Source organism: Nocardia sp. NPDC004573 (assembly GCF_053602135.1).
In genome coordinates this window covers 1-56994 of record NZ_JBSGDA010000036.1, presented here as the reverse complement: position 1 = coordinate 56994, position 56994 = coordinate 1, and the positions used below count along the sequence as shown (strand labels likewise).

The window sequence follows — 56994 nt, the reverse complement described above, 5'->3', positions numbered from 1 at the left end:
CAAAGCCACACACTTCCTCGCGTTCCTCACCCTCGCCGCGGCGCTGACCTGCTTCAAGAAGCTGACGAAACGCACCACATGAGACGTGGTCTAAGTGCACGTCTCCTCAGACGGATTGCCGCCGGACCGAAAGACCGCGGACATCACTGTCCGGCGGCACCATCGGGGGCCCATTCACGCTCGACAACTGCGGAGTCAAGGTCACCTTCGACAAAGCACCCACCAGGGCAGTCTCGTTGTATCAGGCTTCGACCGAGATTTTGCTGTCGCTTGGTCTGGCCGATCGCATGGTCGGCACCTCGACCTGGTTCGACCCGGTCCTGCCCGCCTTGGCGGGCGACAACGCGAAAATTCCCCGGCTCGCGGACAACGACCCGTCACTGGAGACCGTGCTCGCCACCGAACCCGACATCGTGACATCAGCGAGCGCCCACACCTTCACCCCCGCGGTCGTCGCGGAGCGATCTCGCCTCGCCCAGCTCGGCATTTCCACCTATCAGTCACCGTCGGTGTGTACCGGGGCGAAAGTCGCGATTGGCGGCAGCCACGACCACCCCCGCCCGACCTGCGCCGACCGTGGCGTTCTGGTTCTCCGGTATCGAAGCGCCCTATATGGCCGGATGTTGTTCGGCCTCCGGAATGTACGCACGGGAGGTCGGTGGCCGGAATGTGTTCGCCGACCAGCGCGAGGACTGGCCCGAGATCAACTGGGAGGCAGTCGTCGCCGCCGACCCCGATGTCCTGGTGCTCGCCGATCTGCGCCGCCAGCGCGTCGATGGTGATGCGCTCACCACGAAGATCGCATTTCTCGAGTCGAATCCGGCGACCAGCCGGATGCGAGCGGTCCAGGGCAAGCGTTATGTCGTGATGACCGGTTCCGAACTCGACCCGGGGATCCGCGAGATCGAAGCTATCGAAAAGCTGTCCACCGGTCTCAGCTCAGCGCGCTGATACGGTCCGGCCGCGGCCGCGGCCGTTGCGGACCGGTCGCGCGGGTATCATCAGCGCAGCGTTCGTCGAGGGAACACCGGTGTGAATCCGGGGCTGACGCGCAACGGTAACGGCCCGAAGGGGGCCGAAGCCCGATCACTCGACGATCGTCGCACCACTTTCGAGGCTCCGCGGTCGAGCCCTGACGAAGGAGTTCACGCGCGATGCGCCAGGCATTACGGCACCTGTGTGTCTTATCGATTCTCGCCTCGACACTCGCCATCACCGGGTGCACAACCCACGACTCCCGCACCAGTAACGTGGATGATTCGCGCGAGGGCTTTCCACTCACGGTGCAGAACTGCGGTCGCTCGGTCACCATCGACTCGCCACCGCGGCGGGCGGTCGCGCTGAACCAGGGATCGACCGAAATCCTGCTGTCGCTCGGTCTGGCCGACCGCCTCGTCGGCACCGCGACCTGGACCGACCCCGTGCGCGCCGATTTGGCCGACGCGAACGCGAAGGTGCCCCGGCTCGCCGACAACAAGCCCTCCCTCGAGGTGGTGCTCGGCACCGAACCCGATTTCGTCTCCGCGTCCTTCGGCGGCACACTCGGTCCCGGTGGCGTCGCCGATCGTGACCGCTTCCAGCAGCTCGGCGTCCCCACCTATCTGTCCCCGACCGACTGCGACGGCAAGTCCGCGGCGAGCATGAACTCCGACGGAGCGCGCACTGAACCGCTGCACATCGATTCCGTCTACACCGAGATCCGGCAACTGGCGGCGATCTTCGATGTGAAGGATCGGGGTGAGACTCTGATCGCCTCGCTGCAGCGACGACTCGACACAGCCACGGCCACCGCCGGACCGCACCCCGCAACAACGCTGGCGTTCTGGTTCTCCGACCTGCGGACACCGTATATGGCGGGTTGCTGCGGCTCCTCCGGCATCATCACAGGCGCGGTCGGCGCGAAGAACATCTTCGCCGACACTACCGACGAGTGGCCGCAGGTCAGCTGGGAAACCGTCGCAGACCGCGATCCGTCGGTACTGGTGCTGGCCGATCTGAGCAGGCGCACCATCGACGGAGACGCACTCGACAGCAAAATCGCGTTCTTGCAGTCGAATCCGGTGACCTCGCGTATGACCGCGGTGCGGGAGAAGCGGTTCGTCGTGGTCAACGGCGCCGACCTGAACCCATCGCTGCGCACCGTGGACGGCGTGGAGAAACTCGCCGCGGCGTTGGCACAGTGGGGACCGGTCCGCTGACCGGGCTCGCCGCCCAGCGTGGTAACGCCGTCACTGCGGTCGGGTCGACCGTGGGCTGCGTGGTGCTGGTGGTATCGATCGCGATCGCGTTGACCATCGGTCCGGCCGACCTTTCGGTAGGTGAGGTCTATGCGGTGGTGGGCGAGCATCTCGGGTTCGGCCGGGCCGGGGTGAGCCGGATCAAGGACGGCATCGTGTGGGAGTTGCGGCTGCCCAGAACCCTGCTCGCCGCGGTGTGTGGTGCCGGGCTGGCGCTGTGCGGGACGATTCTGCAGTCGGTCCTGCGTAACCCGCTCGCCGACCCGTTCGTTCTCGGCATCTCCTCCGGCGCTTCCACCGGCGCGGTGCTGGTCGCGGTGCTGGGGATCGGGGCGGGCTCGATTTCGCTGGCCGCCGGGGCGTTCGGCGGCGCGGTGGCCGCGTTCGCGCTGGTACTGATCTTGGCAGCGGCGGCAGGCGGTGGCACCGCGCGGATCGTGCTCGCCGGCGTCGCCGGAACCCAATTGTTCTCTGCCCTAACTTCGTTGATCGTCGTCTCGAGCGCCGACGCCGAACAAACCCGCGGCGTGCTGTTCTGGCTACTCGGTTCGCTGGCGGGCGCGGACTGGTCCGACGTGGCCGTGTGCGCGGCCGTGACCGGCATCGGTCTCGTGATCTGCATCCGCCGGGCGGCCGCCCTGGACGCGTTCACCTTCGGCGCCGCGTCCGCCGCGTCGCTCGGCATCCCGGTGCGGGCAACCAGGGCGCTGCTGCTCGGGGTGACCGCGCTGACGACCGCGGCACTGGTCAGTGCGGCGGGTGCGATCGGATTCGTCGGTCTCGTGCTGCCCCACGCGGCCCGCTTCCTGGTTGGACCACGCCACAGCAGACTGCTGCCCACCGCGGTCGTCGCAGGCGCTGTGTTCACCGTCTGGGTCGACGTCGCGGCACGAACGATATTCGCGCCGATCGAGATCCCCGTCGGCGTCGCGACCGCGCTGATCGGCGTGCCCGCGTTCATCCTGCTGTTGCTGCGGAATCGAGCGATGCCATGACCCTGCGTGCCGAGGAGCTGCGCTGGACCCGCGCAGGTCATCTGATCCTCGACGGCATCACCGTCGAGCCGGTCCCGGGTGAGACCATCGGTCTGCTCGGCCCCAACGGTTCGGGCAAATCGTCGCTGTTGCGGCTGCTCAGCGGTATCGGCCGCCCCGAAAGCGGCCGAGTCCTGCTCGACGACACCGATATCGCGACACTGCGCCGGAACCGGATCGCCCGCCGCGTCGCGGTCGTCGACCAGCACGCCGACACCGAAGTCGACATCACCGTCGCCGACGTCGTGTCCCTCGGCCGTATCCCGCATCGCGGCGTCTTCGGCGGCGACGCGGCCGCGGACGCCGAAGCGGTGCGACATGCCCTGTCCCACACCGGCATGACCGACAAGGCGGGCGATCGCTGGCACACGCTGTCCGGTGGCGAGCGCCAACGCACCCAGATCGCACGGGCACTGGCGCAGCGACCGCGCGAGTTGCTGTTGGACGAGCCGACCAACCACCTCGACATCCGTCATCAACTCGACATACTCGCCCTGGTGGCGGCCCTCCCGGTCACCAGCTACATCGCGTTGCACGACCTCAACCTCGCCGCGATGTTCTGTGACCGGCTGCTGATCCTCGCAGAGGGCCGCATCGTCGCGATGGGCCGACCGACCGAGGTGATCACCGCCGAGCTGGTCGAACAGGTGTATCGGGTGCGGACACAGGTCACCACCGATCCCGAGCACGGCTACCCTGTCGTGTCGTTTCGACCCAGCCTGCCCGACAAACCGAGCAGGACGGACTTCACGTTCGATGCACCGTGACCCGCGCAGCGCTCACCCCGAGCCGGCCGCACTCTGAGCCAGCGGCTTCCCGCGGGACGGTAATCGCGGCCCTCGGGGAACTCGAGTGTCGGAGTGGACGACAATCTGCACGTGGAGTGCGAAGTTTGCCGGACAGCACTGTCGGCCCGGATCGACGGTGAGCGCGAAGCCGTCCCCTCGGCGCGGGTGGACGAGCACCTGGAGCAGTGCCGAGAGTGCTGTTCCTGGTATGTCGCGGCCGTGGAGGTTTCGAAGCTCCTGCGCGGCAGCAGATCGCACGCACCCGACCTCACCGACGCGATCTTCGCCGCAGCCGAACTGCAACGACCGCGGCGATCGGTCTCCTCGACCTTGCGGGCAATCGTCCCGAACTCCCGCGCCGAGTTGACGCGACTGATGCTCGGCGCGCTCGGCGTCGTGCAGATCGGACTCGCGCTGGCTCAAACCGCAGGCCTCGACTTCGGGATGAGTCACCACGGTGCCGAGTCGACTCGCCACCTGCTGAACGAGAGCACCGCGTGGAACCTGGCCATCGGGGTGGGACTGCTCTGCTGCGCGATACGTCCGTCGACTACCGCGGGCGTGCTGCCCGTGCTCGCGTCAGTCGTCACCGTACTGAGCGCCTTCGTTGTCGCCGACCTCCACTCCGGCGTGGTGCCACTTTCCCGTGTCGCATCGCACGGCGTATTGGTCGTTGCGCTCGCGTTGGTCACCATCATCCAGCGAAGCCGGCCACCCCAGGTTTCTCCCCCGGTCGGCGACCGCGCACCCACCGAATTCGTCCTGCCCGCAGGCGCCCGATTGGGCAGACGCGTAGATCATCTCCGCTCGACCCATGATCCCGCCGCATAGTGAGAGGGACTCGCATGACCATCGGGCTCGATTCGACAATCGTGACGCCCAACCGGATCTCGCTGACGGTCACTGGAATGAGCTGCGCCGCGTGCGCGAGCCGGGTAGAGCGCAGGCTGAACAAAGTCGACGGCGTCACCGCATCGGTGAACTATGCGACCGGAGTCGCCACCATTGATGCCGTCGAAGATGTCACCGCCGAAGACCTTTGCGCAGAAGTCGACGCCGCTGGATACGGCGCGTCACCCATCACCGACCACGCCGAGGCGATCAGCGCCGCCCTCGAGGACACTGAGGTCAAGGACCTTCTGCGGCGCCTGGTGGTCGCACTGATGGCATTCTTCCCACTGGCCGACCTGTCGGTGATGTTCGCGACTGTGCCGTCCACCAGGATTCCCGGATGGGAGTTCATCCTCACCGCGCTGGCGCTGCCCGTCGTGCTGTGGTCCGCCGCACCGTTCCACCGCCGCGCGTTCGCGGGCGCGAAAGTGCGTGCCGCGAGCATGGATACTCTGGTTTCGGTCGGCATACTCACCGCCACCCTGTGGTCGCTGGACACGATGTATCTGCACCCATCCCGGACCGGAACCGCGCCGGGAGGAGTGTGGGCCGCGATCTGGGCCAGCGATGCCATCTACCTCGAAGTCGCGGCGGGCGTCACCGCGTTCGTACTCGCGGGGCGATACTTCGAGGCGAAGGCGAAGCGCTCGTCGGGGAACGCATTGCGGGCGCTGGCCGCACTCGGCGCCCGCGAGGTCACCGTGCTCACCCGCGACGACCGCGAAATACGTATTCCGATAAACGAACTCGTCGAGGGGCAGCGATTCGTGGTTCGCCCGGGCGAGACGATCGCCACTGACGGACTCGTGGTATCGGGCGAATCCAGCATCGATGCCTCAGCCATGACCGGGGAATCCCTTCCGGTCGACATCACGCCGGGAATGGCGGTGATCGGCGGCACCACCGCCCTCACCGGGCGGCTGATCGTCGAGGCCGCCGCGGTAGGTGCCGACACCAAACTCTCGGGCATGATCCGGCTCGTAGAGCAGGCCCAGACCGGCAAGGCACGCATGCAGCGCGTGGCCGACCATGTGTCATCGGTCTTCGTGCCATGCGTATTCCTGCTCGCAGGTGCGACCTTCGGCGTGTGGTGGATGATGACCGGAAGCGCAGGCGAGCGTGCGGCCGCGGCAGCGCTGGCCGTGTTGGTGGTCGCCTGTCCGTGCGCGCTGGGCCTGGCGATCCCCACCGCTCTGCTGGTGGCATCCGGCCGTGGCGCGCAGCTGGGCATCTTCATCAAGGGTCATCACGCGCTGGAAGCGACTCGCGACATCGATACCGTGGTGCTCGATAAGACCGGCACCCTCACCCACGGGGTGATGAGCGTCGTCGGTGTAACCGTCGAGGGCACACGCACCGACGCCGAGGTGCTGCGTTTGGCCGGGGCCGTGGAGTCGGCCTCCGAGCATGCGGTCGCGGCCGCGATCGCCCGGCATGCACGACAAATGCACGACACCCTGCCTACGGTCGAATCGTTCGAGGCACTACCGGGACTGGGTGCACGCGGCACCGTCGACGGTGCGCAAGTGCATGTAGGAAGGCTCCGCCTCTTCCATCGACAGCGCATCGACGTGCCCCAGGCGTTGCTGCGGGAACTCCGCCGTCAGGAACGAGTCGGCCGCACTGTCGTGCTGGTCGGGGTGGACGGGGTCGCCGTCGCGCTCGTCGCGGTGGCCGACACCGTGAAAGACAGCGCGGCACCTGCTGTAGCCCGACTGCATCGACTCGGTCTGCGCGTGTTCATGTTCACCGGCGACAACGCGTATGTCGCGCAGTCCGTCGCTGACGAGATCGGCATCGACGAGGTGGTGGCCGAGTTACTGCCAGAAGGCAAGGTCGAGCTGATCGCGCAGATGCAGGAGCGTGGACATCGCGTCGCCATGATCGGCGACGGCATCAATGACGGCGCGGCGCTGGCCACCGCGGACCTCGGCATGGCGATCGGCGCGGGCACCGATGTCGCGATCGCCGCCGCCGATGTCATCCTGGTGCGCGAAGACCTCGCCGCGGCCACCGACGCGATCGAGCTGGCACGCGCGACCTTGCGCACCATCAAAGGAAATCTGATGTGGGCCTTCGGCTACAACATCGTCGCCATCCCGGTGGCCGCGCTGGGTTTGCTGAACCCCCTGATCGCGAGCGCGGCGATGGCTTTTTCGTCGTTCTTCGTCGTCTCCAACAGCCTCCGCCTGCGCCGAGCACGTCTGGGCGGTTGATCGGTTACCGGGCATTGGGTCGAACACCTCGGGCAAGATCAACGACGGCTGCGGGCCAGCTGCTCCAGCATCGCGTTGTAAGCGACGAGGTCGGAATCGCCGTACTCGTCGTCCTTGCGGTCGGTGCGCACCGCGGTGCGCCGATCCTGGGCCGCCCACTGCGTCAGCAACGCGCCCACCACCAGCAGAATCGGGACCTCACCGGAAACCCAGGCGATGCCACCCCCGACATGCTGATCCGCCGACAGATCGATCGCCCACGGCAACTGGAGATTGCCGTAGAAACGCTGGCCCACCACGGAATTCATCGACATGATCGCGATGCCGAAGAACGCGTGGAACGGCATCACCGCGAACAGCATCCCCAGCCGTCCTAGATGAGGCAGCCTGCGCGGACCCGGGTCGATGCCGATGATGCCCCAGTAGAACAGGTAGCCGACGACCAGAAAGTGGACGTTCATCAGGACGTGGCCCCAATGGTAGCGGATCAGGTTCTCGAACAGCGTCGTGAAATACAGCCCGTATAACGAGACCACGAACAGCGCGATCGCCGTGCCGGGATAAGCCAGGACAGCGGTCGGCTTGGCATGCAACAGTGCCAGCACCCACTCGCGCGGCCCGTGCACCGCGGTCCGTGCCGCCGACGGCAGGGCCCGCAGCAACAGCGTCACCGGCGCGCCGAGCACAAGGAGCACCGGTACGAACATGTTCAAAGCCATATGCGTGATCATGTGCATGCTGAACATCGCGAGACCGTAGGTACCGATGCCCGAGGACGTGGCGATCAGTAGCGCTACACAACCGCCCATCCATGACAGAGTGCGCCATCGCGACCAGCGGTCCCCACGACGATGCAGACGCCACACGCCGAGGACATACGCCACAACCGCGACCAACGCCGCCGTCCCGAGCACGACATCGAAACGCCACGACGCCAGCAGCCGCCACAAGGTGGGCCGATCCGTCAGTTCGAAACCGAGGAACACCTCCTGCGCGGTGAACGACCGGTCGGCGAACGCGGGCGCCGGTTGCACCGCCATCGCCACCAACACACTCAGCACCACTGCGGAAAGCGCTGCACTCCAAGCGAAAACGAATACATTCCGGTCATCGGGCACCCGAGTGCGGTAGGAGCGCCACAGCGGCCACCCCGCCGCGACGAGCACCACCGCCGCGAACAGTGCCAACCTGCCGTATCCGGTCGTGAGCACACACGACCACGGCAACAAGACGCGCACGAGCACCAGCCCGCTGACCGCCGCGGCCACCGTGCACAGTTTCCCGATGATCCCGGCGCGCCGAACTGCGACCGCCGTGTCCGAACCACCGCGCCGCAGCTGCTCCGCGACGCACCAGAACAACCCCGGCCCCACCGACACCGCGACCTGGAAGAGGATCATCGCGCCCGTGCCGTAATCGTGGTTCGGCCCTTCACCCGCGTTGCCGACCACCGCGGGCGGCAGCACGCCCACAGCCGCCACCAACGTCAGCGAGACAACCCCGATCCAGGACAACGTCAATCGTGCACCGAGACTCACCGCAGCGGCCAGCACCGCGACGACAACCCATGCCTTGGGCTTCTCGCTCGCATCCAGCAATGCCCCGAGCGCGCCCGCGCGCACCAGACCCGACAGGCTCAACCCACCGACATCCGCTGCTGTGACCGGTACCAATACCAGCGCCGAGACGAACCAGGCCAGGCCGGCACGCTCGGCCAGCCGCAAGCCCGCATAGCCGTCGAGCAGAATCCGCCCCTGTGCGGAGATCCGCGTACAGCACACCGCATAGACCAGAGAGCCGAGCGCCACCGCGCCAGCGAGCGCGGCCACCGTCCGCAACAGCGCGTAGCCCAATCCGGACGCAAGCCCGGGGTATGCCGTGCCGGCCGCGCGGTAAGGAACCTCCCCCATCGCCAGCACGGCGCCGGTGACGAGCGTGAGCGACACCACCACCGCGACAATCCGAATGCAACGGACCTCTCCGCGATTCACGTCCACCGTTGGATCCACCCGACCTCCGACCAGAAAGTACTGCCCTCCAGAGGAAAAGCTCGCGCGTAGTGGTCGGATCGCACGGACGGGAAGTTCCCGACATCGATGAAACGGACGCCACCGCGTCGCCGACGCCTCCGATCAGTAGAGCCAGTTCTCCTTGTCCGCCCGCTGGCGGAACCGAACCCGCACGCCGCGCGACTATCTCACCTCAGGGCCGCTGACGGGCGGCGTGGCATGGCTGGGAGGACGGCAGTGCGGACACACCCCGAGGTAGGACGGGACCGGCTGACGACAGCCTCGGTGACCGGCGTACTGACAGCAGCCATGGCCTTCTCCATGCTGCAGTTGTTCGTCCTCGGCGCGCTGGGCCCGCGCCTCGTTCCGGATCTCGGGATCTCCACCACCGCATTGGGATTGACGACCACCATGGGCTTCGGGACAGCCGCGCTGCTGTCACCGCTGGCCGGTAGGGCGGTGGATCTGCTCGGTCCACGACGATGCCTGATCGCGCTGCTGCTGACCGTCGGTGTGGCCCTCAGCGTCATCGCCGCCGCACCGGCCTACGGCATCCTCCTCGCCGCGGTGGCCCTGGGCGGCGTGCCGCAGGCGCTGGCCAACCCTGCGACGAACAAAGCGATCCTGGCTGCGATCCCGCCGGCCGGTCGCGCAGGGGTGACCGGCGCCAAACAGTCCGGTGTCCAACTCGGCGCCATCGCCGCTGGATTACCGCTCACCGCGCTGGCCGCTTCGGCGGGCTGGCGTACTGCGGTGTGGACGGCGGCGGGTGTCGCGCTGCTGGTAGCGCTGTGGGTGTGGCGTACCCTGCCCGCCGACCCGCCGCGACAGCATCACGGCACGTCCAGCTCGGGCATCGGTGACAAGCCGCAACCACGTGGGAACGACGGCATCGTGTACTGGCTGGCCGTGTATTCCCTGTTTCTGGGAGCCGCCATGGCCTCGATCAACACCTACTTGGCACTGTTCGGCGAACGACGGCTCGGCCTCGGCGCCGCGGCAGCGGGGACCCTCGTGGCCGTGCTCGGCGTTGCGGGCATCGCAGGCCGCCTCGGCTGGGCACGTGTGGCAGGTAACCCGCGCGCGGCCGTCGTCCTGCCCGCCGGATTGGCGTTCGGATCCGGCATCGCGGCGCTGCTGCTGGCCACCTCCGCACTGATGACCGGGGTGGTGTGGATCGCGGTGATTGCCGTCGGCATCTTCGGCATGGCGGGCAACGCGGTGTCCATGGTGCTGGTGATCCAGCGCTCGGCCCCTGGACGAGCCGGACGCAACTCGGCATTGGTGTCGGCGGGGTTCTTCGCCGGATTCGCGGTCGGCCCACCGCTTTTCGGAACCATGGTGCCCACGATCGGATATAGCAACAGCTGGCTGATCGTCGCGACGGAATTCGCTGTCGCGGCGGCAGTCGCGGCGTGGTGGGCAGTGCGCGATCGAGCGACCCGCGTCCAGGATCAGGCATGAGGGCTATGCACGACACGCGCCGCTGTGAGTTCACGAAAATCGCGCCTCTACAGCAGTTTTCATCACGTACAGCTCAACAGCTGCATACGACGGAATGGTGCGGGGGTGCAACATGGTGACGGATTGGGCGCGCGAGGCATTCGATGCCCTCATGAACCGCGTATCGAGCACACACGCGGCTGTGGGCACACGGTTTCCGCTCTACGCCGGTATTTCCGGCGAATGGACAACCACCTCCCGTGGATCCTGGACCGGCGGCTTCTGGGCAGGCCTGCTGTGGCTGCGTGCATCAGCTAGCGGTCGGCAGGAGCATCGCAACGCCGCCGCAGAGACGACACAACGCCTGGCCGACTGGGTGGCGTCGGACACCTCCACCCGCGGGTTGATTCTCTGGTACGGAACAGCCCTGGCAGCCGGGCGCGGTGAAGACGCCCGCGCCTCAGCGCTCCGCGAGAGTGCCGCACGCCAGTGCCGTTCGGACTTCGATCACAATCTCCGTGTACTGCCATGGGGTTCAGCGTTCGGTGGCCCACGCCTCCTCGCTCGAGTGGACGGAATTCCCGGCCTGGTACCACTTCTGGCCACAGACAAAGACCCCCGCAGCCCGGATATCGCCCGCGAACATCTCTCAACACACCTGCGCCTCTGGCGCACAACACCGATCGGCACCCCGGCATGGGCCTGGTCGGATGGCACATGGCTTCCCTCGCCGCAACCGCAGCGAGGATGGAGCCGAGGCAGGGCCTGGCTCCTGCTCGCGCTGGCCGACGCATGCCGGTACCTGTCCCCGGAATTCCTCTTCGATGCCTGTGCACTCCTCGACGCCGATCAACCACTGGTACCCACCGCCGAAAACCATCCTGACGCGCCACCAGACACCTCGGCCGCCGCGATCGAGGCGGTAGCGTTGCTGAAGTTTGCTGCAGCACAGACGCTTACAGAACGGTCCGCAGCGATGCGGCTGCGAGCCGGCGAGATCACGCGACGGCTTGCCACGGACTTCATGAGCGGTCACGGCGCCCCGCAACCCGGGAGCAGGCTGGGTGGCGGATGCTACGACTTCGGCCGCGGGCTTGCCACCAACCACGAGCTGATCTGGGGCAATTTCTTCTTCGCCGCGGCTCTGGCCATGCAGGCCGGGTTGATCGCTCCTTTCGACACCTGACAGGGCCTCAGCGCAACACCGACCTGGCCACGGAGGTGATATGCAGTTCGTCCGGACCATCCAGCAAGCGCGCCATCCGCCCCATCCGCAGCAGTCCCGGCAGTGCGGTATCCGGTCCAAGCCCGGCAGCCCCGTACACCTGGATCGCGGAATCGGCCACTTGCTGCAGCGTCCGCGCCGCAGCCACCTTCGCCAAACCGGATTCCACGCGAGCGTCATGACCTGCGTCGAGGAGCGCAGCCGCCTTGTGCACCAGCGGCCGGGTGCTCCGTATCGCCAGCAGCGACTCGAATACATGCCGCTGCACCAGCTGACGCTCGGCCAGCGTTCCCGATGACTGACCGCGCGTGCGAGCTCGCTCGCACATCAGGTCATAGGCCCGCTGCGCCTGGCCGAGCCAGCGCAGGCAGCGCAACGTCCGGCCGAGCTGCAGCCGCTGCCGCGCGATCGGCAACGCACGTCCCCGCTCGCCGATGAGATGGTCTTTCGGCAGCCGCACCTCGTCCAGGGCGATCTCCCACTGCCCGCCCACACCGAGTACCGGCAACTCACGCACGAGCCGGAAACCCGGAGCGTCCGTGGGCATCAGCAGCAGCGACAACCCGTCCCGGTCCGGAGCGTGCCCGTCGGTGCGAGCCAGCACAGTGATCACATCGGCGTCCTGGGCGCCGCTGACGAACCATTTGCGACCGGACAGGACCCACGCACCGTCCGGAGCCTCCGTCGCTCGGGTGGCCGTCAACGTCGGATCGGTGCCTGGCGTGTCGGGCTCGGTCATCGCGTACGCCGCATGCAGCTCCCCGGAAACCAGTCGCTTCAGGTAGGTCTCCCGAACGCGGTCACCGGCATGACGCTGCAGCATCCACACATCCAACAGCGAGGCCGAGCCGAGCACCGCAGGCCCGTGGTCACTGGCGCCTTCGGCCTCGGCCAAGCACACGTACTCGGCGAACGAAAGCCCCTGACCACCCAGATCCCTCGGCAACGGCAACGCCCACAGCCCTTCCGCCCGCGCGGCGTCCGCCAATTGCGAACGCGCTGACGCAGCAGTTGCCCCACCTGCGTCCAGCAGGATCTCCTGTGGCATCACTCGTTCTGTCACAAAGGCTTCCACACGCTCACGCAGCGACGTGCCGTCGACCCCGGCGGCGGACATACGGGTGTCGGATGGATAGGGGTCCATGGCTTCTCCTCGTCTGCCGGGAACTCGATGTCCCCGCGCTGCGACTGCTGTTGTCCGCGGGAGTGGTCGGCGGCGATCGTCACCGAGTTCCCGCGGCGGTCATTCTGTTCGAGAAGGAGAGCCATGACACTCGGCGCAACGCGGACCTCCGACAACCAACTGACGGCGAAACCACTGCGGGGGGTGCAGGTCGAGACCGGTGGACCGCCGGGTCCGGTCTCGATCGCGGCGCAGCACCTGCGGTTGCTGGGCGCCGAACCTTCCACGGGCGACCATGAGGCGCTGACTCTCACCGATGTCGACGGCGCGAGAGTCGAAACCCGCTTGTCCTGGAGCAGGCCGGACAGCGAGGTGTGCGATGAGGCGACCCTCCAGGCCGCCGCAGGACTGATGCTGGTGCACGGACGTCGCGACGGCTCACCCCGCGGGCTGGCCGTGGACTACGTCTCGACCGCCTCCGGTGTGCTCGCTGTCCAAGGCCTGTTGGCCGCGCTCATCGGCCGCGCGAGGGGCGCCTCGGTCACCTCGGCGGAAGTCTCGCTGGACCGCGTGGCACTGCTGACCGTCTCGCAGTACCTCGCCGCAGCCTGCGCCGAGGACGACGAAGCAAGCCCACTGGCGCCCGGCGGGCCACCGTTCACCACTGCCGACGGCGTTCGATTCGAACTCGAAGCACTGGACGTCGCGGTGTGGGCCGAATTCTGGCAGGCCATGCGAGCACCGATGCAAGCAGCACGAAAAGGCTGGCGGCCCTTCCAGTTCCGCTATGCCACCGCCTGCGCTCCGATCCCCGACGAGCTGCATCACACCACGCTGGCCAGCACGTGGGCTCAGATACAGGCGGCCGCGGCCGAGTCCGGCGCCGATGTCTGCCGATTGCACACCCTCGCCGAACGCTCGGCGGAACTGCACGACGGCGGCGAATCGACGCTGCCCTGGGAACTGGCCGCCTACCCGGGGATCCCTGCGGCGATCCCGGCACACGGCCGATGTAGCGACGAACGTCCTCTTGCCGGTTTCACCGTGCTCGAGGCTGGGCGTCGGGTACAGGCCCCACTCGCCGCGCACCTGCTGGGGCTGCTCGGCGCGACCGTCGTGCGAATCGAACCTCCGGGCGGTGACCCGCTACGTGGCATGCCACCCACCTGCTCGGGCATCTCCGCACGCTGGCTGGCCCTCAACCGGGGCAAGGACTCCGTCGAAATCGACATCAAGTCTCCCTCCGACCGGCAGCGGTTGCTCGAACTGGCAGCCGACGCCGACGTTTTCCTACACAACTGGGCGCCCGGCAAAGCCGAGCAACTCGGACTCGACGCCGACAGGCTATCGGCCGCCAACCCCGGCCTGATCTACGCCTACACCAGCGGCTGGGCAGGACGGCTTTCCGGCGCCCCCATGGGCACCGACTTCATGGTGCAAGCCCGCACCGCCGTCGGAGAGGCGGCCCGCCCAGCCGACGAACCACCGACACCATCACTGATGACCCTGCTGGACGTGCTCGGCGGCATGCTGGGCACCGAAGCGATTCTGGCCGGACTGCTCACCCGCGAACGCACCAGCCGCGGCGTACGCGTGGAATCCTCACTCCTGGCCGCCGCGCAACTGCTGACCGCGCCGGCCCTGCGCCGGGCGCACGACGGTCGTCCCCTCCGTCACCCCGCCGGATTCCGTCGCCCGTTGCCGACCGCTGACGGGCTCCTCGCACCCGCTGACGAGCACGCCGTCGCGGCAGCCGACACCGCGGCGCAGGTGCGGGCGCTGTCCACCGACGACGCCTGCGCGATGCTTCGCGGCCGCGGCATCATCACGACCCCCGTGACCACCGATCTCACGACCCTGCTCACCGATTCCCGTTTCGCAGGCGCCATGACACGCGACGAACACGGCGCCGTCGCGGTGTCGTCGCCCTGGAGGTTCCGATGAGCGTCGCACTCCACGATCTGGTCCCGCGCAAGCTACGCAGAACCTGGGCGGCCGACGGCAGCTATCCGGATTTGGACCTGTACTCGCTGTTCCGGGCACGCCGCTGCCAGCATCCGCACCGAATCGCACTCGTGGACGACGAAGGCGAGGTGAGTTACGCGCAATTGGACGCTCTGGCGCGGCAGCTGGCGACCGGTCTGGCCGCCCGAGGCGTACGAGCCGGCGATGTCGTCGGCATCCAGCTGCCGAACTGCCGCGCCGCTGTGATCGCGGACCTCGCTCTGGCCGCGCTGGGCGCGGTAGCCCTGCCGTTCCCCGCAGGCCGCGGCATGCGCGAGGCCGAGTCGCTGCTGCGGAGATCGGAAGCTGTCGGCGTCCTGGCCGCCGCTCAGTTCCGTGGACACCACCACGCCGCAGATCTCTCACAGTTGCTCGGCCGATTGCCGACATTGCGTTTCGTCGTCGCCGTCGGTACCGACGGCGCGCCGGCAAGCTGTGTGCCCTTCGCTGAGCTATTCCCTGGCGACTATGAGGATTTCGTACCAGCTCGCCCCGATCCGGACGCGGCCGCTCGCATCCTCGTGTCCTCCGGGTCGGAGTCGGAACCGAAAATGGTCGCCTACTCCCACAACGCGCTGGCAGGCGGCCGCGGCAACTTCATGGCATCACTACTGACCGACGACCGCCCGCCGCGCAGCCTGTTTCTCGTACCGCTGTCCACGGCCTTCGGTAGCAACGGCACGGCTGTAACGTTGGCCCGTCACGGCGGCGCGCTGATTCTGCTGGATCACTTCTCGCCGGTGGAAGCGTTGGCCTCGATCGAACGCCATCGTCCCACGCACGTACTCGGCGTCCCCACCATGATCCGGATGATGCTCGAAAACGGCGCAGCCGAGACCGACACCTCCGCACTGACCGCACTCGTGCTCGGTGGTTCGCAACTCGACGCCACCACCGCCGGGGAGGCGCGACAAGCATTCGGCTGCACGGTGGTGAACCTCTACGGGTCGGCCGACGGCGTCAACTGTCACACGGATATCGACGAAATCGGCTCCGAGGATGGCGCTTCGGGTGTGCTGGTCGGGCGGCCCGACCCTCGGGTGGCGCAGATCCGCATCGATCTGATCGGCACCGGCCGGATCGCGGCGCCGGGTGAAACCGGAGAAATAGTCGCCCGGGGCCCGATGACGCCACTCTGCTACGTCGCGGACCCCCAGTTGGACGCGCGCTACCGCACGAGCGACGGCTGGGTACGCACCGGTGACCTCGGCGTACTGGACGCCGCCGGCCGCTTGCACGTGGTTGGGCGGCTCAAGGAGATCGTCATCCGCGGTGGCGCGAACATCAGCCCCGCCGAGGTCGAACGGATGCTGGCCACGCATCCCGATGTCCGCGATGTGGCGTGCATCGGCGTCCCCCACGACGTGCTCGGTGAGCGGCTCGCGGCCTGCGTCGTTCCACGGCCCGGCAGCGTGCTCGCCTTGGAAGGGTTGTGTGCTCATCTGGCGGCCAACGGCGTGGAGCGCGGCAAACACCCCGAATCGCTCCTACTGCTCGATGCCCTGCCGTTGACCCCGGCGGGCAAACCCGACCGCGCGGCTTTGCGAACAAGGTTCACCGCCGTCCAGCACTGAACGACTGCGGGGCAGCCATTTCCACGGCTGCCCCGCTTTATGATCCGCCTGGTCAGGACTTGGAGAGCGCCTTCTTCAACGCGGTTGCCGCACCCCGATAGACAGACAGAAGATCCTCACCCTGCTCGGGATAGTTCACGATCGATACCTGTTCGACGCCGGAGTCCGGCAGCACGGTGCCAGTGGACATATGCGTGTTGTCGAGCACGAACTGCGGCTTCTTCGCACTCAACTCCGCTAGCTGACCGGGGGTGACGGGTTCAGGACCATAGGTGCCCACGATCTGCGCACCGGCCAGGTCGGCCGCCCACGTCGAGAACACCTGGGCGATGACCGTCGGCTGCTTACCACCCGGCCATGCCGAGCGGACGTCCCCGCTGATTTTGTCGTACTCGGTGCTGAACGTCGCGGTCCATGCCTGCGCCGCCGCGGTGGTGCCGAAGCGCTGACCCAGCGCCTGCACTTGGGCTTTCACCTTGGCCGCGGAGTTGTCCAGATCGACTTCGATCAATTCGGCCTTCGATCCCGCGGCTTCCTTGATCTTCGCCGCGAACGGCTCGAACGGCGCGTAGAGCACGAAATCCGCCTCCGCCACCGCGGTCAGATCCGACGGCTTGGGATCGTAGTCCGGAGCATGGTGAACCGATGGTGGAACAATGACTTTCACGTCCTCTGCGCCCGCGGCTGCGGCGAACGCAGCCTCCCAGGTGGTGGTCGCCACGACCACCGGATGAGTGTGTCCATGGTGGTCGTGCTGCTCGCCTTCGGAGCCGGCGCAGCCGCTCAGCAGCACGGTGGCCGCGACCACACTTGTCGTCAGGCTCACACCGGCGGTCAATGGTCGAAAGCGTGCCATGAGAGTGTTCTCCGTTCAGGAATCAGATGGACCGCGAAAGCGACTGCCCCCGCGGTGAGGACCAGCACCGGCCCAGGAGGAAGGTCGAAGGCCAGTGCCAGCAGGAACCCCACGGAATTCACCGCAACGCCGATACCGACAGCCCAGACGATGATCGAAATCAGCGAGCGGCCCAACCGCCGCGCGGCCAGCGCAGGCAGCAACGTGAGCGCATCCACGAGCAGCGCACCGGTCAGCCGGATCGCTCCGGCCACCGCAACCGCGACCAGCACCAGCAGAATCAGCGTGAGCCGCCCCACCGCCACACCGGAAACCAACGCCAGTTCGCGATCATGCAACAGCAGCGCCAAATCACGTCTTCGCCACCAGAACAGCGCGGGCACCACCACCGCGAGCACCGCCAACACGACGACGTCCTGAGCCCGGACCGCGAGAATCGAACCCCACAGCAGCGAAAACGCCGCCGAGGCGTGCACTCCCGCCGCCGCGAGCGCCAGCAGCGCCGCCGCGACGGCCAGACTCATCAGCAAACCCATCGCACCGGAGAGCGTTTCCGGTGTGCGCGCCAGCGGACTGATCCCCGCCCCGGCCACGGCACACGCGAGCAGACCACACAACGCCGGATCCCATCCGATCAGCATGCCGACCGCCGCACCCAGCAGCGCGACATGCATCATCGCGAAGCGCACCGGGATGATATCCAGCCCCACGATGGCGACACCGACCACCGGAAGCCCGATCGAGCCCACCAGCAGCGCCACACCAGCACGCTGCACCGACCCCATTCCGAGCAGATCGAGCACCTGCGCGGGCCCGTTCACGCCAACTCCCGCAGCCGGCCTGCGGCCATCTCCAGCACTCGGTCGCAACGTCGCGCCATGGCGCGGTCATGGGTGACCACGACGAGGGTGACAGGCAGCTCCGTCAGTACGTCGGCGGCCTCCTCCTGGCCCGCGAAATCCAATGCTGCCGTGGGTTCGTCGGCCAGCACGACGCTCGCGCCGGCTGCCACGCACCCCGCCGCGCGGGCCAGGTGCATACGCTGTAGCTGCCCGCCCGAGAGCGTGTCGAGTGGTCGGCCGAGGAGTTCGCCCACGCCCAGCCGTGTCGCCATCGCCTGCGCACGACGGGCGTCGCCGCTACTGGCCAAGAGCTCACCGGCCAGCAGCGGGAATCGACCCGCCGCGGGCCGCTGGGGTATCCACCCGCACACCCGCCGCCGCCACGCATGGTCCGCCGATGTGCGGCCGCCTCGGCCTCCGACGGAGATCTCGCCCCGTACGGCCGTATGCAGGCCGATCACCGCACGCAGGAGCGTTGTCTTGCCGGAGCCGTTGGTTCCGGTCAATGCGACCCGTTGACCGGCCGATATGTCGAGATCGACAGCACTGACCACGTCGACACGTCCGTGTCGGCACGACACCCCTCGCAAGCGCAGGTTCAGCCCTGCCATCACCCCACCTCCTTATCGGCCGTCACGCGCACGCCGACCGGTGTGCCCGGGAGTAGTCGCACCACCACGCCCACCGGTTCCGCACCATGGTCGCCGTCGTCGGCGTACCCGTCGGTTCCTCGCACCACCGAGACAAGGGTTTCGCGGGCACGGGCCACCCGGGACCGAATCGTGCCGACGGGACAACCCACCGTCTGCGCCGCCTCGGCATAGGACATCCCCAAGACCTGGGTCAAGACGAACGCCTCGCGTCGCTCTTGCGGCAGACTGCACAGCAAGTCGTTCAACGCCACCTCCTCGGCGAAATCCGGGGTACGCCGATCGGGCCGCTGCTCGAGAATCTGTGACCATTCCGGCACCTGCGTCGTCTTCGGACGAGCGGCGACACTGCGGAACCGGTCCACCACCACGCGGCGAGCGATCGACAGCAGCCAGGTTCGTGCGGTCGAATTCCCGGCGAACCGCGGCAGACTGCCCATTGCCCGCAAGAACGTCTCCTGGGTCAGGTCGTCAGCGGATTGGACATCGGTCAGGTGCGCGACGAAACGCCACACATCGCGCTGCGTCGATTGGATGAACTGCTCCAAAGCTTTTCGGTTGCCGGCACCGGCAGACAACGCCAGCGCGGTCAGGAGTTCGTCGGACATCCGCGGCCTCCACATCGACGCATCCGGCGCACGGAGAAGCGCTCAGCGCTTCGAAGCGATCGAGAAGAGGGATCATCGCTGCGGCAGGCAGCCGACAGCAGAGAAAGAGACAACATTCGCACAATTTCTGTTCGCGACACCACCATTCGGTGGTGCGGAGAGACCGGCAGGCGGGCGCGCAGTGCGTACACCGACGTAGAGAGCCGACTGCCGCTGGACGGGAGGCCGGGCGTACTCACCGGCGTCGCGGCAGACCCTGACGGCTTGCTCACGCGCTTCGATGACACGAGCGGCTACGTTCGCCCCGGAATACCCGTAACGCCGAATCGCGCCGATCGACGGGTAGCACCGCGTCTGCCGGCAGCACAAGGCGTGGCTGCCTCCGATGACGAACTCTCAGAACCGAACCGCGCCCACGGGAGGCCCACGCCGCGCCAGTACATGACGCAGCACGCCTTCGCGCAGCGTCTCGATGCGATGGTCGACTTCCACCACGGTCCGGGGTTCGCTGTCGACCGATGGGTGCACCAGAACCAAAAGCAGAGGCGCCAGCATCCGTGTGTACAGCGCCGCCAACAGCGCGAACAAGGCGAGTTCACCGCGCCATAGCCACACCGCACACACCAGCGCGGCTGCCGCGTGCGCGGCGAACATGCCCGCATCACTGTGCGGATCAACGGTTTGGGAAGCGCCGTGCGCGGCCGCCATCGACGACATTCCGAACCACACGTGCAAGACCGCCTGCATCACCGCAAGCCCACCGCCGATGGCGAAGAAGCCACGCTGACGATCGGCCAGCGCCCACGCCACCGAACTCGTCGCGGCAAACGCCACGATCGAAGCCGACACCGGCACACCGTGCCCCGCCGAGACCCCATGCCCCAGCGCCGACAACAACACCGCGATCCCCGCGAACACGATGGAACGTGCCGCCCGCGCGTTCTGGGGCACAGGCACAGTGTTCATGACGCCGTCCATCATGACACTCACCTGCCGACACTGTCCCGCAGGGCTTCGATCACGGCTTTGCCGCAGGGTGCACAACCGCCGAACCGATCTTCCGAGGGGCGAGCACGATCAGGACCTGCGACGAGCCACTCCCAGACCGAGTGCTGCGAGCAGACCCAGAGCGCCCAGCACAATACCGATGACGCCGAGCCAGCGAGCGGTCATATCGCTCGATGAACTCGAACTCGACGCCGCCGACTGGATGTCACCATGGTTGTCGACGCCACCGGATTGCTTGGCAGCCGACGTCAGCGAAGGAGCCGGACGCTCCGGCTCGGACCCATCGCCGTCCGCCTTCTGGTCCCAGCGCACGACTTGACCATCCGCGTATGTCTGCACCGCAGGGATCGTCACCGTCTCGGCATCCGGCAATCCGTTCGCCAGCACGGAGAACTGCCCGAACTGGCTCGGTCCGATGCCACCGCCGGCATCGGCCGTCCAGGTGATGTCGGTGACGTTCCGCTCAGGGTCCTTCCGCACTACCGCTTTCCATCCCGGTTCAGCTTCGGTATCCGCCGCCGTCACCTCAGGAATCTGCACCGCGACCTCGACCGTGGGACTACCGGTGCCCGATTCGTTCGGCACCCGGAAAACCAGGACCCTCGACCCGCCACGAGACACGTCAGGCCCAGAGACAGTGATGTGCGCGAATGCGGGAGCCGCCGCCACAGTCGCCAGGGAGGCCGCGGCAGCGCCTGCCGACGCGGCACGCACCAACCAAGAACTGTTCATCGTCGAGACCTCTCCTCACGGTGAGAAAACGAACGCAACAGATGCTCGTCGACGACGATATGCCACGACTGAGGCAGAACCGCGCATCTGCTGTCAGCGCCGTCATGGCGAATACTGCGTACCGCGATTTCGGCGTCGTGGAGGGTCCGGCACCCGACCACGACTTCCGGACCTATCGATTGCTCAGTGGGTGTCGTTCCAGAATTGGATACCGGCTGCGATCAACGCCGGGACGCCGACGATGACGGTGCCCGCGACCGCGCCCATGCCCGCCAGCGCGGCGCCGGTGATGAGGCAACCGCCGATCGCCGCCGGAACCGCGAGCAGACCGATCGACACCACACCCCCGGTCGCTCCGCCGACGATGCCACCGGCGACGCAGCCGATGCCGCCGCCGATCGCGCTACCCAGCAGGCTCCCGACAGTCGCGGCAGCCATCATCGACATGCTGAAGTTGCCCAGGGCCGCGTTGTAATTCGGATGAGACAGCGCATCGATCTCCTGGGCCGTCGCCGCGCTGATCGGGCGCGCGTCGGCGGGATCGGTGCTGGGGGTCAGCGTGACCGTATCGCCTTCGAGCTGCGCGGCGATCGGCATCGCGCTGCCACCGTGGACGTAGGTCAGCGGAAGAGTCGCGACGGACGTTCCGCTCCGATCGATGAACTGCAGATGGTCATCGCTGACGGCGAGCGCCCCGGCATCCATGGTGAGCACAACCGATCGGTCGACCACGTTGGCCTGGAAATGGACATCCGGAGTCTCCTGCGTGGGATCCGCCGTCGCGGTTCCCGCCGAGATACACAAAGCCGAGATAGCCATGGCGGCTACCGCAGCGCCCCTTCGAAACATCACTGTCGTCTCAACTCCCGATTTCGTTGTGGCAGCGTGGGTTCGCAGCCGACAAAAGGTCGGAGAAGCTGTCGAACCAGTTCCTGGTGTGACACACAACACATATCGGTAGGAGTAGGCGATCGCCGAGTCCCGCTGTCGCTCGCGCCGACGATCACGGCCCCTACTTCTGAGGCCGGCTCATCACCAGTGCTGCGCTGGCCGTCGGCATCGTCCCTCCGCGTTCGGTGCGAGGTGGTGGAATGCCGCGGCGCTGGACGACTGCGACCCGGCCGACAGCGGCCGAGTCATACAAGTTCCCGCGATCGAATGCGAGGATCGAAGCCCACTCAGGTGGCCGCGGTGAGTAGGGCCGCGGCGGCGGCGCGAGCATGCCCGGCGGCACCGGCCGGACCGTGGATCGCCGCGACGACGGTCGCGCCCTCGACCAGCATGAGCAACTGACGGCCCAGCAAGGCGGGATCCGCTGCTCCGGCGCGGGAGGCGATGCCGGTGAAGAGGTCGAGATAGCGATGCAGATGCCGCGCGGTGATGGCCCGAACCTGGTCGTCGTAGTGCTGGGCCGACGCGTTCACCATGGCGCAGCCGCGAAAGGTCGGTTGTGCATACCACTCGTCGAGCGCGTCGAAAACCGCGGCCAACTGCTCGGCGGGGGCGTCGCCGGCCGACTCCACCGCACTCGCCAGCCAGCCACCCATCTTTGCACTGCGCGACTCCAGCATCGCTTGCACCAGGCCGTCTTTGGTGCCGAAGTGGCGGTACAAGGTCTCCTTGGACACCCCGAGCCGTGCGCACAGTTCGGCTACACCGATTCCGTCGAGGCCGCGCTCGTACAGCAGCGGTTGCGCCGCTTCGAGGATGGCGGCTCGGGTGCGCGCCGGGTCTATCGTCGAGCCTTTGGCCACGGGCATACCTAAATGGTAACGACTGGTTCGATCATCTGCTAGCGTTTCGAGGTCGTACCGATCGGTTCGACCTTGGAAGGGCTGCGTCCATGACCTCGATATGGCAAGCCGCACGCCTCGCGCTCGGCACCGCGTCGGCGTTGGGATTCGCCCGATTCGCATACGGCTTGCTGTTACCCGCCATGCGACAGGACCTCGGCTGGAACCTGGCGGATGCCGGAATGCTCAGCACCGCAAATGGACTGGGCTACCTCGTCGGCGCCGTGGCGACACCCGCGGTGGTTCGGCGCCTGGGCGCGGCAGCCGCGTTCCGCGCCGGGATGACGCTGACCGCAACGGCGTTGACCTCCACCGCTGTCGGCAACGACCACCTCCTCCTGCTCGTGACCAGAGCCGTGGCAGGGGCGGCGGGTGCGGTCGTCTTCATCACCGGCGGAGTCATCGCCTCGCATATCGCCACGCACAGGTCGTCCGGCACGCCGATCGCCGTCTACTTCGCGGGAACCGGGGTCGGCATAGTCCTCAGCGGCACAACCGTGCCGCTGGCGGGGGATCACTGGCGGATCGCGTGGGTCGGCCTGGGTATCGCCGCAAGCCTTGCGACCCTGACGAGTTGGACCGCCACCCGCGTCGACTCACCGGCTCCGAAAGCCGCCGGGCGCGCGCTCTTGCGGCCACTGTGGCCGACGGCGCTCGCGTATCTGCTGTTCGCGAGTGGTTACATCACCTACATCACCTTCCTGTCGGCGTACCTGGTCGATCGCCACGCCTCGACTCTCGAGGTGATGGCGGCCTGGACCGCGATGGGCCTGGCCGTCGTGGCGGCGCCTGTTCTGTGGAGCCGCCCGATCAGCCGCCGGCCAGGAAGAGCGCTGTGTGTCCTGCTCGCGGTCCTGTGCGCCGGCGCGGCATTGGCTCGACTCCTGCGCCACCTGTCCTGCTCGCCTCCACAGTCGTTTACGGGGCAACCTTCATGAGTGTCCCCGCCGCGGTCACGGCCTTGGTCAAGGACAAGACCGCACCGGTCGATTGGACCGCGACGCTGGCGGCCTTCACAACGGTGTTCGCCGTCGGGCAGACCGCAGGACCTTGGATCGCCGAAATTCTCGCGGATCACACATCCACCGACGCCGCACTCGCCTTCACAGCGATCGCCTGCATCGCCGCGCCGGCGAGCGCCGCCATCCCGCCCCCTCGCTCCCCATCCGAGAAGGAGAACGGCAATGACGACTTTCGTCCTGATCCCCGGCATGTGCCACGGCGGCTGGTGCTTCGAGCAGCTCACCGAGCAACTGCGTACGCATGGCCATCGCGTGTTCCCAGTGACCCTCACCGGCGTCGGTGAGCGCGTTCATCTGCGCCACGGGGTGAATCTGGACACTCACATCCAGGACGTCACCGCGGTGCTGGCAGCCGCGAACATCACCGACGCCGTCCTGGTGGGACACAGTTACGGCGGCATGGTGATCACCGGCGCCGCCGATCGCGCTGCGACCCGGGTCGGCTCACTGGTGTACCTCGATGCCGTGGTTCCTGGGCACGGGGACTCTTGTTTCACACTGGTTTCCGACGAAGAGCGGCGTTGGTACCTCGATGTGGTCGATACCGGTGACGCCGTCCGCCCGCTGCCCTTCTTCGATCCGCGAGCCACAGCGCACCCACTCGCGGCGGTTCTCCAACCACTGACGCTCACCGGGGATCTCGGCCATATCCGGCGCAGGGATTACATCTACGCGGCGGGATGGGACACACCCTCCCCCTTCACCGCCACCTACCAGCGATTGCGGGACGATGCCAGGTGGACGACCCACGCGCTCGCCGGCGGGCACAACCTGATGCGTGATGCCCCGGAGGACCTGCTGCGCATTCTGCTCGAGGTCGCCGAATCGCACTGACATCCGGTCCAACGGGGCAGGCTCCGCATGCCATCGTGCGGCCAGGCCGCCCCGAATCGGTCCCCGACCTCATTCGAGACGCTGTCCGACACGCGGGACGCTCAGATAGCGGTCGCCCATCCGTGTACGGATGCGCTCGGCGACGGCATCGAGCAGGGGCTCCCTGGTTGTGCTGGCGAATTCCGAGGTCGTTCGTCAACGAATTCCGACACCGCGTCGGGTCTGTGCGAGGTGGGCCATGACGGTGAATTTCGACGTCACAGGCGCATGGTCACGGGCTGTCTGAGAGCGCGGGAGCCATGATCTGAACTCCGATCATGCTTGGTGATCCTGGAGCCCTATGTTCGTGCTGTTCGGCCTTCGCTACCAGCTGATGAGGGACGCGCAAGTGCCGTTGCCTCCTCGAACGCCGGAAAGCCTCAGTCGCCGGGCCCAGTACTGCGTTGAAGCGCACGGATGCGGCTTCCCTGCCGGGACCTCTACCCCTATCGGGACGTGTGGTTCCAGCATGGGATACCCGCGGCGGAGATCGACCGGGCCGTGGCCTTTCAAGAAGTGTGGGGTGGCATCGCCCTGCCTCCGGCCCCCGTGTACGAGGGCGGCCCGCGTTTTCTCGAAGCCGACGTCCCCAAGGCACGGCCGCGGACGGGTGGCGCTTTCCAGCCGGAGACTGCCGCGTACCCACCGCGGTGAAGCCGTCGGCTACACCGCCTCCCGCTGCCAGCCCCCCATCCCGAGATGTCTTCGGTTCTCGGAGGCCGGCTGACAGGATTTGAATGTTCAAGTCTCTTCAACCGGTCCCGGTAGAGCGCATCCTGCCTTGTTGTCAAGGCGGTACTTCGCAGGAGTCGTATGCAGAGGCGGGGACTCTGCGTAGTTCCGGGAACGGCTCGCCCGCGTGGGTCGGGGTGTTTACTGGAGGGGGCAGTTCGGTTCGTCCACCCTTCGATGGCGGTTGGTGGTGCGTATGCCGGTATGGCGACTTCGCGAGTTTCGCGATGAGGATCTGGATCAAATGATCCGGATTTGGGAGCAAAGCCGCGTGGGCACTGCGGAGGAGCCGGTGTTCGCGTTGGCGGAAGTGCTGGCGGCCGTGCGGGCGGGGCAGCCCGCGGTGGTGGCCGAGGTCGGCGGTGAGATGGTGGGGATGTCGGTCGCGCAGATTCAAGGCGAGCGTGCGTGGGTGTTGCTGGTGGCGCTGGGTGCGCAATGGCGTCGGCGGGGTATCGGTAGTGCGTTGCTGACCGAGCTGGAGAGGCGGCTGCGCTCGAACGGGGTACGGCGAATCTGCACGCTCGTACCCGAGGGCGCCACGGGGTCTGTCGCGTTCGAGAATTCCGGCTATGTGCGCAGGACCGGGTTGATCTTCTACGAACTGCTGGAACCGCTGCCTCCGGCGCAGTCCAGTTTGCTGACCGAGTTGGGCGGTCGACTGCTACCGCCCGGGTTGTGGCAGTCGATGGCGGGCATGGACCGGGAAAAAGAGGTCATTGAACGGCGGATCGTGTTGCCGTTGGCGCACCCGGATGTCGCCGAACGTTATCGGGTTCGTCCGCCCAAGAGCGTGATCTTGTTCGGGCCGCCGGGTACCGGAAAGACCAGTTTCGCGAAAGCAGTCGCTTCTCGGCTGGGCTGGCCGTTCGTGGAGTTGTTCCCGTCTCGGCTGGCTGCGACGGCCAGGGGTGGTCTGGCAGCCTCTCTGCGTGAGGTGTTCGCGGAGTTGGCCGAACTCGATGAACTGTTGTTGTTCATCGATGAGGTCGAGGAGATCGCCGGTGTGCGTGCGGGGACGGCGACCAGCCCGGCACACGGAGTGACGAACGAGCTGCTCAAACTGATTCCGGTTTTCCGTGAGGACTACAACCGGTTGCTGATCTGCGCAACCAACTCGGTACGGTCCCTGGATTCAGCGTTCCTGCGGCCGGGCCGCTTCGACTATGTGATACCAGTTGGGCCGCCTGACGAGCCAGCGCGCAAAGCGATCTGGCGGCGTTACCTGGGCCCGGCAGCCGAAACCATCGACCTCGAACGCCTGGTCCGCGCCACGGTCCACTTCACCCCTGCGGACATCGAGTACGCGGCCCGCGCCGGCGCACAGTCGGCGTTCGAACGCGCGGTATGCGAGGAGACGAGCGAACCCGCCGACCTCGAGGACTATCTGGCCGCAGTCGCCAACACTCGTCTGACGCTGACACCGGAGATCCTGACAGCTTTCGAGCAGGATCAGGCGGACTACACCCGACTGTGAGATCCGATCGCCCGAACGTGCGTAGGCTGATGATCATCGATCTCACCCCGGCCTATCCGCTGGCGCTGCTGTGGTCGGCGGGGAACGGCATCCGGTTCCGCGCCATTTGATCGAGCATGTCGTGGAGAACTACAACCGGGACACCGCCACCGGCTGCTGGGTTCCGGAACCCGATCAGGAGCTGTTCGGCGTGCCCGGTGCGGTGGCCGGCCGGTAGTGTCGGCCCGTGCCCCGTCCTGCGGTACAGGTGTCCGCGAATACGCGCGAGATCGGTGACGCGGTGGGGCTGCGGTCGGCATCGTCGGTGTCCGAGCATCTGAAGAGCTCGCAGGAGCGGGGCTTTCCGCGCCGCAGCCGGACGGTGTCGCGTCCTATCGATGTGCGGATTTTCGTGCGGGCTCCGGTGCGGCGGGAGACAGCGGAAGATTCGGTGGCGGTGCCGGTGGTTGGCGATATCGCGGCGGGCGCCGCGATCCTGGCCGAGGAGCATGCCGACGACATGATGACGTTGCCGCGCGAGCTCCTCGCACGCGGCACCGTGTTCGGATTGCGGGCGCGCGGTGATTCGATGATCGACGCCGAGCGGTATCGGGCCGTTGCGACCCGATACGACAAGACCGCGGTCTCCTACCGAGGCATGCTCGACCTGGCCACCCTGCTCATATGGCTTTGAGGACGAGCCCTAGCTCTGTCGAAGTCCGGCCAGCACAATGCGCACTTGGGATCTGGCGACCGAATCGAGTTCGTCTCTACCCACCACCGGGGATTTCTCTCGCGTGCGAGTCGATTTCCACCCGCACCGCGACACCGCCGTCCCACACGCACACCACGTATTCGGCGTCCACGATGCCACCGAAGTTGTCGGCTTCGAACTGCCGATAGCCTTGGGTGCCGATTCCGGTGAACTCCCCGGACGTCACCACCGATCGGTCATCGGCGAGGTCGGCGGTGCTGCGTTTCCAATGGTCGTACGTGCTCGAATCCGAACCGTCCATGACGTCGGCCCGGACGCTGAGCGTCGCGGTGTTCATGGGAAAGGTGTCGTTGGTCGAATTCCCATAGAAGGCATTGCAACTCAGGACGCCGAAGTTGCCGGACGACGGAGTTTCCTCTCGCAGCCGCAATTCGGCGAAATACCGAGCACCGCACGATGGCGAGACCAGCACCGCACATGACCGGCGCCGACGGCACGTCCTCGAGCGTCGCGATCCTCGGACTGGCAGCCTTCGCCGCCGGCCGAGACGATCCGGCGGAGTCACTGACTCACTTCCCGAGGAACTTCCAACACCGGCAAGGCGGGACAGGACGAACCCACGTCGGGGAACTCTAACGGTGGCCGCACGAGCGGATGCTCCACTCGGCTGCTTCGTGGCGTTCGCGCCAGAAGTCGGCGTAGCGGCCGCCGGCTCGCAAAAGCGTGTCGTGGTCGCCGGTCTCGGCCAGTCGTCCGTCGTCGAGGAAGAGGATCTGGTGGGCGTACCGGATCGTCGCGATCTTGTGGGCGACGACGACGACGGTTCGTCCTGCTGTCACGAGCTCGCTGATCCCCGCGCTGATCGCGGCCTCGTTCTGTGGGTCGAGCGCGGCGGTGGCTTCATCGAGGAGCACGATGGGCGCGTTTTTGAGCAGGGCGCGAGCGATCGCCACGCGCTGGCGTTCCCCGCCGGACAGCGCGACACCGCCTTCTCCGGTGCGGGCTTGCCACCCTCCGGGGAGGCGGTCGATGATGTCATCGAGTCTCGCGGCGGCCGCGGCGTGGTGGAGTTGCGCCTCGGTGGTGTCCGGGGCGGCGATGCGCAGGTTGTCCTCGATGGTGCCGTCGAACAGGTAGGTGTCCTGGAAGACGATCGCCAGGGTGTGCATCAGGTCGGGAGTGGGGATGTCACGCAGGTCGATCCCGCCGATCCGGATGGAACCGGAATCGACATCCCAGAAGCGGGCGATGAGTCTGAGCAAAGTGGTCTTGCCCGATCCCGATGGTCCAACGATCGCGGTCATGCCTCCGGAGGGGATCGTGACGGTGACGTCGTCGATGACACGGGTGTCGTTGTAGCCGAAGCTCACTTGGTTCAACGTGATGTCGTAGTCAGCGGGAACCCGACCGTTCGCGGGTTCGGCAAGAGGCGGCGTGTTCAGGATGGCGCCGACCCGTTCGAGGGCTACGTCTGCGACGTGGATCGCACCGGAGAGGTTGGCGATCGCCGCGAGCGGTTCGATGAAGCGGGCGGCGAGCACGAGCAGCGCGATGGTTTCGGGCACCGCGAGTTCGCCCCGAGTGGCGAGCCAGGCTCCGGTAACCACGACGAAGGTGAATCCGATCTGGACGATCGCGACGTAGGCGTATTGCGGCAGTGCGTGGCGGGCGAGTGCGTGACGGAACGCGTGCCGTTGCTCGTCGAGAGCACGCTCCATCGGTGCGAAGCCAGCACCGGCTCGTCCGGTGGCCCGCAGCACCGGCTGTGCTTGGGCGAACTCGATCGCGCGGGCGGCGGCTTCCTCGGAAGCCTCGTCCATGCGGTGCTGAGTGTCGCGGATGATCGGCGCCGACCAGCGCATCACGAATACCGCAGCGGGTACCGCCACCAGGAAGGCCAGGCCGATCCGCCAATCCACGAAAGAAACGCCGACGACGACCGTGGCCGGAGTGGCGATCGCCGCGATCCGCTCAGGCCACACATGGGAGACGATGCTTGCCGCCGAGGGGGTGTTCTGAGCGACGACGCGCGCGATGCGCCCCGGTGTCTGGTTCACATACCAGCCCAGCGGGAGTCGCCCCAGGCGATCGCCAAGGCTGTGTTGGATATCGCGCATAACCTGGTTGGCGGTCGGGTAGCCGACCGCGTGACCCCACCACACGCTCGCAAGGTAGGCAATCCCGGCGACGGCGATAGCGAACAACCACCAGAGCGCATCCGCGATGCGGAGCGGGTCGGACAACAACTCGCGCAGCAGGGGCAGCAACATCACGAGCACGACGCCTTGCAGGACACCGGAGAGCGCGTAGCGCAGGGCGAGCGCGTTGATCCGGCCACGCTGCGGCCAAATCTGGAGGATACGGCGGATCATCGAGGCTCGTCCTTCCCGTGCGGGGTCGTGTCGTGGGAGGTCAGGTTTTGTGCCGTCCACATGGCCCGATAGCGGCCACCGGCGAAAAGCAGTTCGTCGTGGGTGCCGCGTTCGACCACTCGGCCTGCGTCGAGGACGACGATCTGATCGGCGTGCTGAATCGTGTACAACCGATGCGCAACCACGACCACCGTGCGTCCGCGGGCCAGTTCGCCGAGGGCCTGCTGGACGGCGCGTTCGTTCTCGGGATCGACATACGCGGTCGCCTCGTCCAGCAGCACGATCGGTGCGTCTTGGAGGATGGCGCGGGCTATGGTGATCCGCTGCCGTTGCCCACCGGAGAGCACGCCGCCGCGACCGGCGATCACCGTGTCGTATCCCTCAGGCAGTGCCGAAATGGTCTCGTGCATCCTTGCCGCACGCGCAGCTGCCTCGACCTGGGCATCGCTGGCATCGGGACGCCCGAGGCGGATGTTCTCCCGGATCGTGTCGCGCACCAGCACGACATCCTGGAACACGATCGCGACGGAGGACAACAGCTCTTCCTGCCTTATGTTGCGCACATCGATACCGCCGATGGTGACCGATCCAGCGTCGACGTCGAAGAATCTTGGAATGAGCCGGCTGATGGTGGTCTTGCCGGAACCGGATGGTCCGACGACAGCGGTGACGGTGCCTTGGCGGCAGACGAGGTCCACCGCGTGCAGCACGGGCTCCGCGGCGGTGTAGCCGAAGGTCACCGCATCGAATCGGATGTCGTAGGTCCTAGGGGAATGGAATGCGTCGGACTCGGGAAGCGCAGGCTGGTCGAGCACGCCGCGCAGGTGCTCTGCGGCGACACGCGCCTTGCGGAGTTGCTGGGTCCCCTGGGCGATCGTCATGTACGGTGCGGGCAAGCTGACACCGACGAGCAAGAAGGGCAGCAGCTCCACCGGGTCGAGCCAGTCGGCCGCCACGAATCCCGTCCCGGCTCCCGCCACGACCAACAGGACCGAGGCGGGCGAAAGCAGTAGGAGCGTGGCGAACATCGCGCGACCGGCCTCCGCGGTCCACGCGGCGAGGGTGTCACAGAACTGGTCGATGACTTCGGACAGACGGCGATAGGTCGCCCCCGCACCGCCGTAGGCTTTCACGACCTGGATGCCGTCGACGTACTCGATGGTCGCGTTGTTCAACGAGACCTGGGCGGCGGTGAGCTCGGCCATCCGTGCGGGCATGGTCCGGTGAGCAGCTCGCATGGCGACGGACGCCAGAGGTAGCACCGCCAGGGTGACCAGGGTCATACGCCAGTCTGTCGCCGTGAGATAGACGATTGCGGCGATCGGAAGCCCGATCGCGCTGGCAATGTCGAGGACCGCATGGGCGACCATGTGGTGCATGTCCTCGATGTCGTCCTCCATCGCCTTCTTCAATTCGCCCGAACCACGGCCGGTGAACCAACCCAGTGGAAGCACGGCGGCGTGCCGTGCCAGCCGGGCGCGAAGCGAGCGCTGCAAGTCGGCATCGGCGTAGTGGGTCAGCAGATTCGCCACAATCATCAGCAGCAGGCGCCCGGCAGCGCCGACGACACCGGCTCCCACCCATGACCACACGACGTCGGTCCGGTGCCCAGTCAGCAACTCGTGACCTATTTCGGCCACGGCCACGTACGGGAGTAAGCCGAGCATCGAGCTGACAAACGCCAGACCCGCCGCCGTATACAGGCGTCCGCGAACCGGGTGCAGCAGCCCGCCGACCGCCCATCGGGGAGGCCGATCGGGCTCGCGGACCTTGCTGTCCGACACATCCGATTCTTCAACCAGTAAAGTCATATATTCACTCCAAATCGACCGACCGTCAGTCAATCATCGACTATGTGGCACGATGGGTCAACAGGCACGCGACCAGGAGGCAGTGAGTGGCCCGGACCAAACCAGCGGAGCAACGGCGCTCCGAACTTCTCGACGCCGCAGAACAACTGCTTGCACAGAAGGGCATCGTCGCGGTAACAGTCGAGGACATCACCCAGGCGGCCGGAGTCTCGAAAGGCACCTTCTACTCGTACTTCCGAGCCCGCGAGGACGTCCTCGCCGCACTGCGCGCTCGGTACATCGATACCTTGCTCGACGCCCAGAACGAGGCGATGTCGCGGCTGCACCCCGACGACTGGGCCGGTCGCATCGAGACCTGGCTTGTCGCCGGGATCCGTATCTACCTGCACGATCCAGACAAGCACAACACCTTGTTCCACCTGCCGCACGGATCGACCGGCAGCGACGGCGGTGGCGGCGGTGGCGAGGAGATCGGGTATCGACACGTCGAGGAACTGAAGTCACTCCTGCGAGCCGGGCGCGACGCCGGAGCGTTACGCGTGGTGGATCCCGAGTCCACGGCCGTGCTGCTGTACGGCTCGATCCACCACGGCGCCGACTACCTCTTCCACGCCGCCGATCCAGCGCTCACCGAGCGGGTAATCGTCGAGCTGCGCCGCTGGTGCCGCTCATTCATCGCCCCGGAGCCCTAGACCGCCGGCATAGCGGGAATCATTCTCATCTGACAAGGTGAAATTGACTGACGGTCAGTCAGTTACATTGTGTGAGGAATTTGGTGAGTGCCCACTTGTCGAGCAGCCTGGACCACTACCCCACCGCGCGCCGACCGCGCCGCTACTCGCTCATGTCAGCCTGTACCTGTTCAGCGACATCGCCTTCGCGTTCCTGTTCGGGGCGCTCACGACGATTCTGCTGAGTCTCGGCCACCTCGGGCTGTGGTTGCGGCGGTGCCACTACTCGGCGTGGTCTACGTCCTGCGGTTCATCGCCGGTCCGATCATCGACCGGGACCGTCCCTCGGGAAAGGGGCCATACCGCAGGTGGCTGTGGACGACTCGAGCAGGCTTGGCCGCATCCCTCGCCGCGTTGTCTCTGATCGAGCCCGCACATGACCTTCCGCTCCTGGTCGCCGGGGTCACGATCCTGCTCGTCTTCGCGGCATTGAACGACACTGCCACGAACGGGCTCGCAGTCCGCATTCTGGAACCCTCCGAACGAGGGCTGGGCAACGGCATCCAGGTCGCGTGCGCCACAGCGTCGATCGTCCTCGGCACCGGCGGTGCGCTGCTTCTCTACGACCTCTGGGGATGGCGCGCGACTCTGCTGCTCCTCGCGGCATTCTTCATCCTCCCAGCCGCCATGCTGATCGGATTCCAGGAACCTACCGGCACGACCCCATCCGCGATCCAGTGGTCGCGGATACACACCTTCTTCACCTCGACGACACGACGCACCTTCGCGCTGACCGTCGCACCCCTGTTGGCCTCCGGCGTCTATCTCGTCACCGCGGTCCAAGGCGCACTGCTGCTGGATCGCGGATGGGGCTTGAGTGACATCGCCGCACTCCAAGGCGCTTACGCGCCGCTGGGCGGCGTGCTCGCCGGCTTGACGGCCGGCGCGGCAATCTCCCGGTGGGGACGGAGTCGTCCGCTCCTCGGGATCGGCGGCGCAACGATGCTGTCCGTCGCGGCGGTGCTCCCCTCGCAATCGGAGACACGCCGCCGAGTTCGCCGCGATCACGACACTCATGGCGCAGATCAGTTACGCGGCGATCTCGACCTGGACCAGCACCATCAGCATGGACAACAGCCGCACGGACTCATCGGATCCGGCCTTGCCGCGATCGACGGGGTTTGCGGCCGGTCAGCGAGTCCCTTTTCGCCCGCACACTCGCCGAGTCCACGATCGCGATGCCCAGCCCGGCTCACCGGCTTGGTCGTGCAGCGCCAGGCATTACCGTGTCGAACAGCCGCCGGTCTCCTCGGTCGTGTCGAGGGCCGCCGACACCGCCGACGTCGGGGACGGCCCAGTCCCGCTCGTAGGCATCTTGTCGAGGTGGCTGTAGATGGTGGCGCGGGAGACCGGGGACCCGGTGCGGGAACGGTCATCCGTCGCTCGAACTCGGCAATTCACTGATGCACGTGCGCGCGCTGTCCGTCGCGGTCGAAGACCATGATCAGCTCGGCCGGACCGGACGGGGCCGTGAACGCGTGCGGGACCATCGTCGCGAACTCCGCCGCCTCGCCCGCCTCGACGTCGATCTGCCGCTCACCCAGCCACAGTCGCACGCGCCCCTCGAGCACGAGGAACCAGTCGTGGCCTGGGTGCACCCGTTGGCTGGGCGGTTCGTCGGACGGCTCGAGACGCATCTTCAACGCGACCGTGCGCCCGTCCGGACGACTCAGCGGCCACGTGGTCCGCGTGCCGCTGCTGTGCGCCACAGGGCGGATGACGATGTCGTCGTCGGTGGGTACCTCGAAGAGCACGTCGAGGCTCACCTGGAGGGCGTTGGCCAGCGGCACGAGCACGTCGAGACTCAGCGTGCGCTTGCCGGTCTCGACGCGGCTGATGGTCGACGCGCTGAGGTTGGTGCGCTCGGCCAACTCGTCGAGGGAGTACCCCAGGGTGGTGCGCATGCTGCGCAGGCGCGACCGCGCCAATGCCTCGACGTCTGAGACTCCGCTCATGCCTTCATCCTGGCACGCCTTGCGAATTATGCAAGAGCCTTTGCTGAGAAGGCCAGGCCTCGTACCGTCGGACTCATGAGCGAGCACCCCGCGCAGAGCCAGCACTCAGCCCATTCCGAGCACGCCCGGCACCCCACCCTGCAGCGTCACTGCGACGTCGCCGTGATCGGCGGCTCGGCTGCCGGTCTTGCCGCCGCCCTGCAGCTCTCCCGCCAGCGGCGCAGCGTCGTCGTGGTCGACGACGGCACCCCGCGCAATGCCCCGGCCGCGCACATGCACGGTTACCTGGGGCACGAGGGGGTCGCGCCCGGCGAGTTGATGGCAGTCGGGCGCGAGGAGGTGCGCAGCTACGGCGGAGAGGTGCTCTCCGGCCGGGTCGTGGGCGTGCACCGTCGCGACGACGGCACGTTCCGACTCGACCTCACCGGCGAGCACGCGCTGGTAGCCCGGCGTGTCCTCGCCGCGACCGGCCTCTCCGACGAACTCCCCGCGATCGACGGCCTTGCGGAGCAGTGGGGACGCGGCGTGGTCCACTGCCCGTTCTGCCACGGCTTCGAGGTGCGTGACCAGCGCCTGGTGCAGATCGTGACCCACCCCCTGAGTCTCCACCCCACCACCCTGTTCCGGCATCTGACGGACCGGCTGACCGTCGTGCTGCACGACCCTGCCGGGATCGACGAGGCAGTCGTCGAGGGTCTCGCCTCCTCTGGCGTGGTCATCGAGCGCAGCGCTGCCCGCCGCGTCGTCACCGCGCCGGACGGCGAGGTATGCGGGGTCGAACTCGACGACGGCCGCGTCCTCGAGGCCGACGCCGTGGTGGTCGGATCGCGGTTTCACGCCCGCGCTGGCGTACTGGCCGGGGTCGGGCTCACTACCACCCCGCACCCGACCGGCGCCGGCGATGCCGTCCCGGTCGACCCGCGCGGCGAGACCGCCGTGCCTGGGATCTACGCGGCCGGTAACATCACCGACCCGAGCCTGCAGGTGCTTCCGTCGGCCGCCCAGGGCAGCCAGGTCGGCGCCATGATCGCCTTCAGTCTCGCCGAGGAGGATCTGCGCGCAGTCCGGCGCTCGGGCGAGGAGGCCGACTGGGACCACCGCTACGCGGGCCCCGACCGAGCGTGGAGCGTCAACCCCAACGGCACGCTCGTCCACGAGGTCACCGACCTGCCCCCCGGACGGGCGCTCGACGTCGGCACCGGCGAGGGCGCCGATGCCCTCTGGCTGGCCGAGCGCGGCTGGAAGGTGACCGCCACCGACATCTCCGGCAACGCGCTCGCCCGGCTGCGCGCCGAGGCCGAGCGCCGCGGGCTCGGCGTCGACCTCGTGCGCGGCGACGCCAACGATCCCGCGCCCTTCGGCACCGAGACCTTCGACCTGGTCTCCCTGCAGTACGGCTCGTTCAAGCGCACGCCCGACCAGCGCGGTCTGCGCAGCCTGCTCGACGCCGTCGCCCCCGGCGGCACGCTCCTGGCCGTGCACCACGACCTCGGCCCCCTGCGTGAGCCGGTGGACGTGGCGATCCAGACCCGGATGTACGACCCGGAGGCATACGTCGGCATCGACGAGATCGCCGCCGCACTCACCGCCGACCCCGACACCTGGCACATCGCGATCCACGAGACCCGGCCGCGGCCACCCGGCGCGGCCAGCACCCACCACGTCGACGACGTCGTGCTGCGCGCGACTCGACGAGCCGTCTGATCACCTCCGGTACGGCGCCGCCCTGCTGGCGCCGCACCAGATCGACCGCACGCAGCGAGTCACGGGGGTGCCCGACACCCACATTGTCCGCAAGCCCGGCGGCCTGGTCGTTGACCATGTTCAACCAGGTGCGGCATCACCCGGCGGAAGTCCGTCGATAATGGATCGGCGGCGGTGCGGAACTGGATTTGCCTGCGCGGATCTGAGATCTCGCTCCCCGCGCGGCTCGCAGGTCTTCGAGTCGTGGAGCAGGCTGATGTCGGCTTCTTAGGTCCCTGCCCTGTAGTGCGCCCGCGGAGCTTCCCGGGCGAGGAACAGCATGCCGATATAGGTGGCATAGCCGGAGACGAGCACGGTTGCGCGCGCGTTGCGGTGACAGCCCGAGTTGATGGTGGGCGGCCGTGATCAGCGCCAGCCGCGCCTCGGTGACCCGGTGCACGGCCGCGCGTAGCGTCGGTCCGCGCAGCCCGCAGTCGCCGCGTCGCACGGCGCTCCGGATACACTGGATGCGCGCCGCGGCGGTAGCTTTCCTGTTGGCGGGCGGCGCGCATGCCCGCAGTCCCGGCATGGAACCGCACCTCGTGGCGGTGGGTCTTCGACCTCTGTGCGGCAGTCGTGCGTGTGCCCGAACCCGTTTCCGGCACACCCGCGCGCATGTCGCCCCTCTGCCAGCCAGAGGTAGCGGTGCCGCGAACCCGGATACGCGTCCATCAGCCGACCGGCGACCTCGATACCCAGCGTGCCGCGAGCATCCCGCGGCGCTCACATCGACCTGCCGCCTCACAGAGGACGAACCCTGCACCTGTCCGCACTTGCGTGGACCTTCGGCCGCGGGGAAAGGACGCCACCGCGATGGTCATGAAACGCTCTACTGAATCAGGGGCCATCGATAGCCCGGAACCAAGTGCAGCAGCGATTTTCGAGATCACTCGCAGCGATATCCGGCCCGCTACGAAACAGTCCGCGACGAAAACGCTCGCATTCTCAGTGTCCTGCCCGACGATCACGACCAGGACGCCGGTATCGAGGTGACAGCCGACAGCGCGGAGGCGGTGACCCAGTTCATGATCGCACTGGCCCACGCATCCGGGCATGAACTACGACACCACCGATGACGCAGGGTGATCACCCTGACGAAGTAGCGTTGGCCTCGTCACGACCAGCGTTTCCAGCTTCCACGGCAAAGTCGCGGCACACTATCGGGGTGTTGCGACTGCGAATGCTAGCTCCGAGCGAGATGACCGATGACGTGATCCGAATCCTCGAGCATGACGATGCCGTCAGTGGCCTGGCGGTGATGCGCGGCGCGGCACTGCGCCCCAAGGGTGACATGCTGGTGGCCGAGGTGGCGCGCGAGGCAGCCAATGACGTGATCCAACGCTTGCGTGCGATCGGCCTACATCGGGTGGGCACTATCGAGGTCGAGTCGGTGCAGACCTGGCTGTCTCGCAGCGGATTCGATTGCGAGGTGCGCGCCCCTGGCAGCAGTGCGGACGCGGTGGTATGGGCTGATGTGGCCCAGCGCTCGTATGAGGAAACCGAACTGAATTGGACCTATCTCAGTTTCATGACCTTAGCCACCGTGATCGCCGCGATCGCGATCGTGTTGGATAGTCAGATCCTGGTAATCGGGGCGATGGTCCTGGGGCCGGAATTCGGAGCCATCGCCGCACTCGGAGTCGCGCTGGTACGTCGCCGATTCGCCTTGCTCGGACTCGCTGTCCGCACACTGCTGCTCGGCTTCGCCACCGCGATCGCGATCACCTTCACCCTCGCGTTGCTCGGGAGGGGACTGGGTTGGATCACCCTGGAAGACGTCACCGGCCCGCGCCCTGGAACAGCCTTCATCTACACACCCGACAAGTGGTCGTTCATCGTCGCGGTCGTCGCTGCCGCCGCAGGGGTGCTAGCGCTGACCTCCGCCAAGGCAGGAGGGCTGGCCGGCGTCTTCATCTCTGTCACCACGGTGCCGGCCGCAGGCAATATTGCACTCGGCGCTGCTTTCGGTGTCGGGTCGGCGGTATGGGGCAGCGCACTGCAACTGGTGGTGAACCTGTCCGGAATGGCACTCGCGGGTTGGGTAACTGTGGCAGTGCAGCAGGCGGTGTGGTCGCGAGTATCGGTGCGGCGAGCCAAAGCGATGAGCGCGCCGCGCCGGATGCTGTAGACAGCCATGTGGTCGGCCCCGTAGAGACCGGGAAACAACGGAGCCGCTGCGCATGTAAGCCTACTGTCCTGACCGATGTGAGTACCCAGGCAAAGATCCTCCACGACGAGATTTTCGGCCCGTGGTGTGCATCTATCGAGTTCCGCGATCTCGACGAGGCCATCCATATCGCCAATAACTCGGGGCTGTCGCCGCCGATAGATGGCTCAGCCGAGGAGGCGCTCGAAGAAGTTGACGACAGCGCTGACTACGTTGCCGAACCAACCAAGCACCTTACCGGCCCAATAAAGGAAGTCCTTGACAGTGTTGGTAATGAAGTTGATGATCTTCATCCATGCTTGCGGACCAAGGAGGAAGTCACTCACTTCATTGAATATGTCGAGGATAGCTGTCTGCTCGTCCGGGTGGGCATGGCCGTAATCTTTAAGCTTCTCTTTTGTTACGTTCTGAGTCTTGGTGAAATCTTCGATGTTTTTGTTGGCCCGTTCGTCCATGAGCCTATCGAATTCATCTTGGTCGATTTCCCCGTCTTTCGCCTTAGCCGTCTTGCTTTCCACATAGGCTGAGTCGTCGTCCATGGCCGACAGATTGGGGTCCTGGTTATACTTCCTGATGATATCCTTCACGTCCTGAGAAACTTCCAACTGGTGCGGGTGATCAGCCAGTCCGTCAGGGAGTTGAAACTTCGCTCTCGCCTGCTCGGGGAGGCGATGCCCATTGCGAAGTCCCCTCGCTCGAACCAGGTAATGGGCATGCATGGCGTCCATGTAGGCGTCGAAATCCTCGGTGGTCAGAGTGGACGGGCCACGGCCACCACCAGAAATGTCCGGGCGAGGAGTAGAGGTAGGAGTAGGCATGGCATCTCTTCCTTTCGCGTGCTGTCCGGAGCGGTTGTTCCTACACTGCTTTCCCGCGTGCCAATGCATATTCTTCCGAAATGGGATGTTGGTTTTGTCATCGTGACGGACAGGCCGGATGAATTCGGCATCACCGGGTGAGAATCCAGCTCCATCGGGAATTCTGGTTACTCGCCGCCATCAAGGCGGCCGTGTTCCGGTACATGGCGATCTGGCATTTGCCATCGTTCATCTGGGCCATGGTCTCGTCCTCACTGTGTGAGCACACCCCCACCGAGCGTCGAACCTTCGGTGACGCTGCGCTGATCTCGTAGTCGTCGTCCAAGGCGAATCTCCAAGATCAAGTACACCAGGCCCACGACCAGACCGCAGCCGATTCCCCACAACCCAACAACTCCGCGCAGCCTGCACCGGCTCATGCCGGTCTGGGGTACCCCTCAGACCGGCCGCCGTTCGGAAAACGATCGGTTCCTCGACATCCCTCGGTTTTCATCCGTAAATCTCGGCCGGCATCGGGTCGGCGGTTGTGAGCGGCCGTGCCAGGTCGGCGACACGGAACCCCAGCCGATCAGTCAGGGCGCCGAACTCGATCCGGATGTTGCCGACGGTCTCGACGAACTGATCGTGCCGCCAAGGCGCGGCTTGGCCGAAGCTGGCCCGAACCGGCTTCACCCCCCGGGGGTTGCCAGCCGGGTCCGGGCGACCATGGCGGCCGCGGCGCCCGCGAATTCTATATGCGCTTATCGCCTTGGTCGCGGCGATCGAGGTTGTGGCGGAATAAGCCTTGCCCAGAAGTCGCGGCGCACCGCGTCCCATAAATTCGTCATTTCTGGAAAAAGTTCACGTGCTTGCACGAGATCTGGGTAGGTGTCGGGGCCGAAGGAGACGATCGGCGCTGTGTCGCACGTTTTATGCACCGCGAGAATCGAAATAAAATGGTCCTGCAGCAAGCGCCACGTGACGCCAAGGCCCTCTGCCTCGGTTCGACGGACGTCATTCATCTCCGGCCCCCATTCGGCTGACGGCGGCGCTCCGCGGCGATGTCGAATACTGTCAAAGCCGACCTCCTGCTCGTCAAGATCTGTCGAGCATCACAGATCCGGCACCACTCGGCATGGGTGGAAACACCCACTCGATTACCCATTTGCGCTGTTCGCGGGCGCCTGAAACGTCATGTGCCCCGCAACGACAACCCCGTCCGGCACCGACCTCGTTGGTGAGAAGCCGGGGCAGGGCACCGTGAGTGCCCCCGGCGCGCCCGAACAGCAGGGTTCAGTGCGGACGCGCGATCCATGCGGCGACCTGCGCACGAGAAGAGAAGCCGAGTTTGCAGAGGATGTCCTCGACGTGCCGATCGACCGTTCGAGGCGACACCACGAGGCGCTCGGCGATCCGCCGGTTGCTCAGGCCCTGCGCGAGTAGCTCGGCGACCTGCCGCTCGCGTGCTGTCAGCATGCCCGGTTGCACCGTCGCAGGCTGCGGGGCGCCCGCACTCCGGTCGAGGGCGTAGGCGATCGCCTGGCCGTGATCAAGTCCTTCGCCACCCACCCGTTCCGCATGCACGGTCGCCTCAGGAAGCGCGTCGCTCACAACGCGCTCACACGTCGCGTGCTGTTCGACCATGCCGGGCCCGAACGCTGCGATCGAGGTACCGATTCGCCGCCACATCGTGTGGATCGCTCCTAGTAGTCGGGCCGCATGGCGGTACTCGCCGCGGGCGGCCGCGGTCCAGGCCAGTAGCTCGATCATCAGCGCTGTACCGACATGGTCGTTGAATTCGCGCTGGATCTCGAGGGCAGCGTGAGCCGAAGCCATCGCCTGGTCGTAGTCGTCCCGGACCAGCGGGTCGTAGGCGAGTGCCCAGACCGCGTACGACTTCGTCCACTGCTCGCCGCACCGGTCGGCCAGCTCAATCGCTCGCCGAGCCGTCACGCATGCTCTCGGATCACGCCCGTGCGCATAGACGATCGCGAGTTGGAACAGTGTCATCCGGACCAACTCGTCATCCTCGGAGAAGCTCTCGACCACTCGTTCGAAACCCGTCACGGCAGCGGCGAGATCTCCACGGAAGCCCGCGGCAGTGGCGTGCAGGCTGCTGGCCCAGCCGAGCGCACGGCGGTCTCCGGCTTCTGCGACGAGGGCCGCGCATTCATCGAGCACCGACTCAGCGGCGTCGAGGTCGCCCTGGAGAACCATCACCCATCCCGCTACCCAGAGTGCGGAGATCCGCCCGGCATCCGAGTCCGCGGCAATCCGTAGGGCGCGGTCGATCCAGCGTCGCCCGGAGCCGAGGAATCCATCGGCGCACCAGTGATAGCGCAGTGCCGAGACCAATAGCAGCGCCTCGCGGGAACTCGACGGAGTGCTGGTTGCCCACTCCAACGCCCCTGCGAGATTTCCCCGATCGGCACGCAACAGGGCGAGACCGGTCTCCTGGCCGGGCCCATTCCACTGTCCGGCGATCTGCTCAGCGAACGCGAGATAGTAGTCACGGTGCCGGTCGCGCAGCGTGGAGCCCTCGCCGCGGTCGGTCACCCGCCCATCCATACTCGCGGATCGTCTCCAGCAACCGATAACGCGTCTGATCCTCGGCCGGGACAAGCACGTGCTGGTCCACCCGCCCCGCGAACGCCCCAGACCATGGTCCGCCGGTTCGCACCCACCCGGACCCACCGGTGGTTCGGCCTGCCCGCCGCAGTCGCGGCGCGCGCCCGCGGCATGAGGATGCGCGCGAGTGATCGTGGGATCCACGCTGATCTGCCAGTCGATCACACCGGCCGCATCTGCCACCGCCTGCAGCGAGGTCACGATCGCTGCCCACTCCCCGGCCCGCTGCCACCGCCGGAACAATCCATACACTGCTTGCCAGGACCCGTACTCGCCCGGCACGTCCGCCATGGTGCCCCAACACGGCACCGCCACCAAATCCCGTCGATGAGCTGCCGCTTCGTCCACCTCGGCGGGCGTCCCGCCTTCTTCCAGCAGGGCAGCAACGGCTCCAACCGCGCCCATTGGGCATCAGTCAGGTCCGCGCGCCCGGCGACCGCTACGCTGGCCACGAGGTCTCCGGCTGTTCAGATTTGCTTGGTCGCTAATCCGAAATACCGGAGGCCTCGCCTATTCGCCAAACGGGGGCAACAGTTTCGGTCGAACATGCCGATAGGATGGCACCGTTACACGATGCCACCCCATGACTCACTTCGAGACAGGCCCCTAGCCCTTCTCGAAGCCCAGAGGCTCGGTGATCTTCTCGTTCGATGCCGTCCCCAGGACGGTCATGGTGAACTGTGTCAACAGTCCGCTTTGAGCCCGCGACTGCCACCAATTCTGGGTGCTCGGGTACCGGCGTGGTTGCATGTGGGGGCGCGGCGGACGGGATGGAGGGCGTATGGGATACGACTGCACGTTGCACCTGGTGGACGAGGACGCGATCAGGGAGCAGTTCGTGCCCCGCTTGCTCGGGAGTTCGACCGAGCCGACCGCATTGGATCGAGTGCATCCGAAAGCGGCGGACGTGTGGCGGCAGGTACGCGAGCTGCTGCTCGGGACGGATGGGCACGCGGCGGCGGAGGCCGTGTCGGTGGCAGCGGTCATGTTCAGCGCCTCGATGCTGCCGTACCGCTACGAGCGGGGGCTGGCGCTGAGCCTGGCATTCGAAGCGGGACGGGTGTTTCCGGACGCGGTGTTCGAGCCGAAAGTCGAGTACGCGCCGGACGCGCTGTTCGCCGATGTCGTCGCGGCGCATCCACAGGTACGGGGACGGTTCTCCTCGGGCTGGTTCGGCGGGAACTATACGACGGGGCTCTATGTGCCCGCCGAATATGTCGCCGAGGTGCTGGCCTGGGTGCAGGAGCAGCTCGCGCCGTTGCCCAAGGGTGCCCAGAGGAACTACCGAGGGATCGTGGCGACGCTGCGCGCGGCGGTGGATCGCAAGCTCGGATACTGGGAGGCAACGGATCTCGCGGTGCCCGCGGCGGGTGAGTTCCCCGGCGATCCGGAACTGATGTGGGCGCAGTACCTCGGCAACGACGGCACGACTGCCGCAGCGGTGGAGACGGCACCGGCATCGCCCATCGCGAGTGTGCTCGACGACATTGTTGACGGCTTCCTGATGTCGCACAGCGACGGCAAGTCACCACAGGTGGAACTGTGGGACCTCGAGTCGTGGCCGCCGCGATTAGCGTTGCAGCGCAACGAATTCTGGGTCGCGGCCGCACGGGCCTCCGAGGGCGGATGGCTGGCGTACTCCACCGTCGACACCAAGGCACGCCCGCGCGTGTTCGCGCCGATCCTGGTGGACGGTGACACGGATGCACCGCGGGTACTACCGGCCAAGGGACCGGACGGGGCCGACCTCTACTCCCACGAGTGCTACTTCCTCGGCACGCGCCCCGTGGTGTTGCACGAGGTGAAGAGTCACCTGCTGAGATTCGGCGGCATGCAGCTCGGCGACCCGCTGCCCGGCCCGCTGTGGCTCACGGAATCCGGTGCCTGGGAACAGATTCCGGGCATCACACCGGGCACCGTGGTGAAGAGTTCACTCGGCGACGCCGCCCGCCCGGTCACCGGGGCCGCGCGACTGGCTGACGGTAGCACCGTCCTGATCTGGGACGGCAACGGCTACGAACTCGACCCCGCAGGCACCGGCTGCGTGCGCACCTTCGAGATGGCCGCACAACGCTCCTTCGTCGGCTTCACCTCGGCACCCGCGGGCACCGACGGATTTTTCTACCAGTCCGGCCGCGACCTGCACGAGATCCATCGAGGCGGCACACCAATCCGGCACGCCGAAGCCTGGACCAACGTCATGGACGTCCGCCCGGGACCGGACGACAGCCTCCTCCTCAAATTCGGCAGCAACGACGAAGGAAACGTCGGCGCCCTCTACTTCCCGAACGACCGTACCCACATCCCCCTCCCCCCAGAAATGTTCGGCGACAAATCCAGTTACTCGGCCCTTTACTGGAGCCGATCGTCCAACCGAATAGTCGCCATCGGCGGCGGTTTCGTCGCCGTTGCGGTAGAAACCGTACTGTCACAACCGAGATCGGCGGTACCCGAACTTCCCGACGAGGGGACTGTCGGGTAAACGGCTCTGGTGCATTTCCGGTGGTCGATGCTAGGCGAGCAGGATGTGGTGCCGTAGGAGCGGGAATCCGGCGCGGCCATACATCTGTCGTTTGATCAGTCTGGTTTTCGGAGTGCGGGCGTAACGCTTGACGGTGTTGAGGCCCAGGCCCAGCCGGCGGGCGCAGTCGAGCAGGCCGACGCCTTGATCGAGCAGGTTGTGGACGGCGTGCCAGCGTTCGAGTGTGGTCTTTTCGCGGGTCAGAGTTTGTCGTTTCGGTCCGGCCTTGGCCCAGCATCCGCTGTGGGCGGCGACTGTTCTCTCCTCAGCCTGTTGCCGGACGAAACGGCTCCACGATGACCTGATCGGAGTCGTTGTAGATGATTCGCCCCGGAGCGGTGGAACTCAGCCGGGACCATTCGATGCCGTGGGCATCCAGGCTCGCGAGATATCTGTCCACATGCGCGAGCACACGGGCAGCTGAGGACTTGAACCACGCTTCAGCCCCCGGATGGCGCGCTCGGTCGTAAGGCGACGGATACAGGCGTCCGGGATCGACGAGATTCTGCTCGTACCAGGCGTTTTCACGGCGGCGGAATCGTTCTTGATTCGCAGTTAGGCGCCCCGACCGGGCCAGGCCGTTGACCAGGGCAAAGACCCCCGGGTAACGACCATGCCGGTTCGGCGCTGCCGCCTGAAATCGAACGAAGAGCATCCCCACCTCGCCGGTACCAGGTCCGAAGCGCATCGGAGTCAACCCCTGCAGTCTCTATGTTCGGGCGGGTGTCCCGCGCAGCAACGCGCCAATTCAGCGGTGATGGCGTCGAGGCGCCTGGCATGCTCCGGATCGAAATTCTCGCCCGCAAGTTGTAGCCGGGTGCGGCGCCGGAATGCCGATACCGGGTCGGTGAGCGGTTGATCGAGCAGACGTGCTCACCTGATCCGGTTCGCGCCTCCGTCGTGGCGGTCGGGCCGCCTGTCGGGCTCATGACGATGCGGCGGCCCCGAACCACTTCGGCAGATGGTTCCGCAGATCCTGCTGATCGTCGCCGACCCACGCCACGTGGCCGTCCGGTCGCAGCAGCACCGCCTGCACGTCCAATTCCTCGCTGACGTCGACCACGTGGTCCACCCGATCCGCCCAACCTGCCACCGACAACAAGCCGGACTGGTCGAGCAGCAGCCCGCGGCCGCCGTGCATCAGCTCGTAGAGGCGCCCGCGCTTCAGGCTCACGTCCCGCATCCGCCGCCCGAGCAGGTCATTTCCCTCGCCGAAGTCGTAGCGGACCCCGATCGCGGTGATGATCTCGGTGACGTACCGATTCACCTCTTCGAAGTCCATCAGCGTCGAGAACAGTTCGCGCAGTGCGGTCGCGCCCGGATCGGCCCCCATCAGCGTCATCTGCGCACGGGTGTTCTCCAGCACGCGGGCGCCCACCGGGTGCCGTTCGGCGTGATAGCTGTCCAGCAGTCCCTCCGGCGCCCAGCCGTCGACCTCGGCGGCCAATTTCCAGCCGAGATTGAACGCATCCTGGACGCCGAGGTTGAGTCCCTGGCCGCCGGTCGGCGGGTGGATATGGGCGGCGTCACCGGCCAGCAGGACCCGGCCGACGCGGTAACGCTCGGCCTGCCGGGTGGCGTCGCCGAAGCGGGTCAGCCAGCGCGGCGAGTGCACCCCGAAATCGGTGCCCGCCGTCGCCTTCAGCTGCTGCTTGAATTCCTCGAGGGTCGGAGCGCTCGCACGGTCCGCTGCGACTCCGGCAGCGGGCACGATGACGCGATACAACCCCTCCCCGTCGCCGACACGCACGGCGCCGAACCGCTTCTGCGTCTTGTTGATCTCCGCGACGATGGCGGCGACCACGGCCGGGTCCTCGGTCAACTCCATGACGCCCAGCAGCGTCTCGACCTTGGAGGGCTCGCCGGGGAAACCGACGCCGAGCAGCCTGCGCACCGTGCTGCGACCACCGTCGCAGCCGACGAGGTAGCGCGAGCGCAGACGCGCGCCGTCGGCCAGCTCGACGGTCACGCCGTCCTCGTCCTGGCGCAGCCCGACCACTTCGCAGCCGCGCCGGATCTCGGCGCCGAGTTCACGGGCGCGCTCGTCGAGCAGCCGCTCGGTGACCGGCTGCGGAGTGGCGAGCCCGTACGCGTGAGCCGTGTCCAACCGCTCCGGCCACGGCTTGATGATGCCGCCGAAGAGACCACCGACCTGGAACTTCTCGCTCACCGCGAGGAACCGGTCCAGCAGCCCGCGCTGGTCCATGATCTCGACACTGCGAGCGTGCAAGCCCTGGCCGCGGGACTGCCCGCTCGGTTCGGTTTCCTTCTCCAGCACAAGCGTGTGCACATCGTGCAGCCGCAATTCACTGGCCAGCATCAAGCCGGTCGGCCCGCCACCGGCAACGATCACGTCGACCACTGAAACTCCTTTGCCTCTTCACCGGCAGATTCGCGCGGTTCGGCGGCGTGCACCCGAACTCCGCTTGCCGAGTCCTGTCCCACGGGCGGTCCGACATCCCGCGAGACGCCTCCGTCGCCGAAGCACCCCTACGTTCCGAGAGTCGATTTCCGCAGGTTCTGGCCTCGGCTGGAGATTCTGCAGCACACCCCGGGCCTTGCCGCAAGGCCCCGGGTGCGATATATGGTGAGAGTGGGAGGGAGCGACTTCCTTAGCCCGTCTCAGGTAGTCCACTTCGGACGCATCTCCGCGAAAGCGCATTTTCCTCGCGCACGCCTCCCATTGCCGGGTGTTGCCGGTCGCGACCCGCACCCGACCCGGTGACGCGTCACCTGTCTACCGCGGTCACGGCGAACCGCTACCGCCGCCCATCCCGACCGGCTCGAGAATCCGCAGGTCCAGCCGCGATTTGGTCCACACGGAGGGATCCGATAATCTTGCTGAGCACACCGGTCCGGGTGGCGGAATGGCAGACGCGCTAGCTTGAGGTGCTAGTGCCCTTTATCGGGCGTGGGGGTTCAAGTCCCCCTCCGGACATTCAATGACACGGTTCCGCGGCAAATATGCCGCGGAACCGTGTGTTTTTTGGCCTCAAACCAGGGTCCGGACCCGTTTTCGGGGTCCAGAATGCCGCGTGGTGGTGTCATTGAGCGGCCCGGACACGTTTCCGATGTCGGCTTGGGTAGCGCGAGGGATCCGCCGCTGCCGCGCGTGGGTATGCATCGGTTTCCTACGACAGAACATGTCCGCAACCGATCATGCGCAGCACGATGACCTGCATAAAGGTTGTCAGGGTGGATCTGCCTTGAAGATCGTGACCGTGCTGTGGCAAGCGTCGGACGATGAGCACTTGACAGTGGATGATGGTCACCGCGAGCCGCGAAGTCCTCCTGGTTCGAGTACGGGTGGTCGATCACCCGGTCCAGCGCGGTCGGCGCGGTGCTGTCGGATTACCCGATCATCTACCAGCCGATCACTGGTGCCGTTTCACACGCGCCAGCACATCACCTCGGTTCCAGGAGCACCATGAGTTTCGACGAAGCCCCCCTCACCCCACCCCCGCTCCCCCACTAGCCGCCGGTGCTCAACCCCGGCGCCGGCGATGCGGGCCGTTCACCGGCCGGTCGTCCTCGGTTTCGTGAATACATCGACCAACTGCGTACAAAGGTGCCGCCGACAACGCTGGCGACCTACGAGTCGTCATGGCGGGTGATCAGTCAGGTATGGGGCGACCGGCAACTGAACGAGCTGACCACCGAGGAGATAGAAGCACTGATGGAAGCCCATCAGCTACGTTCCCGCGGGCGCGCCAACTCCCGTGGCGGACATGCGGCGGCAGAGAACCTGCTCTCGGCGATGCGGCGCCTCTACAAGCACGCCGAACGCGACCGGCTCATCGATCCCTCCAGCAACCCCGCTGCGGCAGCGAGACTTCCCGGCCGCCGCGTCGGCAGAAGAGGCGTTCTGACCAGCGAGCAGCTGCGGGACGTTCATCGGATCGCGTCCAGCACCGGTGACGACCCCGAGTTGGGCGAACTGATCGTCATGCTGCACATCCAAACCGCCTGCGATCGGCAAGCGGCCATCGATCTCGCGCTTCACGATCTCGACCACGAAAACTGCCTCGTGCGGCTACGGACTCGGGGCGGTGGGTTTCACTGGCATCCGGTTTCTCCCCGCCTCATGGCCGCATTGGGCAAACATGCCGAACGCCGTGGAGGTGCCAGCAACACCCATCGCGTGTTGCGTAAACGCAATGGGCGCCCGATCTCCCGTAGGCGCTACGACGGGTTGTGGGACCGCGTCCGCGACAACCTACCATGGGCACAGGAATCAGAGGTCACCACCTACTCGATCACCGAGACCGTGCGCGCCCACGTCCGCCAGTTGTTCGGTGAGACAGTCGAGCGGGTCTATGTCGGGCAGCACCACGAAGACACAGCCGTGCTGACCCACCTGCGCGGGGATGTCATCGAAGCACTCATGACGATCACCGGCGAACCCCACCCACTCGCACGGATCAAACGGGCCCATCACACACCCCCTCGGTAGACGAATGCGTCAGACGACGCCGCGAACCAACCTCCCGTGGGATCAAGTCAACTGCGCCGATCCGTGCCCGGCTGGGCACCCACGCGGGCGCGGCGGTGTACGACACCATTGCTCTGGCAAATCGCCGAGCTGGTCGACGCCGCCCCGCACAGCCGCGAGGATCAGCGGCTGCGTTTCGAGGTGTCCTCGATGACCAATTCTCTGTTCAGAGTGGCCGCCGGATTACCGGGAACCAGCGTGGAGCTGGACCGCCAGCAGTACACGATCAAGCGCACCGAGCTGGGCAAGGTACTGGCCCACACGCGCGTTGATCCGGCAGTGCGCCAGCAGATCCGGACCCTCGTCGACGACCGTGCACGCCAGACCGGGGAACTCGGTCGCGGCGCTGCCGCTCGCCGCCAGTAGTGGATGGACAAGACCGCCAACGTTTGTCGCGCACGTGACGACGCGATCGCCCAGCGCCAGGCCGCCGCCGACCGCAGCCCCCGCTCGGGACGCGCCTGCGCCAGCAGGGCCGACCGTGCGGCGCAAGCCGCCTCGCCTAAGTGGTGGGACGCTGCCGGATCCGGCCACCTCGATGGTGGCCTTTGCCCATGTGCTCAATGGGCGACCGATCCGCAGCGCGCGCTCGGAACTCACCGATCTGCTCACCCCCGACACAGAACTCGCCGCCCAGGTCGAGGCGGACCTCGACGAGGCCATAGCGCAGGCGCACGACCGGTACGTCGAGGCCGTGCGCCGAGGCGATCCCGACAGCTATCACCGCCACGGGTTGCAGCGGGTCCTGTGGCAGGTCGCCGACACCGACTCGGCGATCACACTCACCGCCCGCGATCACGCCGAACTCGCTGCGGTGCTGCGGGATCGGATGGTACGCGACGCACTGTTCGCCCTGGCTCTGGGCGAGCACGCCGAACCCGCAGAACGACTGTGGGTGGCGTTGGACCGAGCATTGCCGGGCTCCGGCCGCGCGGATGCGGCGACACTGCTCGCCTACAGCGCCTACGTCCGCAGTGACGGCATCCTCGCGGGTGTCGCCCTGCAGTCCGCTCTGCAAGCCGATCCGACGCACTCGATGGCGATCCTGCTCGAAACCTGCCTGCGCACCGGAGTACGCCCGGAAACCCTCCGACGACTCGCCCACACCGGGAGCGGCATCGCCACCGATCTCGGTGTCGATCTGGGACCGATCCCCCGGTGACCCAGCGCGGCCCATCCACAACACCACCGACCAAGGGTTTTCCTCGACGACCCGCGCGCGGGCGGTTTCGACACCGGAACCCGCCGGAGATCCCCGGGGCTGCCGTAGCCGGTGGCCGTCATCGCGGGGTCCACGGCGACGCGCAGGGCGTGCCCGCGATCGCTGTTCTCATCCAACAACGCTCGAAGGAGTACTCAGCATGGCTGGAGACACAGTCATTACTGTCATCGGGAACCTGACCGCCGACGCCGAGCTGAAATTCACGCCCGTGGGTGTCGCGGTCGCGAACTTCACCGTCGCCTCCACCCCGAGATAGTTGGACCACTCCACCAACCAGTGGAAGGACAGCGAGGCGTTGTTCCTGCGGTGCAGCCTCTGGCGAGAGGCCGCCGAGAATGCCGCGGAGTCGTTGACACGTGGAGCGCGTGTTCTGGTCAGTGGCCGTCTCAAGCAGCGAAGCTACCAGACCCGCGAGGGCGAGAAACGCAGCGTCATCGAACTCGAGGTCGACGAGGTCGGTGCCTCTTTGGGCTATGCCACCGCCAAGATCAATAAGCGAAAAGCCAACCGCACCCACACGAGCAACGATAGCAGTGACCGCTCCGGCGAGCTCGTCGGCGCCGCCACCGGCAACCGCAAGGGCGGCGACGATCCCTGGGCCAGCACCGGTAGCGGATTCGGCGGGGGCGAGGAGCCACCGTTCTAGAAACGCGGCTCTGCGCCCACCCCGCATCAGTGGCGATGCCCGCGCGGGGAGGGTGCGCGCGTGCTGGATACACCCGACACCCCCGGCCGGGTGTATCCACCACCGTCTCACCCACGTCCGCGCACCTGGGGCGGCGACACGCTCACTGACGATCGCATATCCGGTCCCCTATCCAGTGCGCCTGAGCTTTGTCGTGCGCCGATCCAGTGTCGAAAGGTCAACAGCCGCGTGAGCGATACCTAGAATTCGACCTACACCCGCGACCAGGGCGACTGGGAGCCGACCCGCTGGTACACCGTGCTCGGCTCCGATGGGCAGCTGTGGCGCGAGTCCAGCGGCCGCGCCGACGCCGTCGCGGCCATGCGCGCCGGTGATCGACTCATGCGCACCTGGCAGCGCGTGTGCCGCGAGTCGCGGATGCGGGAAGAACGGCCCTGAATCGAACCCACGATCTCGAGACGACAGCGACGGATCCATCCGGGGGCCACGTGAATCCACCACTTTCTCACCCAACCAGGAGAACCCCGATGACCGAGCCAGTCCTCACCGAACCCACCGCGGGCACCGCCTCGGCAGCGGCGGCGTCGGCGTTGATCGCACTCGCCGAGCGTGCGCCCTCGAGGGCACGCGCCGCGATGGCCGCGGCGTTGGCTGAGCTGGCTCTCGAGGACTGGACGTGGTTGGGAGTGCTGTATCGCGGCCACGCCCATTCACCGAGCGCCGCCCTGGCCAGAGTCCTCGCCACCGCTGCGGCCAGGCTCGGCACCGTCGACACCCGCCCTCTCGATCAAAGGTCGGGACCTTTCCCCGGCGTCGAGGTCCCGGTGGAGGTCGAGGTCGGCGACTGGGTGCGCGGCCCGGTCCGTCAGGACTGCTACGACCTGCGGTTGCACGCTGAACCGAGCCCGGCCACCGACGCGATGCGCACCACCGACGAGGCGATCGCGCACCGCGCCCGCCACCGGCCAGCCCGCCACCCCGGTATCGAGACCGTCGCCGCTGCGGTGACCGGCACCGGGACCGGCGACCGGTTGGTGGCCTGAGGGGCGAGGGCCAATGCAATGAGCGCAGACGACCCGCGCGAGACAGCCACGATCCGGTTCCTTCGCCACCTGCTCGACCGCCTCGAGGCTCTCGACGGCGAGGCCGCGCCGTGGGAGGGCACCGCGCGTCTGCGCGCGGTCATCACCAGGCGTCTGACCGTACTCACTGACATTGATACCGGCGCGCCCGAGCACGGCATCGCTATCGCGCACGGGCGGGCCTGCTCGATGGCCGTCGAACTACATCGGCTGCGGCGATCCGGGACCGGGGCCACGATCGCCCTCGTCGGCGGCCATCACCACCAGGGGCACATCGGCGCGGTCGGTCGCCGTCACGCCGTCCTACATCACCACGGCAACGACCGCGGGTGGGCACAGGTGTTGGTGCCGCTGCGGTTCATCGAATTCGTGCACCCGCACCACCCCGCCCGCGGCGGTGACCGAGCCCGGCTCCTGAGCCCATCCCCGTCCGGCTCGCCTGCGATCGGAAGGGCTTCGCGGTGCTGGCGGTCGGGGCGCGGTGGCCGCCGCTTGCCGGAAGTGAAGACGGTGCCCTCGCATCCACGGGCTGGCCGCCCGACCCTGCCTGGCTTCCGGACTTCGCCGAGACATTGAATGCAACACGGGCGCCGCGCCTAGATCGTAGGCAGGTCGATACCTACCCGGTCGTCGCGGCGGGCTGACGGTCACCGCGTGCTGGTCGTCGGCGTGCCGGAACCCTTTCCGCGACAGGAAAACACGGTTTACCGCCGAATACCCGCTTTCCCGGCGCAGCGACCGCGTTGCCGGGAAAGCGGGTATTCGGTTCAGCGGCCGGTGGGCTCCGGAATTTCTGTATTTCTGTGGCCAGGGAGTCTCGAGGGGTCAGGCCGGCTGCGCGACGGCGTCGGGCCGCATGGCCTTGCGGGCGAGGTCCTCGAGCGCCTCGTCGTATTGGGCTTTGAGACGGGCCACCAAGTCCGCGACGGTGAGGTTTTCCTTGATCGCGCCGATTCCCTGCCCGGCGCCCCAGATGTCTTTCCAAGCTTTGGCGCTCGTATTGCCGCCGGAGCCGAAGTTCATGACGGAGGGGTCGGAGTGGGGGAGGTTGTCCGGGTCGAGACCGGCGGCGATGATGCTACCGCGCAGGTAGTTGCCGTGGACGCCGGTGAACAGGTTGCTGTAGACGATGTCCTTGGCGCTGGAGTCGACGATCATCTGCTTGTAGTCCGCAGCCGCCGTGGCTTCGACGGTCGAGAGGAATGCCGAACCGGCATAGGCGAGGTCGGCGCCCGCAGCTTGGGCGGCGAGGATGGAACGCCCGTGGGCGATGGCGCCGGACAACAGCACGGGCCCATCGAACCACTCGCGGATCTCCTGAACGAGCGCGAACGGCGACTGAGTGCCGGCGTGGCCGCCGGCGCCGGCGGCCACGGCGATGATGCCGTCGGCGCCCTTTTCGATTGCCTTTCGAGCGAACTCGTTGCTGATCACGTCGTGCAGCACGATCCCGCCGTAGGAGTGGACGGCGTCGTTGATCTCCGGGCGCGCACCCAAGGAGGTGATCACGATGGGCACTCGGTGCTGCACGATCACGTCCATGTCGTGTTCGAGACGGTCGTTGCTCCGGTGGACGATCTGGTTGACGGCGAACGGCGCGACGGTTGCGTCGGGGTTCGCCGCCGCGTACGAGGCGTTCTCCTCGGCGATGCGATCGAGCCAGTCCGCCAGCAGTGCGGCCGGGCGGGCATTGAGCGCCGGAAAGGATCCGATGACCCCGGCCTGACACTGGGCGATCACCAGCTCGGGTCCGGAGGAGATGAACATCGGTGAGGCCACTACGGGCAGTGTCAGGCGACCGGACAGGGCGGCGGGTAAGGCCATGATGGGAGTCCTTCGAAAAGTTCGGAAGGGTGGTCTCGCGGCGGTTGAGGCCGCATAGCGCTGCGCTACGACGAAGCTATCGACGCCACCGCCGTTAATGCAATGAGTTGCATAAACATGTGTTGCCGATCACGCTTTACCGTCATGGGCTCCGGCTGTCGTCCGGTTCCGCTGCGCGGAGGCGCCCAGCCCCTGCCGCAGCCTCCGGCCGCAGGTACACGCACGATCAACTCGTCCGGCGCTCTCTACAATGGGCCCGTGGCACTGCAGTTCGCGATCCTCACCGCGTTGACCGAACGGGCCTCGACCGGCATCGAGCTCGCTCGGCGCTTCGACCGTGCGTTCGGATACTTCTGGTCGGCCACCCACCAGCAGATCTATCGCGAATTGGATCGGCTCAACGGTGGCGGCTTGGTCGCCGAGGTCGCGCAGCCGCAGGCGCCGGGGCGTGGTCAGCCGAAGCGCTTCTCGATCACGCCTGCGGGCACCACCGCGCTTCGCCGTTGGGTGGGCGAGGTCGACGAGCCGCCGCAGCAGCGAGAGACACTGTTGATCAGGTTGCGGGCCGCAGCCGCCACCGGGGACTTCGAGGGCGTCCGCGAGGTGGTCGCGCACCACCTCGCGGTGCACGAAAGGACGTTGGCGACCTACCGGGAGATCGAGGCGCGTGATTTCTCGGTTGTCGGCGACGATGCCGGGGCGATGCGGCATCTCGTCCTGAAGGCCGGTCTCGGGACAGAACGGGCCTGGGCCGACTGGTGTCGGGAAGTCATCGAAACCCTCGATGCGATGCAGGCGCCGAGTAAATCGCGATCGAACTGAGTCCAAGTCGATAATCCTCGTCATCTCGCGGGCGATCACGGTATGGGGGAACCGCTGCCGATCACCGGTTGCCTGCCGGTCTGCCCGAATCGGGGTCGCGGCGGTCGGCTACCTCGGCTCTTGCCTTGCGAGGCGCTGTACGACGTCGGGGCGTTCGCGCAGCTGTCCGGGGTAGCCGGGGCCCATGCGCAGGCGGGATTCCTCCATCGGCACGGGCTGGTCGCAGTGCTCGCAGACCACCTTGACCTGTGTGGCATGGCCGCACACGGTGTGATGCACGATCACCGGGGGCTCTATTCGTCGGCGAGCCAGCGATCGCCCCGTTTCGAAATCGCCCGTAACACAATCCAAAAGGCGACGCCCTTTTCGGCCTACATCACAGGTACGGTCCTCGATGTCGACGGCAGCCCCCAACTCGGTGATGACAGTCGCAACCATCGACTCGGCTTGGCCTGACCCCCGGACGGCTCTCGCATGCAGCGCAGTCGCCCGAGTGTTCACCAACCCCGCCTCGAAGCCGCGATGCTCGGCGTGCCCCACTCGACCCATGGGAAGAAGTGGCCGCAACCGTGTAAAAATGATGCTCTTCACCGCCCTCAACGGTGAAATAGTCAGCTTGTTCTGCGAGCGAATCCAGATGAAAGCCGACGGCTGCCGTACCGGAAACATGCAGGATTTCGGTCCCGACTACGGACTCACCGCCGCACTGCTCGGACTGACGAAATAGACCCGTCGCGACCTCAGCCCTTCCGCGTTCGGACATCGATCGGAAGAGTGCTCGATAGTCCACAGCGCGTGCCGACCGGTATCGCTTCGCGACTGCGCGTTCGGGTTGCCAACATCCAGTCGGGTACAAAAGCTCAGTTCGGCGAGCCCCAAGACACTGCCACCTTCCGCAATGACTGGCTGCGACACACCACCCTCACCTGGGTCTGCCGAGCGCGGGCCGTTGGTGACGGTGGCCGTCAGCTCGGGGCCCCGCTGTACCGGCACGCCGATGACGACGACTTCGCGGCTTTGTCGATGATCCGCACCGCCAAGCCCCGGCGAGTCAGATCGATCGCCAACGCGGTGCCGGTCGGCCCGCCGCCGACGACGAGAACGTCGATCAGTTCGGTCTTCGATTCGGTCTTCATCGTGACGACCGGCGGGCGTGGGCTGCAGGCCCGCGGGACCGGCCAAGGTGAAGGTGGCGATGCGGTGGGTGTGGCGTTGAGCGAAAGCCATACCCACCAACGCACCCATCGAAGCTCCGACGAGGTGGAAAGGTTCGGCCAGATCCAGCCGTTGGGTCAAGTCGGCGATTTGCCGCACGAACAGGGCCTAATCGTAGGCGGCGTCCACGCGATCGGAATAGCCGCGTCCGTACGGACTGTAGGCAACGGTGCGGAATCCGCGCGAATGCAGCTCACCGGCGAGTTGATCCCAGTAGAACAGTGGGGTGGTCAGGCTACCCGCGAACACGACGACCTCTCCGCCGTCGGGCCCGGCCATCTCGTGCCCCGTCAAGCAATCTTCGGTAGGTAATCAGGGTGGCGGATCTTGGAGTTGACGGCGAAGTCGCGTTTGGGTCGGGCGTGCTGGTTGTACCAGCGGATGTAGGCGCCGATCGCGGCGTCCTGTTCGTCATGGCTGCGGTGATCGGTCCCGTTCAAGGCGAAGTACCGTAGAGCGGCGAATTCGGACTCGATCCAGTTCAACCACGATGAATAGGTTGGTAGGAAGACCAGTTCCACGTCGTTGGCCGCAGCCCATACGCGGACCTCGGCCCGTTTGTGCGGGGAGAAGTTGTCGACGATGACGTAGAGCTTCTGCCCGCGCCAGCGCGCCCGCAGTGACTTCAGCAGCGACAGGAACTCCTGCCACCGTTTACGGTCCCGGATCCGGTAGTGGAGCTTGCCGGTCGCCAGATCCAGAGCGCCGAGTAGGTGCCGCACGCCCTGGGTGCGCCGGTAGGTCGCTCGCAGCCGTTTCGGGGTTCGTCGCGGGAACCAGCCACGACCAGCTCGGGGTTGCAGATTCAGCGGCCCGAACTCGTCCACGCAGACCACCCGTCCATCAGTGGGTGGATGGTCGTAGAGGTCCAGGACGCGGTTCATCTTCGCGGTGAACTCGGTATCGGTCCCGGCTTTCCAGGTCTTGACCGTCTGCCACGACACCCCCTCGGCGTTGAGGATCTTGCGCAGAGTTTCGCGGCTGATCTCAGCGATGCCGTTGCCGATCAGTACTTCGCGCAGTTTCGACAGGCTCCACACCGAGAACGGCCAGCCCAGGTCACGCGGGCAGCACCGGGCGATGCAGGCGATGCGTTCACGCGTCGCCCGATCGACCTTCCTCGGCCTGCCCGCGC

49 protein-coding genes, 1 tRNA gene, 7 pseudogenes and 1 riboswitch are annotated in these 56994 nt (G+C 66.8%); of the genes and pseudogenes, 32 read left to right on the top strand and 25 right to left on the bottom strand.

Annotated elements, in window-relative coordinates:
* Positions 1 to 287 precede the first annotated feature (287 nt).
* From ACWEKR_RS33510 to ACWEKR_RS33480, 7 genes and pseudogenes are all read left to right on the top strand, one after another.
* A pseudogene (locus ACWEKR_RS33510) lies at positions 288 to 464 on the top strand (ABC transporter substrate-binding protein); the annotation flags it as partial.
* Between the two features lie 112 nt (positions 465 to 576).
* A complete protein-coding gene (locus ACWEKR_RS33505; RefSeq protein ID WP_452357917.1) occupies positions 577 to 951 on the top strand; it encodes an ABC transporter substrate-binding protein in 375 nt (124 codons plus the stop codon).
* A 43-nt stretch (positions 952 to 994) separates the two neighbouring features.
* A riboswitch (adenosylcobalamin (AdoCbl) riboswitch) is annotated at positions 995 to 1146 on the top strand.
* Positions 1147 to 1154: 8 nt separating this feature from the next.
* On the top strand, positions 1155 to 2198 hold the full coding sequence (locus ACWEKR_RS33500) for an ABC transporter substrate-binding protein (RefSeq protein ID WP_452357914.1): 1044 nt from the start codon (positions 1155 to 1157) through the stop codon (positions 2196 to 2198).
* A gap of 50 nt (positions 2199 to 2248) precedes the next feature.
* Positions 2249 to 3232 (top strand): FecCD family ABC transporter permease, encoded by a 984-nt coding sequence (locus ACWEKR_RS33495; protein ID WP_452357916.1) that lies wholly within the window; start codon positions 2249 to 2251, stop codon positions 3230 to 3232.
* A complete protein-coding gene (locus tag ACWEKR_RS33490; RefSeq protein WP_452357913.1) occupies positions 3229 to 4038 on the top strand; it encodes an ABC transporter ATP-binding protein in 810 nt (269 codons plus the stop codon). The genes ACWEKR_RS33495 and ACWEKR_RS33490 overlap by 4 nt, the downstream gene beginning before the upstream one ends.
* 93 nt (positions 4039 to 4131) lie before the next feature.
* Positions 4132 to 4890, top strand: a complete 759-nt coding sequence (locus ACWEKR_RS33485; RefSeq protein WP_452357912.1) for a zf-HC2 domain-containing protein — start codon at positions 4132 to 4134, stop codon at positions 4888 to 4890.
* 14 nt (positions 4891 to 4904) lie between these two features.
* On the top strand, positions 4905 to 7166 hold the full coding sequence (locus ACWEKR_RS33480; protein ID WP_452357911.1) for a heavy metal translocating P-type ATPase: 2262 nt from the start codon (positions 4905 to 4907) through the stop codon (positions 7164 to 7166).
* Positions 7167 to 7204: 38 nt separating this feature from the next.
* Here the strand turns inward: ACWEKR_RS33480 and ACWEKR_RS33475 are convergent, their stop codons facing one another.
* Positions 7205 to 9118 carry a cytochrome c oxidase assembly protein gene (locus ACWEKR_RS33475; protein WP_452357910.1) on the bottom strand — a complete coding sequence of 638 codons (1914 nt, stop codon included), beginning with the start codon at positions 9116 to 9118 and terminating at the stop codon, positions 7205 to 7207.
* Positions 9119 to 9412: 294 nt separating this feature from the next.
* Between ACWEKR_RS33475 and ACWEKR_RS33470 the strand changes: the two genes are divergently transcribed.
* Positions 9413 to 10639, top strand: a complete 1227-nt coding sequence (locus ACWEKR_RS33470; protein WP_452357909.1) for an MFS transporter — start codon at positions 9413 to 9415, stop codon at positions 10637 to 10639.
* A 112-nt stretch (positions 10640 to 10751) separates the two neighbouring features.
* On the top strand, positions 10752 to 11804 hold the full coding sequence (locus ACWEKR_RS33465; RefSeq protein WP_452357908.1) for a hypothetical protein: 1053 nt from the start codon (positions 10752 to 10754) through the stop codon (positions 11802 to 11804).
* Between the two features lie 7 nt (positions 11805 to 11811).
* On the opposite strand, the gene ACWEKR_RS33460 is transcribed toward ACWEKR_RS33465, so the two are convergent.
* Complete coding sequence (locus ACWEKR_RS33460; protein ID WP_452357907.1) at positions 11812 to 12987, bottom strand: acyl-CoA dehydrogenase family protein; 1176 nt, start codon at positions 12985 to 12987, stop codon at positions 11812 to 11814.
* Between the two features lie 123 nt (positions 12988 to 13110).
* On the opposite strand from ACWEKR_RS33460, the gene ACWEKR_RS33455 reads away from it, so the two are divergent.
* Both ACWEKR_RS33455 and ACWEKR_RS33450 read left to right on the top strand, forming a co-directional pair.
* Positions 13111 to 14910, top strand: a complete 1800-nt coding sequence (locus tag ACWEKR_RS33455; protein ID WP_452357906.1) for a CoA transferase — start codon at positions 13111 to 13113, stop codon at positions 14908 to 14910.
* Positions 14907 to 16544 carry a class I adenylate-forming enzyme family protein gene (locus ACWEKR_RS33450; RefSeq protein ID WP_452357905.1) on the top strand — a complete coding sequence of 546 codons (1638 nt, stop codon included), beginning with the start codon at positions 14907 to 14909 and terminating at the stop codon, positions 16542 to 16544. The genes ACWEKR_RS33455 and ACWEKR_RS33450 overlap by 4 nt, the downstream gene beginning before the upstream one ends.
* Positions 16545 to 16596: 52 nt before the next feature.
* Here the strand turns inward: ACWEKR_RS33450 and ACWEKR_RS33445 are convergent, their stop codons facing one another.
* From ACWEKR_RS33445 to ACWEKR_RS33410, 8 genes and pseudogenes are all read right to left on the bottom strand, one after another.
* Positions 16597 to 17352 carry a metal ABC transporter solute-binding protein, Zn/Mn family gene (locus ACWEKR_RS33445; RefSeq protein ID WP_452357904.1) on the bottom strand — a complete coding sequence of 252 codons (756 nt, stop codon included), beginning with the start codon at positions 17350 to 17352 and terminating at the stop codon, positions 16597 to 16599.
* A gap of 26 nt (positions 17353 to 17378) precedes the next feature.
* Entirely contained in the window at positions 17379 to 18221 is an 843-nt protein-coding gene (locus tag ACWEKR_RS33440) for a metal ABC transporter permease (protein ID WP_452357903.1), read from the bottom strand.
* The gene (locus ACWEKR_RS33435; protein ID WP_452357902.1) at positions 18218 to 18853 is read right to left on the bottom strand and encodes a metal ABC transporter ATP-binding protein; all 636 of its coding nucleotides are present in this window, start codon (positions 18851 to 18853) and stop codon (positions 18218 to 18220) included. Before ACWEKR_RS33435 ends, ACWEKR_RS33440 begins: the two co-directional genes overlap by 4 nt.
* 128 nt (positions 18854 to 18981) lie before the next feature.
* A pseudogene (sigC, locus tag ACWEKR_RS33430) lies at positions 18982 to 19515 on the bottom strand (RNA polymerase sigma factor SigC); the annotation flags it as partial.
* Positions 19516 to 19896: 381 nt separating this feature from the next.
* Entirely contained in the window at positions 19897 to 20466 is a 570-nt protein-coding gene (locus ACWEKR_RS33425; RefSeq protein WP_452357901.1) for a hypothetical protein, read from the bottom strand.
* Between the two features lie 111 nt (positions 20467 to 20577).
* Positions 20578 to 21240, bottom strand: a complete 663-nt coding sequence (locus ACWEKR_RS33420) for a YcnI family copper-binding membrane protein (RefSeq protein WP_452357900.1) — start codon at positions 21238 to 21240, stop codon at positions 20578 to 20580.
* A gap of 183 nt (positions 21241 to 21423) precedes the next feature.
* The gene (locus ACWEKR_RS33415) at positions 21424 to 22059 is read right to left on the bottom strand and encodes a hypothetical protein (protein WP_452357899.1); all 636 of its coding nucleotides are present in this window, start codon (positions 22057 to 22059) and stop codon (positions 21424 to 21426) included.
* 359 nt (positions 22060 to 22418) lie between these two features.
* Positions 22419 to 23000: a TetR/AcrR family transcriptional regulator gene (locus tag ACWEKR_RS33410; protein ID WP_452357898.1), complete on the bottom strand. Its 582-nt coding sequence runs from the start codon at positions 22998 to 23000 to the stop codon at positions 22419 to 22421.
* Positions 23001 to 23083: 83 nt separating this feature from the next.
* On the opposite strand from ACWEKR_RS33410, the gene ACWEKR_RS33405 reads away from it, so the two are divergent.
* The 5 genes and pseudogenes from ACWEKR_RS33405 to ACWEKR_RS33385 form a co-directional block, all read left to right on the top strand.
* Complete coding sequence (locus ACWEKR_RS33405; RefSeq protein ID WP_452357897.1) at positions 23084 to 23971, top strand: YbfB/YjiJ family MFS transporter; 888 nt, start codon at positions 23084 to 23086, stop codon at positions 23969 to 23971.
* Complete coding sequence (locus tag ACWEKR_RS33400) at positions 23968 to 24339, top strand: hypothetical protein (protein WP_452357896.1); 372 nt, start codon at positions 23968 to 23970, stop codon at positions 24337 to 24339. The genes ACWEKR_RS33405 and ACWEKR_RS33400 overlap by 4 nt, the downstream gene beginning before the upstream one ends.
* Positions 24233 to 24889, top strand: coding sequence for an alpha/beta fold hydrolase (locus ACWEKR_RS33395; protein ID WP_452357915.1), 657 nt, complete (start codon positions 24233 to 24235; stop codon positions 24887 to 24889). The genes ACWEKR_RS33400 and ACWEKR_RS33395 overlap by 107 nt, the downstream gene beginning before the upstream one ends.
* A gap of 967 nt (positions 24890 to 25856) precedes the next feature.
* The gene (locus ACWEKR_RS33390) at positions 25857 to 27137 is read left to right on the top strand and encodes an ATP-binding protein (RefSeq protein WP_452357895.1); all 1281 of its coding nucleotides are present in this window, start codon (positions 25857 to 25859) and stop codon (positions 27135 to 27137) included.
* A gap of 256 nt (positions 27138 to 27393) precedes the next feature.
* Positions 27394 to 27717 (top strand): annotated as a pseudogene (locus ACWEKR_RS33385) (LexA family protein); the annotation flags it as partial.
* Positions 27718 to 27886: 169 nt separating this feature from the next.
* On the opposite strand, the gene ACWEKR_RS33380 reads toward ACWEKR_RS33385, so the two are convergent.
* The 3 genes from ACWEKR_RS33380 to ACWEKR_RS33370 form a co-directional block, all read right to left on the bottom strand.
* Positions 27887 to 28168 (bottom strand): hypothetical protein, encoded by a 282-nt coding sequence (locus ACWEKR_RS33380; protein WP_452357894.1) that lies wholly within the window; start codon positions 28166 to 28168, stop codon positions 27887 to 27889.
* 295 nt (positions 28169 to 28463) lie between these two features.
* Positions 28464 to 30203 carry an ABC transporter ATP-binding protein gene (locus tag ACWEKR_RS33375; protein ID WP_452357893.1) on the bottom strand — a complete coding sequence of 580 codons (1740 nt, stop codon included), beginning with the start codon at positions 30201 to 30203 and terminating at the stop codon, positions 28464 to 28466.
* A complete protein-coding gene (locus ACWEKR_RS33370; RefSeq protein WP_452357892.1) occupies positions 30200 to 31987 on the bottom strand; it encodes an ABC transporter ATP-binding protein in 1788 nt (595 codons plus the stop codon). Before ACWEKR_RS33370 ends, ACWEKR_RS33375 begins: the two co-directional genes overlap by 4 nt.
* 113 nt (positions 31988 to 32100) lie before the next feature.
* On the opposite strand from ACWEKR_RS33370, the gene ACWEKR_RS33365 reads away from it, so the two are divergent.
* The gene (locus ACWEKR_RS33365; RefSeq protein WP_452357891.1) at positions 32101 to 32706 is read left to right on the top strand and encodes a TetR/AcrR family transcriptional regulator; all 606 of its coding nucleotides are present in this window, start codon (positions 32101 to 32103) and stop codon (positions 32704 to 32706) included.
* Positions 32707 to 32961: 255 nt separating this feature from the next.
* Positions 32962 to 34149 carry an MFS transporter gene (locus ACWEKR_RS33360; RefSeq protein ID WP_452357890.1) on the top strand — a complete coding sequence of 396 codons (1188 nt, stop codon included), beginning with the start codon at positions 32962 to 32964 and terminating at the stop codon, positions 34147 to 34149.
* Here ACWEKR_RS33360 and ACWEKR_RS33355 read toward each other — a convergent pair.
* On the bottom strand, positions 34143 to 34700 hold the full coding sequence (locus tag ACWEKR_RS33355; protein ID WP_195092465.1) for a helix-turn-helix domain-containing protein: 558 nt from the start codon (positions 34698 to 34700) through the stop codon (positions 34143 to 34145). The two genes, ACWEKR_RS33360 and ACWEKR_RS33355, sit on opposite strands and share 7 nt — an antisense overlap.
* Positions 34701 to 34775: 75 nt before the next feature.
* On the opposite strand from ACWEKR_RS33355, the gene ACWEKR_RS33350 reads away from it, so the two are divergent.
* The 3 genes and pseudogenes from ACWEKR_RS33350 to ACWEKR_RS33340 form a co-directional block, all read left to right on the top strand.
* Positions 34776 to 36404, top strand: a complete 1629-nt coding sequence (locus tag ACWEKR_RS33350; protein WP_452357889.1) for an FAD-dependent oxidoreductase — start codon at positions 34776 to 34778, stop codon at positions 36402 to 36404.
* A 1111-nt stretch (positions 36405 to 37515) separates the two neighbouring features.
* Positions 37516 to 38571 carry a DUF389 domain-containing protein gene (locus ACWEKR_RS33345; RefSeq protein ID WP_452357888.1) on the top strand — a complete coding sequence of 352 codons (1056 nt, stop codon included), beginning with the start codon at positions 37516 to 37518 and terminating at the stop codon, positions 38569 to 38571.
* Positions 38511 to 38741: pseudogene (locus tag ACWEKR_RS33340) on the top strand (aldehyde dehydrogenase family protein); the annotation flags it as partial. The gene ACWEKR_RS33345 and the pseudogene ACWEKR_RS33340, both read left to right, overlap by 61 nt.
* A gap of 36 nt (positions 38742 to 38777) precedes the next feature.
* On the opposite strand, the gene ACWEKR_RS33335 reads toward ACWEKR_RS33340, so the two are convergent.
* Positions 38778 to 39428, bottom strand: a complete 651-nt coding sequence (locus ACWEKR_RS33335) for a hypothetical protein (protein ID WP_452357918.1) — start codon at positions 39426 to 39428, stop codon at positions 38778 to 38780.
* Between the two features lie 137 nt (positions 39429 to 39565).
* On the opposite strand from ACWEKR_RS33335, the gene ACWEKR_RS33330 reads away from it, so the two are divergent.
* Positions 39566 to 39742, top strand: coding sequence for a hypothetical protein (locus ACWEKR_RS33330; protein WP_452357887.1), 177 nt, complete (start codon positions 39566 to 39568; stop codon positions 39740 to 39742).
* Between the two features lie 175 nt (positions 39743 to 39917).
* Here ACWEKR_RS33330 and ACWEKR_RS33325 read toward each other — a convergent pair whose 3' ends face one another.
* The 3 genes from ACWEKR_RS33325 to ACWEKR_RS33315 all read right to left on the bottom strand — a co-directional run bounded on the left by ACWEKR_RS33325 (position 39918) and on the right by ACWEKR_RS33315 (position 42487).
* Positions 39918 to 40244, bottom strand: a complete 327-nt coding sequence (locus tag ACWEKR_RS33325; protein WP_452357886.1) for a hypothetical protein — start codon at positions 40242 to 40244, stop codon at positions 39918 to 39920.
* A gap of 456 nt (positions 40245 to 40700) precedes the next feature.
* The gene (locus tag ACWEKR_RS33320) at positions 40701 to 41963 is read right to left on the bottom strand and encodes a LuxR C-terminal-related transcriptional regulator (RefSeq protein WP_452357885.1); all 1263 of its coding nucleotides are present in this window, start codon (positions 41961 to 41963) and stop codon (positions 40701 to 40703) included.
* Between the two features lie 269 nt (positions 41964 to 42232).
* On the bottom strand, positions 42233 to 42487 hold the full coding sequence (locus tag ACWEKR_RS33315; RefSeq protein ID WP_452357884.1) for a transposase: 255 nt from the start codon (positions 42485 to 42487) through the stop codon (positions 42233 to 42235).
* 329 nt (positions 42488 to 42816) lie between these two features.
* Between ACWEKR_RS33315 and ACWEKR_RS33310 the strand changes: the two genes are divergently transcribed.
* On the top strand, positions 42817 to 44517 hold the full coding sequence (locus tag ACWEKR_RS33310; RefSeq protein WP_452357883.1) for a hypothetical protein: 1701 nt from the start codon (positions 42817 to 42819) through the stop codon (positions 44515 to 44517).
* 304 nt (positions 44518 to 44821) lie between these two features.
* Here the strand turns inward: ACWEKR_RS33310 and ACWEKR_RS33305 are convergent, their stop codons facing one another.
* Together ACWEKR_RS33305 and rox are read right to left on the bottom strand one after the other, a co-directional pair.
* Positions 44822 to 45244 (bottom strand): hypothetical protein, encoded by a 423-nt coding sequence (locus ACWEKR_RS33305; protein WP_452357882.1) that lies wholly within the window; start codon positions 45242 to 45244, stop codon positions 44822 to 44824.
* A 237-nt stretch (positions 45245 to 45481) separates the two neighbouring features.
* Complete coding sequence (gene rox, locus ACWEKR_RS33300; protein WP_452357881.1) at positions 45482 to 46918, bottom strand: rifampin monooxygenase; 1437 nt, start codon at positions 46916 to 46918, stop codon at positions 45482 to 45484.
* A 491-nt stretch (positions 46919 to 47409) separates the two neighbouring features.
* On the opposite strand from rox, the gene ACWEKR_RS33295 reads away from it, so the two are divergent.
* The 7 genes and pseudogenes from ACWEKR_RS33295 to ACWEKR_RS33265 all read left to right on the top strand — a co-directional run bounded on the left by ACWEKR_RS33295 (position 47410) and on the right by ACWEKR_RS33265 (position 52574).
* A tRNA-Leu gene (locus tag ACWEKR_RS33295) sits at positions 47410 to 47494 on the top strand.
* Positions 47495 to 48124: 630 nt separating this feature from the next.
* A complete protein-coding gene (locus tag ACWEKR_RS33290; protein WP_452357880.1) occupies positions 48125 to 49009 on the top strand; it encodes a site-specific integrase in 885 nt (294 codons plus the stop codon).
* Positions 49010 to 49117: 108 nt separating this feature from the next.
* Entirely contained in the window at positions 49118 to 49414 is a 297-nt protein-coding gene (locus tag ACWEKR_RS33285) for a hypothetical protein (RefSeq protein WP_452357879.1), read from the top strand.
* Positions 49362 to 50210 carry a DUF4192 domain-containing protein gene (locus ACWEKR_RS33280; protein ID WP_452357878.1) on the top strand — a complete coding sequence of 283 codons (849 nt, stop codon included), beginning with the start codon at positions 49362 to 49364 and terminating at the stop codon, positions 50208 to 50210. Before ACWEKR_RS33285 ends, ACWEKR_RS33280 begins: the two co-directional genes overlap by 53 nt.
* A gap of 199 nt (positions 50211 to 50409) precedes the next feature.
* Positions 50410 to 50916, top strand: a pseudogene (locus ACWEKR_RS33275) (single-stranded DNA-binding protein).
* A 527-nt stretch (positions 50917 to 51443) separates the two neighbouring features.
* Entirely contained in the window at positions 51444 to 51959 is a 516-nt protein-coding gene (locus tag ACWEKR_RS33270; protein WP_452357877.1) for a hypothetical protein, read from the top strand.
* An 18-nt stretch (positions 51960 to 51977) separates the two neighbouring features.
* Positions 51978 to 52574, top strand: coding sequence for a hypothetical protein (locus tag ACWEKR_RS33265; protein ID WP_280247729.1), 597 nt, complete (start codon positions 51978 to 51980; stop codon positions 52572 to 52574).
* A 249-nt stretch (positions 52575 to 52823) separates the two neighbouring features.
* Here ACWEKR_RS33265 and ACWEKR_RS33260 read toward each other — a convergent pair whose 3' ends face one another.
* Complete coding sequence (locus ACWEKR_RS33260) at positions 52824 to 53822, bottom strand: NAD(P)H-dependent flavin oxidoreductase (protein ID WP_452357876.1); 999 nt, start codon at positions 53820 to 53822, stop codon at positions 52824 to 52826.
* Between the two features lie 258 nt (positions 53823 to 54080).
* Here ACWEKR_RS33260 and ACWEKR_RS33255 point away from each other — a divergent pair, with 258 nt between their 5' ends.
* Both ACWEKR_RS33255 and ACWEKR_RS33250 read left to right on the top strand, forming a co-directional pair.
* On the top strand, positions 54081 to 54644 hold the full coding sequence (locus ACWEKR_RS33255; protein WP_452357875.1) for a PadR family transcriptional regulator: 564 nt from the start codon (positions 54081 to 54083) through the stop codon (positions 54642 to 54644).
* Positions 54645 to 55236: 592 nt separating this feature from the next.
* A pseudogene (locus ACWEKR_RS33250) lies at positions 55237 to 55371 on the top strand (mammalian cell entry protein); the annotation flags it as partial.
* A 238-nt stretch (positions 55372 to 55609) separates the two neighbouring features.
* On the opposite strand, the gene ACWEKR_RS33245 reads toward ACWEKR_RS33250, so the two are convergent.
* From ACWEKR_RS33245 to ACWEKR_RS33230, 4 genes and pseudogenes are all read right to left on the bottom strand, one after another.
* Positions 55610 to 55780 (bottom strand): FAD-dependent oxidoreductase, encoded by a 171-nt coding sequence (locus tag ACWEKR_RS33245; RefSeq protein WP_452357874.1) that lies wholly within the window; start codon positions 55778 to 55780, stop codon positions 55610 to 55612.
* 37 nt (positions 55781 to 55817) lie between these two features.
* Positions 55818 to 55958, bottom strand: a pseudogene (locus tag ACWEKR_RS33240) (alpha/beta fold hydrolase); the annotation flags it as partial.
* A gap of 9 nt (positions 55959 to 55967) precedes the next feature.
* Positions 55968 to 56153 carry an alpha/beta fold hydrolase gene (locus ACWEKR_RS33235; RefSeq protein ID WP_452357873.1) on the bottom strand — a complete coding sequence of 62 codons (186 nt, stop codon included), beginning with the start codon at positions 56151 to 56153 and terminating at the stop codon, positions 55968 to 55970.
* The coding region (locus ACWEKR_RS33230) for an IS630 family transposase (RefSeq protein WP_452357872.1) at positions 56150 to 56994 on the bottom strand (845 nt) is incomplete at its 5' end. The genes ACWEKR_RS33230 and ACWEKR_RS33235, both read right to left, overlap by 4 nt.

Coding starts and splice junctions, on each gene's coding strand:
- ACWEKR_RS33325 (WP_452357886.1), bottom strand. CDS start 40,244: ATGGGACGCGGTGCGCCGCGACTTCTGGGCAAGGCTTATTCCGCCACA.
- ACWEKR_RS33405 (WP_452357897.1), top strand. CDS start 23,084: ATGACCTCGATATGGCAAGCCGCACGCCTCGCGCTCGGCACCGCGTCG.
- ACWEKR_RS33480 (WP_452357911.1), top strand. CDS start 4,905: ATGACCATCGGGCTCGATTCGACAATCGTGACGCCCAACCGGATCTCG.
- ACWEKR_RS33350 (WP_452357889.1), top strand. CDS start 34,776: ATGAGCGAGCACCCCGCGCAGAGCCAGCACTCAGCCCATTCCGAGCAC.
- ACWEKR_RS33435 (WP_452357902.1), bottom strand. CDS start 18,853: ATGGCAGGGCTGAACCTGCGCTTGCGAGGGGTGTCGTGCCGACACGGA.
- ACWEKR_RS33425 (WP_452357901.1), bottom strand. CDS start 20,466: ATGAACACTGTGCCTGTGCCCCAGAACGCGCGGGCGGCACGTTCCATC.
- ACWEKR_RS33375 (WP_452357893.1), bottom strand. CDS start 30,203: ATGATCCGCCGTATCCTCCAGATTTGGCCGCAGCGTGGCCGGATCAAC.
- ACWEKR_RS33390 (WP_452357895.1), top strand. CDS start 25,857: ATGCCGGTATGGCGACTTCGCGAGTTTCGCGATGAGGATCTGGATCAA.
- ACWEKR_RS33455 (WP_452357906.1), top strand. CDS start 13,111: ATGACACTCGGCGCAACGCGGACCTCCGACAACCAACTGACGGCGAAA.
- ACWEKR_RS33460 (WP_452357907.1), bottom strand. CDS start 12,987: ATGGACCCCTATCCATCCGACACCCGTATGTCCGCCGCCGGGGTCGAC.
- ACWEKR_RS33500 (WP_452357914.1), top strand. CDS start 1,155: ATGCGCCAGGCATTACGGCACCTGTGTGTCTTATCGATTCTCGCCTCG.
- ACWEKR_RS33380 (WP_452357894.1), bottom strand. CDS start 28,168: ATGAACACCGCGACGCTCAGCGTCCGGGCCGACGTCATGGACGGTTCG.
- ACWEKR_RS33355 (WP_195092465.1), bottom strand. CDS start 34,700: ATGAGCGGAGTCTCAGACGTCGAGGCATTGGCGCGGTCGCGCCTGCGC.
- ACWEKR_RS33265 (WP_280247729.1), top strand. CDS start 51,978: ATGAGCGCAGACGACCCGCGCGAGACAGCCACGATCCGGTTCCTTCGC.
- ACWEKR_RS33410 (WP_452357898.1), bottom strand. CDS start 23,000: ATGCCCGTGGCCAAAGGCTCGACGATAGACCCGGCGCGCACCCGAGCC.
- ACWEKR_RS33400 (WP_452357896.1), top strand. CDS start 23,968: ATGAGTGTCCCCGCCGCGGTCACGGCCTTGGTCAAGGACAAGACCGCA.
- ACWEKR_RS33245 (WP_452357874.1), bottom strand. CDS start 55,780: ATGAAGACCGAATCGAAGACCGAACTGATCGACGTTCTCGTCGTCGGC.
- ACWEKR_RS33305 (WP_452357882.1), bottom strand. CDS start 45,244: ATGCGCTTCGGACCTGGTACCGGCGAGGTGGGGATGCTCTTCGTTCGA.
- ACWEKR_RS33310 (WP_452357883.1), top strand. CDS start 42,817: ATGGGATACGACTGCACGTTGCACCTGGTGGACGAGGACGCGATCAGG.
- ACWEKR_RS33450 (WP_452357905.1), top strand. CDS start 14,907: ATGAGCGTCGCACTCCACGATCTGGTCCCGCGCAAGCTACGCAGAACC.
- ACWEKR_RS33260 (WP_452357876.1), bottom strand. CDS start 53,822: ATGGCCTTACCCGCCGCCCTGTCCGGTCGCCTGACACTGCCCGTAGTG.
- ACWEKR_RS33420 (WP_452357900.1), bottom strand. CDS start 21,240: ATGAACAGTTCTTGGTTGGTGCGTGCCGCGTCGGCAGGCGCTGCCGCG.
- ACWEKR_RS33490 (WP_452357913.1), top strand. CDS start 3,229: ATGACCCTGCGTGCCGAGGAGCTGCGCTGGACCCGCGCAGGTCATCTG.
- ACWEKR_RS33335 (WP_452357918.1), bottom strand. CDS start 39,428: ATGCCTACTCCTACCTCTACTCCTCGCCCGGACATTTCTGGTGGTGGC.
- ACWEKR_RS33270 (WP_452357877.1), top strand. CDS start 51,444: ATGACCGAGCCAGTCCTCACCGAACCCACCGCGGGCACCGCCTCGGCA.
- ACWEKR_RS33415 (WP_452357899.1), bottom strand. CDS start 22,059: ATGGCTATCTCGGCTTTGTGTATCTCGGCGGGAACCGCGACGGCGGAT.
- ACWEKR_RS33465 (WP_452357908.1), top strand. CDS start 10,752: ATGGTGACGGATTGGGCGCGCGAGGCATTCGATGCCCTCATGAACCGC.
- ACWEKR_RS33345 (WP_452357888.1), top strand. CDS start 37,516: ATGACGCAGGGTGATCACCCTGACGAAGTAGCGTTGGCCTCGTCACGA.